This window comes from Cupriavidus oxalaticus (assembly GCF_038900635.1).
Lineage (GTDB): Bacteria > Pseudomonadota > Gammaproteobacteria > Burkholderiales > Burkholderiaceae > Cupriavidus > Cupriavidus oxalaticus_B.
This window is the reverse complement of sequence record NZ_JAYMRX010000014.1, coordinates 1-55,417: the sequence shown is the minus strand read 5'-3', so window position 1 is coordinate 55,417 and position 55,417 is coordinate 1. Positions and strand designations below refer to the sequence as shown.

Annotated in this window: 52 protein-coding genes (1 of these 52 cut by a window edge); 20 read left to right on the top strand and 32 right to left on the bottom strand. The window is 69.2% G+C overall.

Going from position 1 to position 55,417, the window contains the following annotated elements; translation table 11 throughout:
- Positions 1–771: the 5' portion of a LysR family transcriptional regulator gene (locus tag VSR71_RS21215; RefSeq protein ID WP_342915816.1), read on the bottom strand. It extends 156 nt beyond the left edge of the window; only the first 771 of its 927 coding nucleotides appear in the window; its start codon is at positions 769–771; its stop codon lies beyond the left edge, outside the window.
- Positions 772–894: 123 nt separating this feature from the next.
- Positions 895–1,383, bottom strand: coding sequence for a SixA phosphatase family protein (locus VSR71_RS21210; protein ID WP_342915815.1), 489 nt, complete (start codon positions 1,381–1,383; stop codon positions 895–897).
- 177 nt (positions 1,384–1,560) lie between these two features.
- On the opposite strand from VSR71_RS21210, the gene VSR71_RS21205 reads away from it, so the two are divergent.
- Positions 1,561–2,220, top strand: a complete 660-nt coding sequence (locus tag VSR71_RS21205) for an alpha/beta hydrolase (RefSeq protein ID WP_342915814.1) — start codon at positions 1,561–1,563, stop codon at positions 2,218–2,220.
- 117 nt (positions 2,221–2,337) lie between these two features.
- Positions 2,338–3,387: a phytoene/squalene synthase family protein gene (locus VSR71_RS21200; RefSeq protein WP_342915813.1), complete on the top strand. Its 1,050-nt coding sequence runs from the start codon at positions 2,338–2,340 to the stop codon at positions 3,385–3,387.
- 15 nt (positions 3,388–3,402) lie between these two features.
- Here the strand turns inward: VSR71_RS21200 and VSR71_RS21195 are convergent, their stop codons facing one another.
- From VSR71_RS21195 to VSR71_RS21170, 6 genes are all read right to left on the bottom strand, one after another.
- Positions 3,403–4,581, bottom strand: coding sequence for an FIST signal transduction protein (locus VSR71_RS21195; protein ID WP_342915812.1), 1,179 nt, complete (start codon positions 4,579–4,581; stop codon positions 3,403–3,405).
- A gap of 644 nt (positions 4,582–5,225) precedes the next feature.
- Entirely contained in the window at positions 5,226–6,233 is a 1,008-nt protein-coding gene (locus VSR71_RS21190; protein ID WP_342915811.1) for a tripartite tricarboxylate transporter substrate binding protein, read from the bottom strand.
- 197 nt (positions 6,234–6,430) lie between these two features.
- Positions 6,431–7,162: an SDR family NAD(P)-dependent oxidoreductase gene (locus tag VSR71_RS21185; protein ID WP_342915810.1), complete on the bottom strand. Its 732-nt coding sequence runs from the start codon at positions 7,160–7,162 to the stop codon at positions 6,431–6,433.
- A gap of 302 nt (positions 7,163–7,464) precedes the next feature.
- On the bottom strand, positions 7,465–8,667 hold the full coding sequence (gene pcaF, locus VSR71_RS21180) for a 3-oxoadipyl-CoA thiolase (RefSeq protein WP_342915809.1): 1,203 nt from the start codon (positions 8,665–8,667) through the stop codon (positions 7,465–7,467).
- A 40-nt stretch (positions 8,668–8,707) separates the two neighbouring features.
- Complete coding sequence (locus VSR71_RS21175; RefSeq protein WP_209758437.1) at positions 8,708–9,346, bottom strand: 3-oxoacid CoA-transferase subunit B; 639 nt, start codon at positions 9,344–9,346, stop codon at positions 8,708–8,710.
- A gap of 26 nt (positions 9,347–9,372) precedes the next feature.
- Positions 9,373–10,044 carry a 3-oxoacid CoA-transferase subunit A gene (locus tag VSR71_RS21170; protein ID WP_342915808.1) on the bottom strand — a complete coding sequence of 224 codons (672 nt, stop codon included), beginning with the start codon at positions 10,042–10,044 and terminating at the stop codon, positions 9,373–9,375.
- 516 nt (positions 10,045–10,560) lie between these two features.
- Here VSR71_RS21170 and VSR71_RS21165 point away from each other — a divergent pair.
- Entirely contained in the window at positions 10,561–10,800 is a 240-nt protein-coding gene (locus tag VSR71_RS21165; protein WP_342915807.1) for a hypothetical protein, read from the top strand.
- A gap of 34 nt (positions 10,801–10,834) precedes the next feature.
- Here VSR71_RS21165 and VSR71_RS21160 read toward each other — a convergent pair whose 3' ends face one another.
- A complete protein-coding gene (locus VSR71_RS21160; RefSeq protein WP_342915806.1) occupies positions 10,835–13,897 on the bottom strand; it encodes an SMC family ATPase in 3,063 nt (1,020 codons plus the stop codon).
- On the bottom strand, positions 13,894–15,042 hold the full coding sequence (locus VSR71_RS21155) for an exonuclease SbcCD subunit D (RefSeq protein ID WP_342915805.1): 1,149 nt from the start codon (positions 15,040–15,042) through the stop codon (positions 13,894–13,896). The genes VSR71_RS21160 and VSR71_RS21155 overlap by 4 nt, the downstream gene beginning before the upstream one ends.
- A 162-nt stretch (positions 15,043–15,204) precedes the next feature.
- On the opposite strand from VSR71_RS21155, the gene VSR71_RS21150 reads away from it, so the two are divergent.
- Positions 15,205–15,561, top strand: a complete 357-nt coding sequence (locus tag VSR71_RS21150; protein WP_342915804.1) for a NirD/YgiW/YdeI family stress tolerance protein — start codon at positions 15,205–15,207, stop codon at positions 15,559–15,561.
- Positions 15,562–15,582: 21 nt separating this feature from the next.
- Here VSR71_RS21150 and VSR71_RS21145 read toward each other — a convergent pair whose 3' ends face one another.
- The 14 genes from VSR71_RS21145 to VSR71_RS21080 form a co-directional block, all read right to left on the bottom strand.
- Positions 15,583–16,947 carry a sigma-54 dependent transcriptional regulator gene (locus tag VSR71_RS21145; RefSeq protein WP_342915803.1) on the bottom strand — a complete coding sequence of 455 codons (1,365 nt, stop codon included), beginning with the start codon at positions 16,945–16,947 and terminating at the stop codon, positions 15,583–15,585.
- Between the two features lie 41 nt (positions 16,948–16,988).
- Positions 16,989–18,671 (bottom strand): TadG family pilus assembly protein, encoded by a 1,683-nt coding sequence (locus tag VSR71_RS21140; RefSeq protein ID WP_342915802.1) that lies wholly within the window; start codon positions 18,669–18,671, stop codon positions 16,989–16,991.
- 17 nt (positions 18,672–18,688) lie between these two features.
- The gene (locus VSR71_RS21135; protein WP_428979446.1) at positions 18,689–19,066 is read right to left on the bottom strand and encodes a DUF3613 domain-containing protein; all 378 of its coding nucleotides are present in this window, start codon (positions 19,064–19,066) and stop codon (positions 18,689–18,691) included.
- Positions 19,063–19,947 carry a tetratricopeptide repeat protein gene (locus tag VSR71_RS21130; RefSeq protein WP_342915801.1) on the bottom strand — a complete coding sequence of 295 codons (885 nt, stop codon included), beginning with the start codon at positions 19,945–19,947 and terminating at the stop codon, positions 19,063–19,065. The genes VSR71_RS21135 and VSR71_RS21130 overlap by 4 nt, the downstream gene beginning before the upstream one ends.
- Complete coding sequence (locus tag VSR71_RS21125) at positions 19,944–20,993, bottom strand: type II secretion system F family protein (protein WP_342915800.1); 1,050 nt, start codon at positions 20,991–20,993, stop codon at positions 19,944–19,946. The genes VSR71_RS21130 and VSR71_RS21125 overlap by 4 nt, the downstream gene beginning before the upstream one ends.
- Positions 20,994–21,020: 27 nt before the next feature.
- Entirely contained in the window at positions 21,021–21,947 is a 927-nt protein-coding gene (locus VSR71_RS21120) for a type II secretion system F family protein (RefSeq protein ID WP_342915799.1), read from the bottom strand.
- Positions 21,940–23,256, bottom strand: coding sequence for a CpaF family protein (locus tag VSR71_RS21115; protein ID WP_342915798.1), 1,317 nt, complete (start codon positions 23,254–23,256; stop codon positions 21,940–21,942). The genes VSR71_RS21120 and VSR71_RS21115 overlap by 8 nt, the downstream gene beginning before the upstream one ends.
- A 19-nt stretch (positions 23,257–23,275) precedes the next feature.
- A complete protein-coding gene (locus VSR71_RS21110) occupies positions 23,276–24,517 on the bottom strand; it encodes a pilus assembly protein (RefSeq protein ID WP_342915797.1) in 1,242 nt (413 codons plus the stop codon).
- Positions 24,518–24,563: 46 nt separating this feature from the next.
- On the bottom strand, positions 24,564–25,997 hold the full coding sequence (locus VSR71_RS21105) for a type II and III secretion system protein family protein (RefSeq protein ID WP_342915796.1): 1,434 nt from the start codon (positions 25,995–25,997) through the stop codon (positions 24,564–24,566).
- A 19-nt stretch (positions 25,998–26,016) separates the two neighbouring features.
- Complete coding sequence (gene cpaB, locus VSR71_RS21100; protein ID WP_342915795.1) at positions 26,017–26,988, bottom strand: Flp pilus assembly protein CpaB; 972 nt, start codon at positions 26,986–26,988, stop codon at positions 26,017–26,019.
- Between the two features lie 64 nt (positions 26,989–27,052).
- Entirely contained in the window at positions 27,053–27,559 is a 507-nt protein-coding gene (locus VSR71_RS21095; RefSeq protein ID WP_342915794.1) for a TadE family protein, read from the bottom strand.
- 70 nt (positions 27,560–27,629) lie between these two features.
- On the bottom strand, positions 27,630–28,160 hold the full coding sequence (locus VSR71_RS21090) for an A24 family peptidase (RefSeq protein ID WP_342915793.1): 531 nt from the start codon (positions 28,158–28,160) through the stop codon (positions 27,630–27,632).
- A gap of 14 nt (positions 28,161–28,174) precedes the next feature.
- A complete protein-coding gene (locus VSR71_RS21085) occupies positions 28,175–28,360 on the bottom strand; it encodes a Flp family type IVb pilin (protein WP_342915792.1) in 186 nt (61 codons plus the stop codon).
- Between the two features lie 374 nt (positions 28,361–28,734).
- Positions 28,735–30,210, bottom strand: a complete 1,476-nt coding sequence (locus tag VSR71_RS21080) for a collagen-like triple helix repeat-containing protein (protein ID WP_342915791.1) — start codon at positions 30,208–30,210, stop codon at positions 28,735–28,737.
- A gap of 763 nt (positions 30,211–30,973) precedes the next feature.
- On the opposite strand from VSR71_RS21080, the gene VSR71_RS21075 reads away from it, so the two are divergent.
- Positions 30,974–32,332, top strand: a complete 1,359-nt coding sequence (locus VSR71_RS21075; protein ID WP_342915790.1) for a collagen-like triple helix repeat-containing protein — start codon at positions 30,974–30,976, stop codon at positions 32,330–32,332.
- A gap of 180 nt (positions 32,333–32,512) precedes the next feature.
- On the top strand, positions 32,513–34,180 hold the full coding sequence (locus VSR71_RS21070; protein ID WP_342915789.1) for a ShlB/FhaC/HecB family hemolysin secretion/activation protein: 1,668 nt from the start codon (positions 32,513–32,515) through the stop codon (positions 34,178–34,180).
- A 134-nt stretch (positions 34,181–34,314) separates the two neighbouring features.
- Here the strand turns inward: VSR71_RS21070 and VSR71_RS21065 are convergent, their stop codons facing one another.
- Complete coding sequence (locus tag VSR71_RS21065; protein WP_029048440.1) at positions 34,315–34,521, bottom strand: dodecin; 207 nt, start codon at positions 34,519–34,521, stop codon at positions 34,315–34,317.
- Between the two features lie 177 nt (positions 34,522–34,698).
- On the opposite strand from VSR71_RS21065, the gene VSR71_RS21060 reads away from it, so the two are divergent.
- From VSR71_RS21060 to VSR71_RS21050, 3 genes are all read left to right on the top strand, one after another.
- Positions 34,699–35,394: a phospholipase D family protein gene (locus VSR71_RS21060; protein WP_342915788.1), complete on the top strand. Its 696-nt coding sequence runs from the start codon at positions 34,699–34,701 to the stop codon at positions 35,392–35,394.
- 128 nt (positions 35,395–35,522) lie between these two features.
- Complete coding sequence (locus VSR71_RS21055) at positions 35,523–36,233, top strand: dienelactone hydrolase family protein (RefSeq protein ID WP_342915787.1); 711 nt, start codon at positions 35,523–35,525, stop codon at positions 36,231–36,233.
- Between the two features lie 160 nt (positions 36,234–36,393).
- The gene (locus tag VSR71_RS21050) at positions 36,394–37,941 is read left to right on the top strand and encodes an acyl-CoA synthetase (protein WP_342915786.1); all 1,548 of its coding nucleotides are present in this window, start codon (positions 36,394–36,396) and stop codon (positions 37,939–37,941) included.
- A 31-nt stretch (positions 37,942–37,972) separates the two neighbouring features.
- Here the strand turns inward: VSR71_RS21050 and VSR71_RS21045 are convergent, their stop codons facing one another.
- Positions 37,973–38,686, bottom strand: coding sequence for a glycine zipper 2TM domain-containing protein (locus VSR71_RS21045; RefSeq protein WP_342915785.1), 714 nt, complete (start codon positions 38,684–38,686; stop codon positions 37,973–37,975).
- A 165-nt stretch (positions 38,687–38,851) separates the two neighbouring features.
- The gene (locus VSR71_RS21040; RefSeq protein WP_209758389.1) at positions 38,852–39,310 is read right to left on the bottom strand and encodes a MarR family winged helix-turn-helix transcriptional regulator; all 459 of its coding nucleotides are present in this window, start codon (positions 39,308–39,310) and stop codon (positions 38,852–38,854) included.
- A 209-nt stretch (positions 39,311–39,519) separates the two neighbouring features.
- Between VSR71_RS21040 and VSR71_RS21035 the strand changes: the two genes are divergently transcribed.
- Together VSR71_RS21035 and VSR71_RS21030 are read left to right on the top strand one after the other, a co-directional pair.
- Positions 39,520–40,083: a YggT family protein gene (locus VSR71_RS21035; protein WP_342915784.1), complete on the top strand. Its 564-nt coding sequence runs from the start codon at positions 39,520–39,522 to the stop codon at positions 40,081–40,083.
- Between the two features lie 161 nt (positions 40,084–40,244).
- Complete coding sequence (locus VSR71_RS21030) at positions 40,245–40,526, top strand: hypothetical protein (protein ID WP_342915783.1); 282 nt, start codon at positions 40,245–40,247, stop codon at positions 40,524–40,526.
- A gap of 55 nt (positions 40,527–40,581) precedes the next feature.
- Here the strand turns inward: VSR71_RS21030 and VSR71_RS21025 are convergent, their stop codons facing one another.
- Complete coding sequence (locus VSR71_RS21025; RefSeq protein WP_209758382.1) at positions 40,582–41,601, bottom strand: LysR family transcriptional regulator; 1,020 nt, start codon at positions 41,599–41,601, stop codon at positions 40,582–40,584.
- 60 nt (positions 41,602–41,661) lie between these two features.
- Here VSR71_RS21025 and VSR71_RS21020 point away from each other — a divergent pair, with 60 nt between their 5' ends.
- Complete coding sequence (locus tag VSR71_RS21020) at positions 41,662–43,284, top strand: MFS transporter (protein WP_342915782.1); 1,623 nt, start codon at positions 41,662–41,664, stop codon at positions 43,282–43,284.
- 203 nt (positions 43,285–43,487) lie between these two features.
- Positions 43,488–44,324: an IclR family transcriptional regulator gene (locus VSR71_RS21015; protein WP_342915781.1), complete on the top strand. Its 837-nt coding sequence runs from the start codon at positions 43,488–43,490 to the stop codon at positions 44,322–44,324.
- A gap of 30 nt (positions 44,325–44,354) precedes the next feature.
- Here the strand turns inward: VSR71_RS21015 and VSR71_RS21010 are convergent, their stop codons facing one another.
- Positions 44,355–45,203 (bottom strand): phytanoyl-CoA dioxygenase family protein, encoded by an 849-nt coding sequence (locus VSR71_RS21010; RefSeq protein ID WP_342915780.1) that lies wholly within the window; start codon positions 45,201–45,203, stop codon positions 44,355–44,357.
- A 249-nt stretch (positions 45,204–45,452) separates the two neighbouring features.
- On the opposite strand from VSR71_RS21010, the gene VSR71_RS21005 reads away from it, so the two are divergent.
- From VSR71_RS21005 to VSR71_RS20985, 5 genes are read left to right on the top strand one after another with little or no spacing between them, the layout of a single operon-like run.
- The gene (locus VSR71_RS21005; RefSeq protein WP_342915779.1) at positions 45,453–46,379 is read left to right on the top strand and encodes a MoxR family ATPase; all 927 of its coding nucleotides are present in this window, start codon (positions 45,453–45,455) and stop codon (positions 46,377–46,379) included.
- Between the two features lie 5 nt (positions 46,380–46,384).
- On the top strand, positions 46,385–47,452 hold the full coding sequence (locus VSR71_RS21000; protein WP_342915778.1) for a DUF58 domain-containing protein: 1,068 nt from the start codon (positions 46,385–46,387) through the stop codon (positions 47,450–47,452).
- Positions 47,449–49,452 (top strand): DUF3488 and transglutaminase-like domain-containing protein, encoded by a 2,004-nt coding sequence (locus tag VSR71_RS20995; protein WP_342915777.1) that lies wholly within the window; start codon positions 47,449–47,451, stop codon positions 49,450–49,452. The genes VSR71_RS21000 and VSR71_RS20995 overlap by 4 nt, the downstream gene beginning before the upstream one ends.
- Before the next feature lie 58 nt (positions 49,453–49,510).
- Positions 49,511–49,999, top strand: a complete 489-nt coding sequence (locus VSR71_RS20990; protein WP_342915776.1) for a MarR family winged helix-turn-helix transcriptional regulator — start codon at positions 49,511–49,513, stop codon at positions 49,997–49,999.
- The gene (locus VSR71_RS20985) at positions 49,996–51,582 is read left to right on the top strand and encodes an MFS transporter (protein WP_342915775.1); all 1,587 of its coding nucleotides are present in this window, start codon (positions 49,996–49,998) and stop codon (positions 51,580–51,582) included. The genes VSR71_RS20990 and VSR71_RS20985 overlap by 4 nt, the downstream gene beginning before the upstream one ends.
- A 144-nt stretch (positions 51,583–51,726) precedes the next feature.
- On the opposite strand, the gene VSR71_RS20980 is transcribed toward VSR71_RS20985, so the two are convergent.
- Together VSR71_RS20980 and VSR71_RS20975 are read right to left on the bottom strand one after the other, a co-directional pair.
- On the bottom strand, positions 51,727–52,059 hold the full coding sequence (locus tag VSR71_RS20980; protein ID WP_133097915.1) for a hypothetical protein: 333 nt from the start codon (positions 52,057–52,059) through the stop codon (positions 51,727–51,729).
- A gap of 271 nt (positions 52,060–52,330) precedes the next feature.
- Positions 52,331–53,800: a DegQ family serine endoprotease gene (locus VSR71_RS20975; RefSeq protein ID WP_342915774.1), complete on the bottom strand. Its 1,470-nt coding sequence runs from the start codon at positions 53,798–53,800 to the stop codon at positions 52,331–52,333.
- A 170-nt stretch (positions 53,801–53,970) separates the two neighbouring features.
- Here VSR71_RS20975 and VSR71_RS20970 point away from each other — a divergent pair, with 170 nt between their 5' ends.
- Together VSR71_RS20970 and VSR71_RS20965 are read left to right on the top strand one after the other, a co-directional pair.
- Entirely contained in the window at positions 53,971–54,459 is a 489-nt protein-coding gene (locus VSR71_RS20970) for a MarR family transcriptional regulator (RefSeq protein WP_342915773.1), read from the top strand.
- A 34-nt stretch (positions 54,460–54,493) separates the two neighbouring features.
- Positions 54,494–54,916: an organic hydroperoxide resistance protein gene (locus VSR71_RS20965; protein ID WP_342915772.1), complete on the top strand. Its 423-nt coding sequence runs from the start codon at positions 54,494–54,496 to the stop codon at positions 54,914–54,916.
- 50 nt (positions 54,917–54,966) lie between these two features.
- On the opposite strand, the gene VSR71_RS20960 is transcribed toward VSR71_RS20965, so the two are convergent.
- A complete protein-coding gene (locus VSR71_RS20960) occupies positions 54,967–55,236 on the bottom strand; it encodes a GIY-YIG nuclease family protein (RefSeq protein WP_342915921.1) in 270 nt (89 codons plus the stop codon).
- Between the last annotated feature and the right edge of the window lie 181 nt (positions 55,237–55,417).

The window sequence follows — 55,417 nt, the reverse complement described above, 5'->3', positions numbered from 1 at the left end:
CGACTCAGGCAGCACCGCGATCAGTTCGCTGTCGGCCAGCAGCGACGTGGTCATCAGCACCGCTGCCGTCTCGATGGTCGACGGCGGCGCCGGCACGCCGGCATCTTCGAACGAGCGGTCGATCAGCGCGCGCATCGGGCTGGGCCGTGGCTGCATGATCCACGGGTAGCGGGTCAGCTCCGCGAACGTCAGCTTGCGCCGCCGCGACAGCGGGTGCTGCGGTCCGACCACGATCGCCAGCCCCTCGTCGCCAAGCTGCTCGAACTCGAGGCCGCTGCTGTCCCAGCCATCAGGCACGCGGCCCAGCACGATATCGAGCTGGTCGCGCTCCAGCAGCGGCACCAGCAGGTCGCTGGTCTCCACCTGCACCGCCACCTCCAGCCGCGGATGATCGCGGTTCAGCCGCCGGATCACGTCGGCGAGCAGGCCCGGCGTCGGCGCCATCACCGCGCCGACCCGCACGCGCCCGATCTTGCCCGACTCAAGCGCCACCAGCTCGTCGCGCAAGCCATCCATGTCGGCAAACACCAGCCGGGCATAGCGCGTGGCCGCCATCCCGAAGCGCGTCGCACGCAGCCCGCGCGCATGGCGCTCGAACAACGGCACGCCCAGCAGGTCTTCCATGTCCTGCAACATCTTGCTGACCGCGGGCTGCGTCAACGTCAGCGCTTCGGCGGCTTGCCGCAGCGAGCCGCGCTCCTCCACCGCCAGCAGCAGGCGCAGGTGTTGCATTTTCAGGCGGCCGTGCAGGGTGCTGACGGGTGGGATCATGGGGTGGAACGACGGGCAGAAGTGCATGACGGCAGGCTTTTGCCTGCGATCACAAATTCTTATCGCTTCGCCCCGGATGGTCAAGCCGGAGATATCGCTGCAATGCCCGCGCCCGAACTTCGACTACGGCTTCCCGGGCGAATCCAGCGAGACTTCCGACGGGGTGATGTCCCCGACATCCGCCCATGCCTTGGTGTCGAAACGGAATCTGGCGACGGCGCAGGTCGGCATGTCGGTGATCTCGTCCGAAAGGCGTTGCGCGAAGTCAGTGAATTCGGGGTTGTGGCCGAACAACATCACGCTGCCAAGCTTCTTGTCGAGCGCACGGACGACAGCCAGCAGCTCATCCGCACTGCTGGCGTACAGCCGGTCATCGATCGCGATTTCCTTGCGGGCACAGCCGATTTCGTCTGCGATCAGGTGCGCCGTAGTCAGGGCGCGCACGGCCGGACTCGACACGAGCAGGTCTGGCTTTACCTTGCGCTCGGCCAGGCGCTTGCCCATTTCCGGGGCGTCGCGCAGACCGCGATCGTTGAGCGGGCGCTCGCGGTCTGGCAAGGACGGTTCATCGCGACTCGACTTGGCGTGGCGAACGAGAAACAGTGTTTTCATGGCCTCTCCTGATGCATCGGGACGCTGGCCGATTGTTGGTGGAGGGTCTGCCGGTTCCGCGCGTCAGCGGACCAGCACATGGCGGCTGGCCTCGCCGCTACGCTCGCCCTATAGTGGACTGCGATGGGGCCGATTGCAACGCGGGCAGCGTCGAAGCGCCATCTTCCGGAGGGCGCCATGCGCAGCAGCAGTGCAGATGCCATCGAGGTTGTAATCCCCGCCGGTGGCGTGGCGTTGCAAGGCATGCTCGCCTTGCCGCCTGGCGCAGGCGCCCTGGTATTGTTTGCGCACGGCACCGGCAGCTCCCGGCATAGCCCGCGCAACCGGTATGTGGCCGCCGAACTCAACCACTGCGGCATGGGAACGCTGTTGATGGACCTGCTCATGCCGGACGAAGACCAGGTGCAGGCGATCCGCTTCGACGTCGGGCTGCTGGCCTCGCGGCTGGCGCAGGCGACCGACTGGGTGGTGCGGCAGCAAGGCGTGCCACCGAAGTTGGGCTACTTCGGCGCCAGCATCGGTGCCGCCGCGTCGATCCGTGCCGCCAGCCAGTCGCCGATCCCGATACACGCCATCGTTTCACGAGGCGGCAGGGTCGACCTGGCGGGCGCCGACGCCCTGGCGAATCTGCTTGCGCCCACCATGCTGATCATCGGCGGGCTGGATACGAGCGTCATCGAGCGCAATGAGTTCGCCTTTGCCCAGCTCAAGTGCCAGAAGAAGCTGGTGATCGTTCCCGGCGCCTCCCATTTGTTCGAAGAGCCCGGCGCACTGGAGTCCGTCGCCCGCCTGGCGTCGCAGTGGTTCGAGCGTTATCTGGGCAAATCCTCGCCCTGACCAGGACCTGCGGATCCAGGATCTGCCCGTCGCGCCAAAGGTACAATGCCCGGGCCCGGCCTGCGGCCGGGCGACCCATGCCATTCCGCAAACCTCTCAGGGAACAGGACACCACCCATGCGCGAACCCAGCCGGGCGTTCCTCCTCGGTCCGCTGCTCAAAGGCGTCTCGCGTTCGTTCTACCTCACGCTGCGTGTACTGCCCGCGCGCATGCGCGACCCGGTCGGGCTAGCTTACCTGCTGGCGCGTGCCGCCGACACGATTGCCGATACCGCGCTGGTTGCGCCGGAAAGGCGGCTGGCGTTACTGCTGTCCTTGCGCCGCCAGGTCAACGGCAACATGGGTGACGCGGCGCCTGCGCCCAGCATCGCGGCGGAGCTGGCTCGCCACCAGCAGCTATCGGACGAGCGGATCCTGCTGGAGTCGCTCGATCCGGCGCTGGCAATGCTGATGCAACTCGACCCGGCCGACCGGCAAGCGGTCAGGCAGATCGTTTCCACCCTCAGCGAGGGCATGGAATTCGACCTGCGCACATTTCCCGACGAGCGCGCCGCCCGCGTCGTGGCGCTGCCCGACCTCGCTGCGCTGGATCACTACACCTACATGGTCGCCGGCTGCGTCGGCGAATTCTGGACCCACATGACCGCGGCTCACGTGCCGGGGGCGATCAACGGCGATTCTGGCGCCATGCTGCGCAGCGGGATCCGCTTCGGCAAGGCGTTGCAGATGACCAATGTGCTGCGCGACTGCGGCAAGGACCTGCGCATCGGCCGCTGCTATTTGCCGGCTTCGCTGCTGGAACAGCACGGGCTGGCGCCGCGGGACTTGCTGCTGCCGGACGCCTCGGCGCGAGCGCGCGCCATGATGCATGCGCTCGCCGCCATGACGCTGGATCATTTCCAGCAGGCCATGGCCTACACGCTGGCCATCCCGCGGCGTTTCGTCCGGCTGCGGCTGGCGTGCCTGTGGCCGATCCTGATCGGCATGGAAACCTTGCTGCTGCTGGTGCGCAACGACCAATGGCTGGATCCCGCCAGTGCCTCGAAAATGCCGCGCAGCCAGGTCTATCGCATGGTTGCGTCTTCGCTGCCGATGGTCTGGTCGAACGGCTTGTTGCGCAGATGGTTTGCGCATCAGTTGCGCGGCATCGAGGCCGTCATCCGCTGAGGCGCCCCGGCCCGCTCAATGACTGGTGAAGACCGTCAGCACTCCCGTATAGCCATAAAGGTGATCCCTCGCGATCTCGCCGCCGGCGAAAAAACCGGCCAGCGGCAGGTCGCCCAGCCCAGCGCGCACAGTCTGCAGTTCGGCATGCGGCGCGCCGAAGTGCGGCCCGCCCCGGCCTGAGCAGCTGATGTAGAGCGCGCCACGCGCGTGGCCGCCGCCTTGCTCGATGTCCGTGCGGATTTCCGTGGCGATGCGTTCCAGGTCCGCGCGCGCCGCGGCGGCGTTGCGCATGCAGAACGCCAGCCGCATACCGGGCGCGACCTGGTCGGCCAGCGCGAGCACGCGATGCTGCACATCCAGGCCGATCAGGTGGCGCACCAGCGTATCCGCGCCGAACCTGCCCGGCTGCACCGGCGCATCGTCGGTGGCAGCGTTCAGACCCGCAAGCGTTCCCGACAACGCTTCGGCCATCACTTCCACGGGTGCGTCACGCTCGACGCCCAGGTCCTGCAGCACGCAATCCAGCGCGGGCTTGCCGTCCAGCGCAAACAGCAGGTTGTGTTCGCTGCGTGTCACCGCGCGCGCCGGGCCGATCGGCTGGCAGCCCTGCGTGACGCGGGAGACGAGTTCGACTTCCGGACCAAACAGCACGCCGGAGAGGCCGCCGGAATACACGCCGTCGGCGATATGCAGGGTACGGTTGCGTGCCGAGCTCAGTCCGCCGAACAGGTAGCCGGTCGCGGTGCGCGCGCTCAGCTCGTGCAGCAGCTCCTGCACATCGGGTGTGCTGCCTTCGGCATGCACCAGCGCGGTATGCGGGACAAAGCCCGACGACGCCGCCGGCAAGGGCTGGCGCCCCGAGAACAGCTGGAAGGCGTGGCGCGGAAGCGGCGCCGCCAGCAGCGCCATGGCCGGCTGATCGAAGTACTCCACGCCGCTCGCCGACACGCCGAGGCCAACCGTGCCGACCCACGACACCCCGGGCCAGTTCTGCTGCAACGCGGCGAGGATCGCCTCCGCGGCCAGCGCGTAGTAATCGCTCAGGTAGCACCAGCCGAGCGTCAGCGGCGGCGCATGGTCCAGCCGCGCCTGGCGCAGCAGGTCCTGCGTGTCCAGCTGCCTCTGGCAATCGGCCAGCGCGACCTGCCACTCGACATGGGCGGCGTCAGCGTGAACAAAGGTCAGGTCATGCATGGCTTGCCTCCGGGTCCAGGCTGGCGTCATACCATTGGACTCCGGTGGGCAGTGGGTGTTCAGGGTGCCCGCGCAGGTCCCGGTGTTGACCGACATGCTCTCGCTTATTCTGACTCCACATCCGGCGCCTTCAGCAGCTTGCCGAGTTCCGCCGACACACGCTGCCCGAAGATTTGTTGGTGCTCTTGCGGCTGGCACCTGGTGGCTATTTGATTTGGCTGGCTCTATTTCGTGGCGGCTCCGGCCCTCTCCCCCGGCTGAGATACTGCCGGCGCGCAGCGCAGCCGTAGGCGTTTGTACGTCGCCGCCCGCAGCAGGGGCCACCCACAGCTCTGGGCTCGTTCAAGCATCGCGTCAATCCCAGGCCACCGTGGCGCACCAAGGCGGCAGGCAGTCCTGCTCTGCAACGAAGCGAAGCCCCGTCCGAAAGCCGCGGCCCACTACGATAAGAGTAGCCGCCCGCAGGGCAGTAAACGCGCTTTTGGTTACTTTTGCCGCTCGGGCAAAAGTGACTCGCCCCTTTAGGGGCGAAACCAGGGCACATCAAATGTCCACCAGATGCCATTCGCAAGGCACAACAACAACCAAAAAAAGAACCGGCCCAATGGGCCGGCTCTTTCAAACAACAAAGACCAAATCAATCCTCAATCCACCGTAGCACCCGAAGCCTTCACAACCTTGGCCCACTTGGCGGTTTCAGCCTTCATGAACGCCGCCAGCTGCGCCGGCTTTTCCGGATTCGGCTCAGCACCCTGGTCTGCCATCTGCTTCTTCACTTCCGGCATGGCCAGGATCTTGACCACTTCCGCGTTCAGGCGATCGACGATCGGCTGCGGCGTGCCACCCGTTGCGTACAGCGCGAACCACGAAGTCGCCTCATAGCCCGGCACGCCCGACTCGGCCACGGTCGGCACGTTCGGCAGTGCCGGCGAACGCTTGGCCGAAGTCACGGCGATCGCGCGCAGCTTGCCCGCCTTCACATGCGGATACGACGACGGCATGTTGTCGAACATCAGCCCGATCTGGTTGCCCAGCAGGTCGTTCACCGCCGGCGCGCTGCCCTTGTACGGGATGTGCTGGATATGCAGGCCGGTCATCGAGTTGAACAACTCACCCGACAGGTGCATCGACGAGCCGCTGCCCGACGAGCCATACGACAGCTTGTCCGGATTCGCCTTCACGTAGGCGACCAGTTCCTTGACGTTGTTGACCGGCACCTTGGGGTTCACCACCACCAGGTTGGGCACCATCGCCACGCGCGTGATCGGCGCAAAGTCCTTGATTGGGTCATACGGCAGCTTGGAATACAGCGACTGGTTGATCGCATGCGTACCGATGGTGCCCATGAACAGCGTGTAGCCGTCGCCCGGCGCCTTGGCCGCCAGCGAAGCGCCGATATTGCCGCCCGCGCCCGGACGGTTGTCGATCACCACCGGCTGGCCGAGCGCCTTGCCCAGCTGCAGGCCGACGATGCGTGCCAGGATGTCGGTGGTGCCGCCGGCCGAGAACGGCACGATCAGCGTGATCGGCTTGGTCGGGTAGCCGCCTTGTGCGTGCGCGGCACCGGCGAAGCCGGCAAAGGTGGCGGCCAGCGCCACGCCAGCGGCGAGCAGGCGGCGGCGCGTGGTGGAGGTCTGGGAATCGTGTCTCATCGGTATTACTCCGGTAAAGCTGTCCCGAGCGGAGATTGGGGCCCGTGCAGGACGTTGTGCTGAAATGGCGTGATTGCCGTTCCCGAACGGATGCTGCGCACTCGCGCGCATCCCGGTTGACGGCCCGGCTCCGGGCCGCCATGCGTGACGTTTGGTTAACGTCTCTTCTTGTCGAATCTTTGAGTGCCAGGACGCGCTTATACCGGCGCAACGCCCAGCGTGGTGCCGCCGCACACGTACATCACCTGGCCGGTGACGAAACCGTTGTCCGGCGACAGGAAGAACAGCGCGGCGCGCGCGACATCTTCCGGGGTGCCCATGCGCTTGACCGTGATGCTGGCCAGGATGCGCCTGGTCTGCTCGGCGCCTTCCGGATTGCTCTTGCGGAACAGCTCGGTGGCGATCGGGCCCGGGGCCACGGCGTTGACGGTGATGCCGTCGCCGCCCAGTTCCATGGCGAGCGTGCGGGTCATGCCGATCAGGCCGGCCTTGGTGGCCGAGTACACCACGCGCTCGGGCTTGCCCAGCGCGGCGCGCGAGGCCATGTTGACGATGCGGCCGAAGCCTGCGGCGCGCATCGCGGGCAGGCAGGCTTGCAGCAGCAGCAGCGGCGCTTGCAGGTGCAGGCCGGTCACGTAGTCCAGGTCGGCAACGGTGGCGCTGTCGGCGGTGCCGGGACGGGTGGCGCCGGCATTGTTCACCAGGCGCGTGACGGCAAAGCGCGACGTGACCTGCTCCGCCGCGGCGCGGGTCGCCTCGGCGTCGGTCAGGTCAGCCTGGAAGAAGGTCATGTTGGGATGCGACCAGGCCGGCGCGGCGTAGTCGACATTGACCACCTGGGTCACGCCATCGGCCAGCAGCATTTCACAGATGGCGCGGCCGATGCCGGAACTGCCGCCGGTGACGAGGGTGGCTACGGGGAGGGACATCTTTGACTCCACACCGGCACGCTGCGCGGCCGGGACATGCAAACGCTAAGACGATGACCGAATGGGCGCCTGAATCTGGACGTGACCATCCGATGACTGCTGACGTGCTCCCTCTCCCGCTTGCGGGAGAGGGTTGGGGTGAGGGCGGGCGCGGGCAGGAACGACTGCACGGCAATCCGTGCTGACGCCTGTCAACGCATTCCTGCAGCGCGTCGCGGTTGCATGCGCCTGCCCTCACCCCCGGCCCCTCTCCCGCTCGCGGGAGAGGGGAGCAAACAAGCGGTAGAACTACCTGGCTGCGCTTAAACGCGCTCGATCACCATCGCGATACCCTGGCCCACGCCGATGCACATCGTGCACAGCGCGAAGCGGCCACCGGTGCGGTGCAGCTGGTACATCGCGGTGGTCACCAGGCGGGCGCCGCTCATACCGAGCGGGTGGCCCAGCGCGATCGCGCCACCGTTCGGGTTGACGCGCTTGTCGTCGTCGGCAACACCCAGTTCGCGCAGCACGGCCAGCCCTTGCGCGGCGAACGCTTCGTTCAGCTCGATCACGTCGATCTGGTCCAGCGTCATGCCCAGCTGCCTGAGCAGCTTCTGCGTGGCCGGTGCCGGGCCGATGCCCATCACGCGCGGCGCCACGCCGGCGGTGGCCATGCCGACGATGCGGGCACGCGGGGTCAGGCCGTGTTGCTTGATGCCGGCTTCGCTGGCCAGCAGCAGCGCGCACGCGCCGTCGTTCACGCCCGAGGCGTTGCCGGCGGTGACGGTGCCGTCAGGACGGACCACGCCGCGCAGCTTGCCCAGCGCTTCCATGCTGGTGGCGCGCGGGTGCTCGTCGCGCTCGACCACGATCGCGTCGCCCTTCTTCTGCGGGATCGTGACCGCGGTGATTTCCTGCGCCAGCGTGCCGTCGGCCTGAGCGCGCGAAGCCTTCTCCTGGCTGCGCAGCGCCATCAGGTCCTGGTCTTCGCGGCTGATCTTGTAGTCGGTGGCGACGTTCTCGGCGGTCTCGGGCATCGAGTCCACGCCGTAGGCCGCGCGCATGGCCGGGTTGATGAAACGCCAGCCGATGGTGGTGTCGAAGATCTGCGCATCGCGCGAGAACGCGCTGGTGGCCTTGCCCATCACGAACGGGGCGCGGCTCATGCTTTCCACGCCGCCGGCGATCATCAGTTGCGCTTCGCCCGCCTTGATGGCGCGCGCGGCGGTGCCGGTGGCATCCATGCCGGAGCCACACAGGCGGTTGATGGTGGCGCCCGGCACGTCCTGCGGCAGGCCTGCCAGCAGCGACGACATGCGCGCCACGTTGCGGTTGTCTTCGCCGGCCTGGTTGGCGTTGCCGTAGATCACGTCGTCGATGGCCTTCCAGTCGACGTTGGGATTGCGGGCCATCAGTGCCTTCAGCGGCACCGCGCCAAGGTCGTCCGGGCGCACCGCGGACAGGCTGCCGCCGTAGCGGCCGATGGGCGTGCGGATGGCGTCGCAGATAAAGGCTTCGGTCATGGTGTGTCTCTCTCTTTGTGATGGATATCGATGCCGGCGCTCAGGCCTGCTTCAGGGGCACGCCGGTGAGGCGCTGCAGTTCTTCAAAGCTCAGGCCCTCCACCAGGTCGCGCGCGACCAGGCCGTCGGCGGTCACGTCGAGCGTGGCAAGGTCAGTGTAGATGCGCGTCACGCAACCGATGCCGGTCAGCGGGTAAGTGCACTGCGGCACGATCTTGCTTTCGCCCTGCTTGGTCTGGTGTTCCATCATCACGAACACCTGCTTGGCGCCGATCGCCAGGTCCATCGCGCCGCCCACGGCGGGGATGGCGCCGGGTGCGCCGGTATGCCAGTTGGCCAGGTCGCCCTTTTCCGACACCTGGAACGCGCCCAGCACGCAGAAGTCGAGGTGGCCGCCGCGCATCATCGCGAACGAATCGGCGTGGTGGAAGTACGAGCCGCCCGGCTTGATCGTCACCGGCTGCTTGCCGGCGTTGATCAGGTCGCCGTCTTCTTCACCGGCAGCGGGCGCGGGGCCCATGCCGAGCAGGCCGTTCTCGCTGTGCAGCAGGATTTCCTTGTCTGCGGGCAGGTGGTTGCCGACGAGCGTCGGCAGGCCGATGCCGAGGTTGACCACGGCACCTTCGGGAATGTCTTTGGCCACGCGGGCGGCCATCTGATCGCGGGTCAGGCGTTGCATGCTAGTTCTCCTGTTGCCTGTCGCGCTCAAGCGGACTGGGCGACCTTGACGACGCGCTTGACGAAGAGGCCCGGCGTCACGATGTGTTCGGGGTTCATCTCGCCCAGCTCCACCACCTTGTTGACCTGCACGATGGCGCACTTGGCGGCCATGGCCATGATCGGGCCGAAATTGCGCGCGGTCTTGCGGTAGGTGAGGTTGCCCCAGCGGTCGGCGGTGTCGGCCTTGATCAGCGCGAAGTCGGCGTGGATCGGCGATTCGAACACGTAGCCCTGGCCATCGATGATGCGGGTTTCCTTGCCCTCGGCCAGCGGCGTGCCGTAGGCGGTGCGGGTGAAGAAGCCGCCGATGCCGGCGCCTGCGGCGCGGATGCGCTCGGCCAGGTTGCCCTGCGGCACCAGTTCGAGCTCGATCTCGCCGGCGTGGTACAGCGAGTCGAACACGTAGGAATCGGCCTGGCGCGGGAACGAGCAGATGATCTTGCGCACGCGCCTGGCCTTCAGCAGCGCGGCCAGGCCGGTGTCGCCGTTGCCGGCGTTGTTGTTGACGATGGTCAGGTCGCGCGCGCCTTGCTCGATCAGCGCGTCGATCAGTTCCGCGGGCATGCCTGCGAGGCCAAAGCCACCAATAAGGATGGTGGCGCCGTCGTGGATGCCGGCCACCGCCGCTTCCACCGTGTCGTATAGCTTGTTGATCACTTGCGTTCCAGGTCGGAAGATCCGCAGGCTACCGGAGCGGGCCGCAAGGCGCGGCGCATGAAAGACGGTCTCCGATAGTCCTGCCGGAAGGATGTTCGTTCGCGGCCCGGCGGCGTTGGCGCCGCCAGTACCGCCCGTTGAACGGTCCAGCAGTCTGCGTGGTGTTGTTTGGGGCCGTGCGGTCGGCACAGCCGCGATCCGAAAGCCGCCAGTGGTTGACCGGCTATTGTTCGCTGTTCGAACTTGAATTCGCAGAATGAACAGATTACACCTGCGCGCGGGCGACGGTCAACCCGCCGGCCGGCCCGGGGCACAGACGTTGGGCGATCACCGCGCGGGGTGACGGCGGCGTCCCGTGTAGGACAGAACCGACAGGGGAATCGGTTCGCTGTCGATGTTGCGCCGGGGCCGCGGCGGCTATCTTGAAATCAGAAGAAGGCAGCGCCCGCACAGCAGCCCCGGACCACCCGGCTCAGGCGCGCCGCCCGGCAACAGACAAGAAAGAGGAGTCTGACCATGGCAACCGCCAATGTCCCGAATGCCGCCATGCATCATGCCGCAGCCCTTGCGCGCATCCTGCAGGTCACGCAGCAGGCGTGGGGATTGGGCCAGCAAGGCAACCAAGCCATCGCGTCCGCGACGGCTCGCGGCTCCGCGCCCAAGATGTCGCGCCGCGCGCGGCTGGCTCAGGCCGCCGCGCGCGCGTTCGAGGCGCAGGTCATGGCGATCCGCTGCCGGCAGGTGTTTGTCGGCTGACCGGCATGCCGGCTGACCCGGCCGGCAAATACTCTCAGGCCGCGGCCGCCACGCCGCTCAGCGTGGCGCGGCTGCCGCCAATCCCCGGCCGCACTTCCAGACGCACGTCGATGCGCTCGCGCAACTCGGCCACGTGCGAGATGATCCCAACCAGCCGGCCGGCTTGCTGCAGGTCCAGCAGCGTACGGATGGCAAAGTCCAGGCTTTCCGGATCCAGCGTGCCGAACCCTTCGTCGACGAACAGCGTATCGAGCTGGATGCCGCCGGCGCGCGACTGCACCACGTCGGCCAGGCCGAGCGCCAGCGACAGCGACGCCAGGAAGCCTTCCCCGCCTGACAGCGTATTGGCGGGGCGCGGCGCCCCGGTGTCGTGGTCGAACACCTCAATATCCAGCCCGCCGGCACTGCGCTGGTCGGCCTGCTCGCGCACGCGCTGCAGCACATAGCGGCCCCGGCTCATCGCCAGCAGCCGTGCGGACGCGGCCTCCAGCACCTCGTCGAGCAGCGTTGCCAGCACGAAGCGCTGGAAGGTCATGCGGCGCGGGTTGTTGCCGTTGGCAACCTCGGCCAGCCGGCCCAGCACCGCATAGCGGGCTTCGATATCGCGGCCCTGCGCGTCGATTTGCTGCAGGCGCGCCTGGCATTGCTGCAGCGTGTCGCGCGCGCGGCCGCGATCCGCCTGTTGCCGGACCAGGGCTTCCACCGCATCGGCGGCGGCCTGCCCGGCGGCGCGCAATCCGTCCAGGTCAGGCACGCCGAGCCCTTGCGCGGCGGCTTCGGCGCGCTCGCGCAGCCGGGCGGCGGAGACCAGCTCCGTATCGAAAACACGCAGCAACTGGTCGATGCGCGCCATGTCGTCATCGGGCAGGCTGGCCGCGGCGTGCGCCTCTGCATCGGCAAGACCTTCACGCGCCAACGCCTGCGCCAGCGCGTCTTCGGACTCGGCGAGGCGCGCGGCGGCTTGCGCCTGGGCCTGCCGGGCCGAGCCGAGCGCGGCATGCGCGGCGGCGGCGTCCGCCGCGGCCTGCCGTTCCGCCGCCTGCGCGGTAGCGAACGCGCGCTCCAGCGCGGCGGCATCGGCCTGCGCCTGGCGCAGGGCTTCGGCCAGCGCCACCGGATCGCGCGAATCCTCGGGGACTTGCGCGCAGGCAACCTGCCATTCAACCTCGCACTGCGCCAGCGCTTGCGAAGCCGTTTCCGCCGCGGCGGCGGCTTCGCGGCCGGCCAGTTCCGCCGCCTCGCGCGCGGCACGGCTGGCGGCGATGGTGGCCTCGCATTGGCCGACGCTGGACGCTGCCTGCCGGCCTGCCGCCAGCGCGGCTTCCAGCGTTGCAATCTCTGCCATCAGCTGACGCGCGGCCTCGTCCGAGGCGTCGCCCAGGGCCTGCGCGAGTTCGGCGGCACGATCGCGCGCCTGCATGGCGGCGGCCTGCGCGGCCTGTAGCTGGGCGGCGCAATGCACTGCCTGCGACTCGGCCTCGAGCATGGCGCCGCGCGCCTGCTCCAGCGCCTCGTCGGACAGCGGCGTGTCGACATGCTGCGCCGGAATGGGATGCGAACTGCTGCCGCATACCGGACACGCCTCGCCGTTGGCGAGCAGCGCCGCCAGCCGGGCCGCCTGGCCGGCGCGCCACGCGGCTTCGGCTTCGGCCAGCGCGGCTCGGCGGCGTTCGCGCAGGCGCTCGGCCAGTTGCCGCGCCGCTTCCACGTCCGCTGCCTGCGCGACGGCGCTGGCATGCGCCTGCACCGCCTGCGCGTGGCGGCTGAATTGCCGCGACTTCTCCTGCAGCGCGGCGAGCTGCAGTTGCGTACCTTGCAACTGCGCGGCAGCAAGCTGCGCCTGCGCGAGCGCGGCTTCCGCCGCCACGGCATCGGCCTGGCTCGTTGCCAGCCTGGCAGTGGCACGCTCGCGCGCCTCGACGGCGGCGGCTTTCTTCCGCTGTGCCGCTTCCAGGGCCTCGCGCAGCGTGCCGAGCTGGCGCGCCCGCGGCAGCATGGCGTCCAGTTCCGTGCAGCGCCGCTGTGCGGCCGTGCGCAAACCGGCACGGCCGGTCTCGGCCTGCAATGCGGCAGCGGCCTGCGCGGCTTGCTGCGCGGTGCTCGCAGCGCCCGCATCGGCACGCTCCAGCGCGGTCCCGGCCGCCGCATGGTCGCGCTGCGCGAGTTGCCGCTGCTGCAACGCAGGGTTGACGCGTGCCGCCCGCTGCGCCGCCTGCAGCCGGACACGTTCGGCCTCCATCGCGGGTTGCCGTGCCAGCAACGCGGCGTGCGCGGCTTCGGCCTGCTGGCGCTCCTGCAGCCGCGCCCCCACCTGTTCGCCCGCGCCCAGCGCCGCCTGCGCCGCGGCCAGCGCCTGGCGTGCGCCCTGCTCCTGCCCGTGCAGCGCATGCATCTCCCCCTGCAGCGCGGCGATGCCGTCGGCAAGTGCCTGCGCGCTCTCCATGCCGGCCTGCCGCAGCGCTTCGTCGCGCTGGATGCCGATGCGCTCGGCATCGCGGCGGATGCCGGCCGCCTGGGTCTTCAGCAGTTCCTCCACGCGGCGATAGAGTTCGGTGCGGAACAACCGCTCCAGGATCGCCTGCCGCGCCTGCGAGCTGGCGGTCAGCAGTTCGCGGAAGCGCCCTTGCGGCAGCACGATGACCTGGCGGAACTGCGCGCTGTCAAAGCCAAGCAGCTCGCGGATGGCATCGCTGACCTTGCCCGGCTGGCTCGCCCTGCTGACCCAGCCGTTGCCGTCATGCTGGTCGAGCTGCGCCTTGGCCGGCTCCGTCAGCCATCCCTCGCCGCGCTGCTTCGGCCGCTCCTGAGCCGGCGAGCGCACCACGCGCCAGCGCTGCGCGCCGAGGCTGAACTCCAGCGTGACCTCGGTGCGCAGCCCCGGCGCGGCGTTGGCGCTGCGCATGGCCTGCGCGCTGCGCTCGCCGCCGGAGGTATCACCATACAGCGCGAAGCAGATCGCATCGAGCAGCGTGGTCTTGCCGGCGCCGGTGGGGCCGTGGATCAGGAAGAAGGCCTGGTCGCCAAGCTGCGTGAAATCGACCTGCTCGGTCGCGGCAAACGGCCCGAAGGCCTGCAGGGTCAAATGCAGCGGTCTCATGCCGACTCCCGCTCCGCCGCCGCCATGCCGGCCAGCAGCTGGTCCAGCACTTCGCGGTGGCCCGGCTCCAGCTCGGCATCGGCCACCTCGCGGAAAAAGCTGGCAAACAGCTCGCCGGTGCCAAGCTGGCGCAGCTGGCGGCCCGCTTCCGAGGCCGTGCCGCTGCGCGCCAGCACCGCGCGCTCGATCGCCAGCGCATTGGGGTAGACCTGGCGCAGCTTGGCCATGGGATCGAGCAGCGCGCCGGCATCGGTCAGGCGCGCGTGGATATAGTCGTCGCGCCGCGGGTCATCGGCGCCGGCGGCAAGCAGCGCGGCCAGTTCGCCTTCCAGCACGCGCACGTCGCGCAGCGGCTGCAGCGGCACCGGCGTGATCGACACGGTGCCGTCGGCATCCAGCTCGATGCGCGACACCGACTTGTCGTGCGCGCACTCGGACAGCGAATATTTGAGCAGCGAGCCGGCGTAATGGATACGGCCGCCGCCCAGCGTCTGCGGCCGGTGCAGGTGGCCCAGCGCCACCAGGTCGAACCCGGCGAACAGGTCCGCCGCCACGGCACCGCTGCCGCCGACCGACAGCGGCCGCTCCGATTCGCTGGCCGCGCCGCCGACCACGAAGGCATGGCCCACCACCACCGCGCGCACGCCCGGCGGATGGACCGCGCGGATCGCGTCGAGCTGCGCGCGCAGCGCGGCTTCGTGCGAGGGCAGCTCGGCGCCCATGGCATCGCGCACCACCGCGGGCTCGGCATAGGGCAGCGCGTAGAGGCGCACTTCACCGTGCGCGTCGTGCAGCGTCACGCTGGCGGCCTCGGCCAGCGTGCGGCCGGCCACGTGCAGGCCCTGCGCGCGCATCAGGCGCGCGCCGAATTCCAGCCGCTGCGCGCTGTCGTGGTTGCCGGCGATCATCACCACCGGCACGCCGGCATCGACGACGATGCGGCCGAGCACGTCGTCGAGCAGCGCCACGGCCTCGGGCGGCGGCACGGCGCGGTCATAGACGTCGCCGGCGATCAGCACGGCGTCGGGTCGTTCGGCTTTGACCAGTTCAACGAACTGGCCAAGGATATGGGCCTGGTCTTCCAGCAGGCTGCGGGCATGGAAGAGCCGGCCGAGATGCCAGTCGGCGGTGTGCAGGAAACGCAATCTGGGATCCGGTGGATGGGTAAATGCGGCAGCGCTCGCGGTACGCGCAGCCCGAATGATAAATCGTCGCCGCGCCGGGGCTGCCGTTCAGCGACGGTTCAGCCGCGCCGGCGCATCATCCATGCCATCGCCCCGGGTCCCAACCTTGATGGAGAAACGCACATGAAACGCATCCTGACCGCCACCGCCGTGGCCCTAGCCCTTGGCCTTGCCGCCGCCGGCGCCAGCGCGCAGTACACCGGCCCCTCCTCGATCCCCGTCATGACCGTGAAAGCATTGCAGGCCGACGGCAAGGACGACCAGCACGCGGTGCTGCGCGGCAAGATCGTCAGCAGCGTCGGCGACGAGCGCTACCTGTTCGCGGACGGCACCGGCCAGATGAAGGTGAAGATCAAGCAGAAGGTGTGGCCGGCGCAGAAGCCCGTCGACGCCAGCACCACGGTGGAGCTGGTCGGCGAGTACGACAAGGAGCTGATCGGCGAATCGCACTTCGACGTGAAGGAGATCCGCCTGCCCTGAGCCGGCGGCCATGCGCCAGCATCAGACCGGCTCGGCCTCGCTGTCGGCGATCTGGAACTTGCGCATCTTTTCCCACAGCACCTTGCGGCTGATGCCCAGGCTCGCCGCCGTATCCTGCCGCCGCCAGCCATTGGCATCGAGCGCGGCCAGGATGCGGCGGCGTTCTTCCGTATCGGCGCGCAAGTCGTTGCGCTCGCCGGCGTCGAACGCGCCCGGATGCAGCGCGCGGAACAGCGGCCGCATGCGTTCCTCGTCCCAGCTGCCTGCCTGCTGCACGGTGATGCCCACGCGCTCGGCCAGGTTGCGCAGTTCGCGCACATTGCCGGCGAAGTAGGCGGTGCCGACCGCGCCGCGGAGCCAGTCGGGCATCGGCGGCAGGTCGTCGAAGCCGGACGGCCCCAGCATATGGCGCAGGAACGATTGCAGCAGCGCTATCTTGTCGGCCGGCCCGCGTTCTTCCAGGCTGGGGATGCGCATCTCGATCACGGCCAGCCGGAAGTACAGGTCGGCGCGGAAGCGCCCTTGCCGCACCGCTTCGCGCAGGTCCTTGTTGGTGGCGGCAACCAGGCGGAAATCGAGCTTGACCGACAGCGTCGAGCCCAGCCGCGTGATGGCGTTCTCTTCCAGCACGCGCAGCAGCTTGACCTGCTGGAACAGCGGCAGGTCGCCGATTTCATCGAGGAACAGCGTGCCGCCGCTGGCCTGTTCGAAAAAACCGCGATGCGCGAAGGCAGCGCCGGTGAAGGCGCCTTTGGCGTGGCCGAAGAACTGCGATTCGAACAGCCCGTCGGGGATCGCGCCGCAGTTGACCGCAACGAACGGGCCCTTGCCGTAGCTGCGGTTGCGTTCATGGAACAGGCGCGCGATGCGCTCCTTGCCGGCGCCGGTCTCGCCGTACAGCATCACGTTGCTGCCGAAGCCGGCAAAGGTCTCGACGTGCTGCAGCAACTGCCGCATCGCGGTGGAACCGGCGACCAGCTCGGCCTCGCGCGCGCCGCCGGCGTCGGCGGCCAGCAGTTGCGGCAGCAGCTTGCCGATCTGGTTGCGCAGGTCGGCGCCGGTAAAGCCGTCGGTGAGGATATGCGCGTATTCGGGCGGGAAGCGGCCGGGATCGGTTTCGCGGCCCGGTGCCGCGACCCAGAGCACCGGCATGCCGTGCGCCGCCTCCCAGTCGAGCGTGAAGCGCGCCGCGCCGATCACCGAGACGCTGATCACGGCAATGCACGGCTTGGTGCGCGGCTCGGCGGGCAGCGCCTCGAGCGCGCCGGCACGGATCACGTCGACGCCCAGCGGCGACAGGAAGCGGGTCACGCGGTCGGCAATCTCGTACTTGCCTTCCCACACGTACACTTCGAGGTTTTCATAGGCCCAGCGGTCGGTCTTCATTGCATCTCTGCCATCAGGCGGTTGTGGGGCAAGGCCATGGCTCAGTACACCAGTTCGGAGTTGTTGCAGTCGATGCTGTGCAGCCACAGGTCGGCGCTGCCGAGCTGGATGCCGAGGCTGGCGAGCAGCGGCGGCACCAGGGCATCCAGCGCCGCGCCCAGGGGGGCCAGCATGGGTCCGATATCGAGGGGCACGCTCAGCAAGCCCAGCACCTCCGTGCGCACCTTCAACGACAAGACTTGCGAGAACAGGCCGCCGAAGGGATCGGCCGTGCCGACCCTTGCCTGGCCTCCCGGCGCCAGGGTGACGTCCTGGCCGACCGTGTTGCCATAGCGCTGGCTGTCGGTGGTGGTGACCTTGACGACATTGAGCCCGCCGAGCGCCTTGGTGTTGGCGAGCATGACGGTGCCGCTGCAGGCTTCGGTCAGGCACGCGGTAACAAGGGCGCTCCTGACATGCATGGTGGCGCGCCGGTCGGCGGGATTGGCGGCGCACTGCAGCCGGGTCAGGTCGGCGGTGGCATCGGCGACTTCGAGATGCACCGGGACATTGATGCCGACATCGACCACCGGCGCGAGCAGGCCGGCATTGATCTGCAGCAGCAGGTCGAGTTTGACCTGCGACGTCTTAGCCGTCGTCTGCCAGGTCTCCGGGCTGGCGGAGAGCTTGCGGGCCGGTCCCACGGCCATCACCGGCGGCTGGATCACGCGCAGGCTGGCGCTTATGCCGCCCAGCCCCGCCGGCAGCGGCACGTTGAGCGGCACCGTAGCCGCCGCATCGCCCCGTGCCACCTGCGCCCCCAGCATCAGCAGTTGCGCCACGTTCAGGCCCACCTCGGCCGCCGACGAGGCGGCGGGCGCCAGCACGCCCAACCGCAGCAGCTGGTCCAGCGACACCGCCGCGCCCGCGCCCGCCGCGCCCAGCGTCGTCGGCGGGCTGCCCAGCATGGTCGTCAGCAACGCATCGCGATTCGCCGCACCGAGCACCAGCGCGTAGTAGTCGCGCAGGCTCAGCGATGTCTTCAGCAGCTCGTCGACGGTGCCGGCCTCCGCCTGAAGACGCAGCTGGTCCAGCGACACCGTGGTATTGACCAGCCCCTGCCAGTCCACGGCGGATAGCTGCACGGCGTTGCCCAGCAGCCAGCCCAGCATGCTGTTGGCCGTGCTGACGTCGAGCAGCCCGGATCCCAGCGAGAACGCCGCCACCGGCGGGCTGCCGCTGGCGATCGCCTCGGCGCGCAGCTGCCGGCCGCTGCCGCCGCTGATGACGAACAGGATCGGCACCGTCTGCGTGGCCTGCACGCGCACGGCATTGGGCGACACCGTGGCGGCATCGTACGCCGCGCTGAAATGCCGCGGCCCGCCGCTGGCCGGGTCCCACACGCCCACGCACGCCGTCATGCCGTCGGCATTGCCCGCGGCGGCATCCGCGCAGCCCAGCGCGATGCCGGACGGATAGCCGTTCTGCGCCCCGATATTGCTGACGGTGGCGCGCAACGCCGTGTTCAGCTGGTCGGCGCTGGCCGCCTGCTTGAGCTGCTGCGCCGCCGACATCGCCGCCAGGTCCACCATGTTCTGCAGCTGGCGCTGGCGCATGAACACATGGCCGACGTCGATCGACACCAGCGCGGCGATCGCCACGGTGGCGATCAGCAGCGCCGCCATCACACTGATGGCGCCGCGGGCGGCAGGGCGCGCGAGCCGCGTCCGGTGCCTGCGCTGCATTGTCGGCGCGCGCCAGCTCATTTGCCGTTCAGCATCTGTCCGGCCGATCCGGCACGCACGGTGCTGGCATTGGCCTGCCCGGTATAGAACTCCGGCAGCGCGAAGCGGAAGCTGTTCATGTAGCGCTCGTAGCCCAGCGCGGCCTGCTCGCCATGCATCGGCAGCAGCGGGCCGGCCTGCGTGCCTTCGCGCTGCACGGCCAGTATGGCGCGCGTATCGGCGCCGATCTCGCGCGCGGCTGGCGGCTCCGCCGGTGTGTCGATGGCGCCGGCGGAAGCTTCGGCCGACGGCGTGGCGGGCTGTGCCTGCGCGGCCGGCGCCAGCAGCAGGCATAGCGCCGCGCACAGTGCCGGCACTGCCGGCGTGGGGAAGGCAAAGCGGATCATGTCGGTCATGGGCTGGCGCTCTCGGGGACGGCCACGACCGGCGACCGTGCCGCGACGGCCACGGTGGCGGGGGTGCCCGGGGTGGAAGTTTTGGGTACGGAGCGCACGGCCGGCGCCTGCCGCACCGCCGCGCGTTCGCGTGCGGCCGCGGCACGGGCCACGCGGTCGGCTTCCTTGCGCACAGCACTGCGGGTCGCTTCGGGCATGGCGGCCTTCTGCATCATCGCGTTGGCCTGCACGCGCTTGCCGTCGGCCATCAGCCACACCGCGGCGTTGCTGATCACGCGCGGGTTGCGCGCATCCAGCTCCAGCGCCTGCATCACCGGCACGCGCGCGTCCTGCAAGGCGCCGGAGCGCATCAGCGCGTAGCCCAGGTCGCTGGCGATGCGTGCGTTCACCGGGTCGAGCGCGGCCGCCGCGCGCAATTCGGTCACGGCCTGCGCAAAATCTTCCTGGCGCCCGGCCAGCAGCCCCAGCCCGTGGTGCGCATGCGCCGCCTGCACGCCCTGCGAGCTGGCGGCGAGCTGCTGGTAGGCCTCGGTGGCGGCCTTGTCCTGCCCGGTCTCGCGCAACGCATCGGCGCGCATCACACGGATCTCGTTGTCGTTGCCGAAGCGCTGCACGTAGACGTCGATATGCGCCAGCGAGGCAAAGTACAACCCGTCCTGCTGCATCTTGCGGATCAGTCCCAGGTAGACCGCCTGCTCGTTGTACTCGGCGCGGGCGGTCTTGTCGCGCATCCTGGCCAGTTCCACCTGCGCCTCGGCCTGCTGCTGGATCATGGCGGCGCCGATGTCGCGCGTGGCGCAGCCCGCCAGCGCCACCGCTGCCACGGCAGCTGCCATGAGTCTGGAAATGCGGCCGAACGACGGGCCGGCTGTGCGCATCATTGCATCGCTCCCATATTTTCGATCATGCGGATTACCCCAAGGAAGCCGGGGCCCGCGGTAATGATCAGCAGCACCGGCAGCAGGCTCACCACCATCACCGCGGTCATCTTGACCGTGAGCCGGCCGATCTGGTCCTTCATGCGCGCCTTGCGCGCCTCCTGCAGGCGCAGGCCGAACTGGCGCAGCGGCTCCTGCACCGCGCCGCCGTGGCGGTCGACCTGCGTCAGCAGCATGATCAGGCCCTTCAGGTCCTCGTTGTCGAACAGCCGGCTGATGCGCAGCAGCGTCTGCTCGCGCGAGCGGCCCGTGGCGAACTGCTGGTTGGCACGCGCCAGTTCGGGCCCGAGCACGCGCAGCATGCTGCCGAACTCCGCCACGATCACCTGCAGGCTCTGGTCGATCGACAGGCCCACGCCCTGCAGCAGCCGCAGCATGTCGATCAGCACCGGCAGTTCGTCGTCGACCAGGCGCAGCCGGGCCGCGGCACGCCGGCGCAGCAAGGTCTTGGGCGCAAGGTAGGCCACCGCGAACACACCGAAGCCCCACGCCAGCACGACGGCGGCACCGGCGCCGACATGCCACAGCATCGCGGCCAGCGACAGCGCCAGCGGCAGCACCAGGCGCACCGCGCCGAACAGCATGCGCGCGTTCAGCCCGTACCAGCCGCATTGCTCCAGCAGTTGCTGGTCTTCCGGCGTCACCACCGCGCGGCCCAGGCGCGATTCCAGCCAGTGCGCGTCGATGCGTTCGCCCACGCGCGCGCCCAGCTGCGCGCCGATGGCCGCCGCACCGGGCCGGCCCGGCTGAACCGGAGGTGCCGCGCCACGCGCGCCAGGCTGGGCGACGGCTGCGCTCGCATTCGGCTGTGCCGCGGTTGCCGGCGCGGCCTGCGCTGCTGCGGCAGCGCGCTGCCGCAGCAGCGCGGCGTCGATGGTGCGCGCCGCCAGGCGCCGCTGGCGCCAGTCGCGCAACAGCGGCAGCGTCAGCACGGCCACGCCGCATGCGGCGGCGAACAGGCTCAGCGAGATCAGTGTCAGGCGGTCCATGTGTGCGTGGCTCCGTGCATGTGCCGCTCAGATCGACTTGGCCAGCCGGTACAGCATCAGCACGCCCGCGGCTTCCAGGCCGAGCGCGGTCAGCAGCATGGTCTTGCCGGCCGGGTCCTTCCACATCAGCATGATGTAGCCGGCATTGAGCATGAACAGGCCGCCGGCCACCACCAGCGGCAGCAGCCCCAGGATCCACGCCGACAGCCGGGTCTCCGCCGACAGCGCCAGCAGCTCGCGCTGGGCCGCCTCGCGGTCGCGCATGAAGGCCGCGGTACGCTCCATCACCATGTCGGCGCGGCCGCCGTAGCGCACCGACAGGCGCAGCACGGAGGCCACCAGCACCAGTTCGTCGACCTTGTACGCGCGCCCCACCTGCAGCACCGCCTGGTCCAGCTCCTTGCCGGCGCGCTGCAGGTGCACCGCCTGCACCAGGCACTGCCGCAGCGGTGCCTCGGTATTGGCGATGGAGTTCTGGAACGCCGCCGGCACGCTGCTGCCGATGGTCATCAGCCGCACCACGCCATCGAGAAAGCCGGGCAGCTGCGACAGCAGCTTCTTGTGCAGCCGGCGCACGCGGTTCCACAGCAGGCAGGCCGCGATCGCCAGCGCGACGATGCAGGCCGCCGCGGCACCCAGCCACTGCCCGGCAAGCGCGCCGATGGCGGTGAACAGCACCACCGGCGCGCTCCACAGCATGGCGGTGCGGCGCGTCGGCGCGAGGTCGGCGCGCCGCAGGAAATCGTCCCAGTGGCGGCGCAGGTCGCGGGCGGGCAGCTGCAGCGCCGGGTCCGGCGCCTGGGCGTAACGCAGCCGCACCTGCTCGGTCTGCGCGCGCAGGAACGCCTGCGACTGCTCGCGGCGCGCGCGCGCCTGCGCGCTGGCCAGCAGCAGCAGCCCGAGGCCGGTGACGACCAGCGCCACCGCGGCGAGCATCAGCGTGGCGCTAGACATCGAAGCGGTCGTCCAGCATGAAGCCCGGCCCGCGCATGCGCGCCAGCTTGGGCGAATGCGGCAGGATGCCGAGCGAGAGCCAGCGGTCGGTCTCGGTGCCGTCCGCGTTGATGGCCGGCTCGTGCCGGTACAGCTCCTGCGTCGAGACGATGTTGTCGCCCAGCCCGGTGACCTCGGTGATCGAGACGATGCGGCGCTTGCCGTTGGAGAGCCGCGCGATCTGCACGATAAAGTCGATGGCATTGGCGATCTGCCGGCGCAGGCTCGCTTCGCTGCCCTGGAAGCCGGCAAACCCGGCCAGCATCTCCAGCCGGTACAGGCATTCGCGCGGGCTGCTGGCGTGGATGGTGCCCATCGAGCCGTCGTGGCCGGTGCTCATCGCCTGCAGCATTTCAAGCACCTCGCCGCCGCGCACTTCGCCGACGATGATGCGGTCGGGGCGCATGCGCAGGCTGTTGCGCAGCAGGTCGCGGATCGACACCACGCCGGTGCCCTCGAAGCCGCCGGGCCGGCTTTCCAGCCGCACCACGTGCGGATGGTTCAGCGCCAGCTCGGCGGTGTCCTCGATGGTGATGACGCGCTCGCTGGCCGGCACGAAGGTGGCCAGCGCATTGAGCAGCGAAGTCTTGCCCGAGCTGGTGCCGCCGCTCACCAGGATATTGCAGCGGGCCTGCACCGCGGCCTGCAGCAGGTCGGCGATCTCGGGGCTCATGGTGCCCAGCGCCTCCAGGTCGGCCGGCGTCATCGGATCCTTGCGGAACTTGCGGATCGAGACCACCGGGCCTTCCAGCGCCAGCGGCGGGATCACCACGTTGATGCGGCCGCCGTCGGGCAGGCGCGCGTCGACCATCGGGTTGGACTCATCCAGGCGCCGGCCGATCGGCGCGAGGATGCGGCGCACGATGCGCAGCAGGTGGCCGCCGTCGGCAAAGCGCACCGGGATGCGCTCGAGCACACCGTGGCGCGACACGTAGACGTCGAGATGCCCGTTGACGAGGATGTCCTCGACCGCGGGATCGTTGAGCAGGTCTTCGATCGGGCCGAAGCCGGCCAGCTCCTTGGTCAGCGCCTCGGCGATCTGGCGCAGCTCGGCCTCGTTGATGGGGATGCGGCGCAACCGGGTAAAGCTCTCGAGCTCCAGGTCGACGAAGCGCTGGATCGCGGTGCGCGACCAGCGGCCGAACTCGGCGCCCAGCTCTTCGATGCGGGTCAGCAGGTGCTCGTGCGCGGCTTCCTTGATGTTGTGGAATTCCTGCGAGACCGGAAACGGTGCGGGGGCGTGGTCGGAGAATTCGATCGCTTGCGTCATGTCAGCTTCCTGGGCTTGCTCAGCTTCCGGCCTTGGCCGCGCGCACCGCGCGCAGCGCTTCGGGCAGTTTTTCCTTCATGCGTCCAAGCAGGCTGGTGTCCTTCGCCGCTTCGGGGCGATAGCCCAGCCGCGCCAGCAGTTCTGCCAACGCGCGCACGTAGGGATCATGGGGGTTGTCGTCGGCCAGTACGGCGCCGCGGTTCATCGCCAGCACCAGCGCCTCGCGGCAGTCGGGCAGCGTCGCCACCGACTGCACGCCGACGCGGCGCGCGATCTGCGCGGCGTCGACGCCCAGGCGCGCATCGAAGCGCGACACCAGCAGGTGCAGGTCGTCGCGCTCCACCTCGCGCGCGCGCAGCTCGTGCACCAGCTCGGCCGCCGAGACGATGGCGCCGACGCTCTGCTCGGCGACCAGCACCACGCTGTCGGCGGCCTTGACGATCTGCGCGGTGAACTCGGCATTGCCGAAGCCGCCGAGGTCGATCACCTGCATGTCGAAGAAGGCGCGCAGCCGCTCCAGCAGGCTGATCGCTTCCGAATAGGAGATGTCGCGCAGCTCGCCCAGCGCCCCCGGCAATGGCAGCACGCAGACGCCGTTGGCATGGCGCATCAGCGCGGTCTGCACGAAGACCTGGTCGAAGCGGCGCAGGTTGCGCACCGCCTCGACGAAGTGGAAACCCGGGGTCAGGTTCAGGTACAGCGCACCGTCGCGCGCGGGCAGCCCCAGGTCGAGCAGCAGCACCTCGGCGCGCGCGTCGGACTTCTCGCGCAGCGGCAGGTGGCGGCGCGCGGCGGCCGCCAGGTTGACCGCCAGGCTGGTCACGCCCACGCCGGGGCGCGCGCCCAGCAGCGCGACGATCTTGCCCTGGCGCATGGCCTCGGCGGGGCGCACCTGCTCGCGCGGCACCGCCAGGCGCTTGACCACGGCCTCGGCGTCGGCCGGCGCGTCGCGCAGGTCGATAAAGTCCTTCACGCCCATGCGCAGCGCGGCCAGCATGACGCCGGGATCATCGGCGCGGCCGACCGCGACCAGCGGCAGGCCGGGAAAGAGCCGCAGCAGCTGCTCGCCCAGGCGCGCCGAGGCGCTGGCCAGCTCGGGCGAGAAATGCAGGAACACCAGCCCGGGGCGCAGCTCGCCGACGCGCGCGATAAAGGCCTCCTGGGCCCCGCCCTCCGCCACCAGCGTGCCCAGCCCGCCCAGGACCCTGCCCAGCCAGTCCCTGACTTCGCCCTGCGTGGCATGCAACAGGAAATAGTCCATCGTTCCGCCTTAGCGTGTTGGCCATGCCCGCCGGCATGGCCGGCGGCTATTTTGAAAAACCCGGCAACGTCGGGTCCGCGTACTCGCCCACCATGTACCAGCCCCATACGTTGGGGCTGGCGCTGGTGCGGCCGTCGGCACCGACGGCCTGCGCCGCCGGCGCGCCCCTGGCCAGCGGCTTCACCAGGCGCGGCGTGACCACGATCATCAGCTCGCGGTCTTCCTGGTGGAAATTCAGGTTCTTGAAGAAGGCGCCGATCACCGGCAGGTCGCCCAGCAGCGGCACCTTGCTGACATTGCTGACGGTGTTGCGGCTGACCAGCCCGCCGATCACGAAGCTCTCGCCGTCGCCCAGCTCCACGGTAGTGTCGGCGCGGCGCGTGACGATGGCGGGAACCACCGCACCGTTGATCGAGATGCCGCGCGACGGATCCAGGTCGCTGGCCTCCGGCGCCACCTTCAGCGCGATCCGGTTCGCCGAGAGCACCGTGGGCGACACGGTCAGCCCGATGCCGAAGGGCTTGAACTGGATTGTGGTGGTGCCCAGCGCCTGCGGCACCGGGATCGGGATCTCGCCGCCGGCCAGGAAGCTGGCGCTCTGGCCGGACAGCGCCACCAGGCTGGGCTCGGCCAGCACCCGTGCCAGGCCGTTCGCCTCCAGCAGGCTGATGTTGGCGAAGATGCCATTGCTCAGCGAGGCGGCCACCAGGTTGAAGGCGCTGCTCATCGGCGATGACAGGTCGGCGCTGAAGCTGCCGGGATTGCCGTTTGTGCCGGGGGTGAAGGTGAACTTGTTCAGCGTCGACGGCGAAAAGGAACCGAAGGCAAAGCCGGAATGGTTGCGGAAGAAGTTGATGCCAGCTTCCTTGAGCACGGTCTTGCTGACCTCGACCACCTTGACATCGACCTGCACCGTGCCGCTGACCGGCACCGTCGAGCGGTCGACCACCAGGCCGGGCCTGCCGTCGGCCTTGCCGGCGGTGGCGGCACGGGCCGATGCCTGCGCGCGCGCCGCGGCGTAGGCATCGGGCGACTGCCCGCTGATCGCCGCGCCCGCTGCCGAGTAGCCCACCCTGGCGCCGTCCGCATCGGGGGCGATGGCATCGACCTGCACGCTGTACGTCACCGGTTCGGCGTTGCGCGTCCACATCATGACGTCGGTCACGCCCGGCTGCCTGGCGACCAGCAGCACGCTGGGCGTGCCGCGTGTGCGCAGTACCAGCGCGTCGGCGACGGCCGGGTTGCCGACCGCCACGCGCTCCACCGGCTGCGCCGTGCGGATTTCCTTCTGCGCGCCGGCCATCAGGCGCAGTTGCCGGGCCGGCGCCGGGTCTTGCGCGGCTCCGGGTGCGGCCTCCTGCGCCAGAGCGCGCGGAGCCAGGGCACACCAGGCGGTGCTTGCCAGCATCGCGGCAAGCACCGCCTGCATCAGCCTGCGGCGCACTGCCGCGGCGGGGGACTGAGTCTTGATGGTATGCATGCGATAAGCGCCCACGTTCTCACTCGATCTCGCGCTTGCCGGCACGAATCACTTCCACGCCCGCGCTTTCGCGTGCCTCACGCGCCTGGCGTCCGGCGGGCGGCGTCGCCACCTGCAGCGGGCGCGCCACCGGCGCGGCGGGCGGCGTCGCTTGCGGCGGCCGCATGGCGTTGCCGCGCGTGGCCGCCATGCCCGGCAACGCCACGCCGGCGACGGCCCTGTCGGGCGCGGCGCGCGGCGCATCGGCCGGCACGCCGGCGCGCACGGCCAGCGCTGGCGGCGGCTCGACGAACATGCCTTCGCTCGGCATGGCCTGGTCATGCGGGTTGCGCAGCGCCAGCAGCAGGCGCCCCGACTGCTGCGCCATGGCAAGGCGGCTGACCTGCTCCAGCGGTACCGACAAGACCGCGGTCTTGGCGCCTTCCTGCCGCGCCATCATCTGCTCGGGCCTGGCCGGCTGCGGCTGGTGCACCGCGGCGGCACCGTAGGACAGCACGCGCAGCCGCGACAACAGCATGCGGGCGTGGCTCTCGGGGATCTCCTGCTGGTCGCGGCGCAGCACCAGGAACACATCGACGTAGTCGCCCGGCTGCACCTGGTTGCCGACGCCGATGACCTCGTCGACCTGCACCGCCACGGCGCGCTCGCCTTCCGGCACCTGCGTCGCCAGGCCGGCCAGCAGCTGGGTTTCGAGCACGGGCACGTTGGCGCCCAGCGGCACCAGCAGCACCTGTCCGCTGACGCGCGCCACGTCGGTGTAGGCGCCGGCCGGATCGATCGGCAGCATCTCGACCTTGAGCGCGTCGGCGCCGATGGGCTTGCCGGCTTCCACGGCGCGCGTGGTGACGACGACCGGGTGCATGGGTGACGCGCCCCTTGGCGCCCTTTCCGATGGCGCCGGCTGGCTGCCCACCTGCCAGGCCAGCACCGCAAGCAGCAGCGCCAGTCCGAGCAACACCACCGCCACAAGTCGGATCTGCTTGCTGGTCATGGGAAGTTCCTTTGGGCGGACAGGGCTTGAAGTACCTGGGGATGCGTCATGGCGTTCACCGCGCTCAGATATCGGGCGAGAGCTGGACCATGGCCGTACCGGACAATGTCGCCGGCACCGGCACCATCGGCACGGCCGGAAGGATGTTGGCGGTCGGCAGCCTGAGCGTGACCTGCACGCACAGGTCGGCGGATCCGCTTGCACATGGCACCGCCTGTGCGATGTTGGTCGGGGTGATGGCGCTGCTGATGGAGGTGGGCAGCGTGCCCAGCGCCATGGCCGAGGCCGCGCTGACGCGTGCCGCCTGCGTCGCGGCCGCGCCTGTGCCGGCTACCCCGGACGGATAGCGCAAGGCGGCGCGTGCCCCTTCTTCGGCCGCCAGCGTCAGCACCTGCTGCAGTGCCAGCACCATGCCGTAGTAGACGATGCCGATGACGATGGCGAGCAGCAGCGGCACCACGATCGCGAACTCGATCGCGGCGCTGCCGGCAGCCTGCCTGCGCCCGATGCGTCCCGGGCGCGCCTGCCCGCTGTCCCTGATGATCCTGTTGAGCCTTGCGTGCTGCCACATCTGTCCGGTCCCTTTATTCTTTCTCGCGCCGACCGGCGGCGCAGACCGCGTTCCTGTCGCTGTCTCCGGGCTATCGGCCCGCGGCCAGCCACCACAGCACGCCTGCTGCCAGGTACGCGGCGTACGGGATGCCCCGCGCGCATGCAAGCTGCGCTGACGGCGCCAATCCGTTGCCTGGCGCAACCATGCCCTGCCCTGACGCCGGCTCGCCGTCGCCAGCACGCATTCGTGCCGCGGCGCGCTGCCGGCGCGCCGCCAGTCCGCTGCCGTCCAGTGCCAGCGCAAGCAGCGCGTGCACCATCCCGAGCAGGCTGCCGACGACCCATGCCACGACCAGTCCCTGAGGGCCGGTGAACAGACCAGCCACCGCCAGGAACTTGACGTCGCCCGCCGCCATGCGCCCGAGGGCGTAGACCGGCAGCGTGACGGCAAGCCCCAGGCCCGCGCCGGCCAGGCGCGTGCCGACCGGCAGTTCCGTGCCGTGCCCGGCCAGCAGCGCCAGCCCGAGGGCCAGCACGGCAGCCGCCAGCACGGCGTTAGGAACGCGCCGGTAAGCGAAGTCTGTATAGAGGGTCGCCGCGCAGAGGAGCGCAGCAATCACGTGGATAGCGGGGCTCAGGGGGCTGCCGGCAGCCAGGCGAGCACACGTGCGGCAAGGTTGCCGAAACCGGTGTTGAGGTTGTTGCCGAGGGTGCCGGCACCGACAGCGACGGCAAGGGCCACCAGGCCGGCGATCAGCCCATACTCGATGGCCGTCGCGCCGCGCTCATCCTTGATGAAGCGTGCAATGAGTCGTTTCATGTTGTCACTCCCGAGTGATCGAAAAAACCGCGATCACGCTTCCCCCGTTCGATTATCGCGGTACTCTGTGGCCCGCTCTTTATCGACGTTTCACGCTGTGCTGCGCTTTTTTTATAAGGCACGAAATGTCTCAACCATACCCCTCCTTCGGGTGATGGGAATGACCCGAAGGGGTCATGCGCGCGTGTTTGAAACGGCCCATGGCACGCTACGCGCACCTTGCCAAGGAATCGGGAGGAATGGCCGGGAACCGGCCTGTGGCCTGGCGCCGCGGCCTTTTTTGGGCAGCGGCGCCAGAGGAAGAAAAAGATGCGCTGCGACGGGGTGATGAGCGACAGCGCACCGTGAAAACCCTAGGGTTGGATTGAGACAATTCAGTGCAGCAGGCCCCCCAGCAATGGCAGTTGCAGCAACTTGCCATCGCTGTCGCCGTAGCCGCCCTTGCCGCCATGGCCACCGCCATGGCCACCACCATGGCCGCCGCCGTGGCCGCCGCCCTTGTCGCCACCTGCCAGGCCGCCAAGCAGACCGGTGACCGGGGCCAGCAAGCCGGACGAGCCGCCATGGCCATCGCCGTGGCCGCCACCAAGCAGCGGCAGGTTGCCCAGCAGGCCGCCCAGCGGGCCACCGTCATGCCCGCCGCCATGGCCGCCACCATGGCCGCCCGGCAACGGCAGCTTGCCCAGCAAGCCGCCGAGCGGACCACCCTCATGTCCGCCGCCATGGCCGCCACCGTGACCGCCGAGCAACGGCAGGTTGCCCAGCAAGCCGCCCAGCGGGCCACCGTCATGCCCGCCGCCATGGCCACCGCCATGGCCGCCCAGCAACGGCAGGTTGCCCAGCAAGCCACCCAGCGGGCCACCGTCATGCCCGCCGCCATGGCCACCGCCGTGACCGCCGAGCAACGGCAGGTTGCCCAACAACCCGCCCAGCGGACTACCGTTGTGCCCGCCGCCATGGCCGTGGCCGTAGCCACCGTTGACCAGGCCACCGGCGGCTGCGACCGTCTTGCCGGCTTCCTTGAACACACCGCCCAGCGGCGCGACCAGCGGCGCATCGCTGTGGCCGAGAAGGCTGCCGCCGCTGGCCACCGTGTAGCCGAGCTTGCGCAGCAGGCCATCGACCGGCTTGCCCAGGCCAGTGACCGCGCCCAGCTTCTGCGTGCCGTCGGTCGCCTTGCTGGTGAGCGGCACGATGACCTTGCTGACGCTCTCGGTCACGTTCTCGATCGGGCCTTCCGAGAGCACGTGGTAAAGCTTGTGACCGCCGTCCTTGACCACGTAGCCCACTTCCTTGACCAGCTTGCCCACCGGCGTCGTCACCGGCGCCAGCGGCGCAAGCTTGTCGGTACCCAGGCCATAGACCAGCTTGCCGGCGCTGATCACGGCCTCGCCACCCTCTTCGACCACGTTGCCGGTGCTGGCAACGGTGATGCCGACCGGATTGCGCACCTGGCCCATCTTGCCGAGCCCGTCGTGCAGCCCGTCGCCAAGCGCGCTCACGGCGTCGCCGGTGTTGTCGACCACCCCGCCCAGCCCGTAGCGCGCCTTCCCGGGCAGCAGCGGAATCGGCGCATGCTTGATGTCCTCGCCAATCTCGCTGATGGCATTGCCCGCGGCCGCCACGGTATGGCCGGCACCGTGGACCACCTCGGCGGTCGGGGTGGGCTCGCCCCGCGCGCTGCTCGGTCTCGGCATGATCACCGTTTCGGTACCGCCGCCGCCGTTGGGGCGCGGGTTGATGCCGCTGCCGCCGCCGCTGGACGAGCAGCCCGCCAATAGGGCGGCGGTGGCCACGCAAGCCGCGGCCAGTAATGTCATGGAATGCTGCGCCGGATGCTGGGTTCTCATTGCCTTGCTCCTCTGTCAGGTAGGCCGCGGCCGTGCCGAGGCCATCGCGTCTTGGTCTGTCGCACGGATTGCCGACGAGCCTCCCCAGGGTCCCGCTTTGCCCACCGTCCCTGGCCGTATCCCTTGCAGGGCACGGACACGCAGTGGAGCGCGGGATCGCCGGCGCGTCGGGACCTGAATGGCAAGGCGCATGCCAGCGCGGCAAGGAGCGCTGGCGCACATTGGCGGCGGACGCGCACGACAGGGTTGCGCGCCTTGCGGGGCGCGGCTTGCAGGGGATTGCCGGCCGTCTGGCCGGTACCCGCCGTGGTGTTACGGCGGGCGCGAACGGCGTTACGTGCTACGTAACGTGTTCCGCCTGCCCCGGAACACCGGCGTTAGCCACCGCACGCAACGGCGGCGGGGCGGCAACGGCGATCGCGGCGTGATCGGGGTCCTGCCCGTACCCGGGTGGCACGTCACGCCCCCTGTCATTTCAGGCATTTTTGTTCCCGCCAGGCGCCACACGTTACGTAACGCGTAACGTTCCCAGGCCCATCCCTGCCCGCCTCGCCGCGCGCTGAACCGCTGCGCCGCCTCGCCCGCAATGGCAGCCCCCACGCGGCTTTGCGGGCCACGCACCCCGCTTTGGCGGGGTCCCGGCCGCGCCCGGCTCCGGCGCTGGCATACCCGTTGCGCCATGCAAGCGTGCCGCCGCACGCAAGGACTGAAAAGGCGTTGCGCGGCCGAGCGATTGAAACGACGGGAACAGAGGGAATCAACCATGCGCAAACAACAATTCGCCGTTACGGCACTCCTGGCAACCCTGCTGGCACTGGGCGGTTGCGCCAGCGGCAGCGGTTCGACCTCCATGGGCACTTCGGGCACCAAGGGCACCGGCAACAGTACGGGCACGAACGGTACCGGCGGCCTGGGCGGCGGCACCGACCTGGGTGGCGGCGGCGGCGGTGGCGGCGGTGGTGGTGGTGGCGACAATGGCGGCAACGACGGCGGCGGCCAGACCCCCGCGCTGACGCCGACCGCGGCCATCATCAACAACGCGGGCTCGGTGCTCGGCGGCGCCGGCAGCACGGTCAGCGACCTCGGCACGCAACTCGGCAACACCAACCTGCCGCTGGTACCGGCGCAGACGCAAGGCGGCCTCGGCGGCGTGGTCGGCAACACCGGCGACGCCGTGGGCGCGCTGGCCGCCGGACTGCAGGGGGGCCTGGGCAGCATGCCCAATGTCTCCAACCCGGTCGGCGTCACGGTGGCAAGCAGCGGCAATGTCGTGGGCGAGCTGGGCGCCGCGGTATCGAGCGCTGGCACCTCGGTCAGCGGCCTGGGCACCGGCCAGCTCGCGCCGCTGGCGCCCCTGGCCACGCCGCTGGGCGCCGTGGTCGACAAGGTCGGCGACACCGTCACCGCGACCGGCGCCAAGCTGACCACGGTCCTGTCGACCGGCCCGGTCGAACAGGTCACCAGCAGCGTCAGCAAGCTGATCGTGCCGCTCACCTCGCAGCTGACCAGCACCACGCAGACCGCAGGCGCGAATACCGGGCTCGCCACCCCGACTACCAGCCTGCTGGCCACGGTCGGCGGCGCGCTGGCCACGGCCGGAACCAGGCTGCATCAGACCAATACGCCGGTGGTCTCCGGCCTGGGCAGCACCGTCAATGCCGCGGGCACCACCGTGGCATCGCTGGGCGGCGTGGTGAACGGTCCGGCTACCGGCGGCGGGCTGGGCGCGCTGAGCCCGGCGCTGGCACCGGTGACGGGGCTGGTCAGCGGCGTCACCGGCGCGACCGGGGGCAACGCAGGCTCGCCGCTGGCTCCTGTCACCGGGCTCGTCAGCGGGCTCACCGGCGGGCTGACCTCCACCGGCGGCAGCACGCCGCTGGCGCCGGTCACCACCGCGGTCGGCGGTGTGGTCAATGGCGTGGTCGGCGGCGTTGCCACCAGCGCCGGCTCCGGCACCACCGCCTCGCCGCCGGTCACCAATGTCGTCGCCGGCCTCACCGGTGGCACCACGTCCACCTCCGGCAGCACCGGCGGCAAGGGCTCCACTATCGCGACCGGCCCGGTCGGCGGCCTGGTAGGCGGCTTGCTGGGTGGCCTGACCGGCGCGCTCGGCAGCAAGTAATACCGCGCAGCACAGTTGTCCGCGCCTCCGCGCGCGGCAACTGCATGATCCGATTCAGCGTAGCGGCCACGCGCTCATCCGCAGTAGCGGGTACCAGCAAGCGCCGGGGGTAGCGGCAATCCCCGGCGCCAGTGGCACGCGATGCCAGATAGCCGCAAGCATTCTTACAGGGGTATTGCCATGCGTGCACTTCATCGCGTTGCCGCGCTGCTGGTCGGCGTCGGCGCGCTCCATCACGGCCTGGTCCAGGCCGATCCCCGCAGCCCCGTCCAGGGCGACCCGACCCTGACCCTTCCGAAGATCGCACCGGCCCGCCCGGACAGCAGCGTGACCGTGCAGGTCGAGCGCCCGCAGTCAGCGCTGCAGGAACTGCTGGAAGCGCGCCTGACGCCGCGGCGCTTCCGCATCGAGGGCGTGAAGACGCTGCCGTTCGCCGAGGTGGCCGCGCAGTTCTCGCCGCTGGCGAACCGCGAGATCACGGTCGCGCAGCTGCTCGAGGCGGCCAATGCGGTGACCAGGATGTACAAGGACAAGGGCTACCCCCTGTCATTTGCCTTCGTGCCGGCGCAGGATTTCGCCAACGGCGACGTGCTGGTCACGGTGGTGGAAGGCTATGTGGCACGCGTCACGGTGACGGGCAAGGCTGGCCCGGTGGAAGGCCGCCTGCGCGCCATCGGCGAGAAGCTGCAGCAAGACCGCCCGCTGCGCCAGGAGACCTTCGAGCACTACGTCAACGTGCTGGCGCTGCAGCCGGGCATGCAGGTGGCCGCGACGGTGCAGCCGCCGACGACCACCGACGGCGCCAGCGAGATGGTGCTCGACGTCAAGCGCAAGCCGATCACCGTCGGCACCGGCATCGAATACATGTCGCCGGGCCTGCGCGCGATCGCCACCGCGACCACCAACGGCCTGACGCCGCTGGGCGAGCAGGTGTCGGTGTCGGCGCTGTTCCCCAAGGGCCGCGACAACGAGGAATACTACGCGGCCAGCTATGCGCAACCGCTGGGCACCGAAGGCATGATCGCGCGCATCAATGCCTCGCACTACCGCGGCGTGCCGCAGAACGCGACGCTGCCGGGGATCGGCTTCAACCAGCGCTATATCAACGACACCAAGCGCATCGGCGGCTCGCTGAGCTATCCGCTGCTGCTGAACAATGCCCATTCGCTGACCCTGACCGGCGGTTTCTACGGCGCCGACCAGTTCGAGCGCTACACCCACGCCGCCACCGGCACCAAGGTCACGCTCGGCACTAACGTGCGCGTGGGCACCGCCGAACTGACCTATGTGCAGCGCGGCGAGGGCGTGACCCGCAACGCCACGCTGGGGCTGTACAAGGGTTTCGATGCGCTGGGAGCCAGCCGCGAGAACAACGTCAACGACCTGAGCTTCTTGCGCACGCGGCTGCTGCTGTCGCAAGCCATGGACCTGCCCGCGCGCTTCGGCCTGACGCTGTCCGCGGCGGGCCAGTACAGCGGCAACAAGCTGGCTTCGGGCGAGCAGATCAGCTTCGGCGGGCGCTTCTTCGGACTGGGCTATCCCGCGGGCGAAGTGGCGGGCGACAAGGGGTGGGGCGCATCGGCGGAGATCAGCCGGCTGTTCACGCCGGACATGGCCTATCTGCGCACGGTCCAGCCCTATGTGCTGGCCGACGTGGCGCGGGTGTTCTCCAACAGCGTTTCGCTGTCGCACCGCAAGCTGTCATCGGTGGCGCTCGGCGCGCGCTTCTCGGACCGGCGCTTCTACACGCTCGACCTGTCGGTGGCGCAGCCGGTCGGCGACATGCCGACCAACGCAAGGCACCGCTCGCCGCGGATCAACGCCACCTATTCCTACCAGCTCGACTGAGGCGCGCCGGATCGGCTTCCAGGTCTTCCAGGTTTCCCTGCACCCGGCCGGCGGCGGTATTGCGCCGGCCGTTTTTTTCAGGCAGGCAGTCCAGGCAGCAGCGAAGCGCGGCGCAAACAGCGAGCGCGGCGCGCTCAGGTCACGCGGAAGCCGACCTTCAGCGTAACCTGGAAATGCGCGATCTTGCCGTTCTCGATATGGCCGCGCGTTTCCACCACTTCGAACCAATCGATGTTCTTGATGGTTTCGCCAGCCTTGGCGATGGCGCTGCGGATCGCCGCATCGCAGCCATCCGGCGAAGAGCCGACGATTTCGACCAGCTTGTAGGTATGGTTCGACATGTCCCTCTCCTTGGCGGGCGGGCCCGCGGGGTTCCATCCATCATAGGCGCCATGCACCGATAGTCCCAAGGCCGGTGCCGCCGGCGCATATCCTGTTACACATCGCCCTTTGCCAGTGGCGTATGCGGCTGCTACGCTGCGGTCCCGCGCATCACAGCCCGCGCCGTGACCTACCGAATGCTCCGCCGTACCTTACTTGGCCTTGCCCTCGCCGCCGCCGTCTCGGCTTTCACCTCGTTCAGCCCCTTCGCCCTGATCGCGCATGCGCGCTCGGCGTCCGGCTTCGACCAGGTCACCGAATCCATCACCAGCAGCATCAGCGACACCTTCAGCGAAGCGGTGGCCAAGCACCTGCCCTCGCGCTCCGGCAAGCCGGCCCAGCCGCCCGAGGCCAGCCCCGCGCCGGCCAAGCCGTTCGCGCAGGGCAGCGGCTACACGCTTTGCTTTGTGCCCGACGGCGCGAGCTGCCAGGCACTGCTGGTCAATGCGATCCGCAGCACGCGCCGGCAGTTGCTGATCCAGGCCTACTCGTTCACCAGCGCGCCGATCGCCGAGGCCGTGGCGCAGGCGCACCGGCGCGGCGTGGACGTGCGCGTGATCCTCGACAAGAGCCAGCAGTCGGAGCGCTATACCAGCGCCACCTATCTCAAGCACGCGGGCGTGCCGGTGGTGATCGACAACAAGCCCGCGATCGCGCACAACAAGGTCATGGTGTTCGACGACCAGGCAGTGTTCACCGGCTCGTTCAACTTCACCAAGTCGGCGCAGGAGCGCAATGCCGAGAACGGCATGCTGATCCGCGGCGATGCCGCTGTGGTGAAGGCCTATACCGACAACTGGCACAAGCGCTACCGGCAATCGCGCGCGTATTGAGGCGCTGGTCGCACGGCCGATGGCAGCGCCAGCACGAAGGCGGGCGCGATGGCAAACTTGCGGCTGGCGCGCGGCACGTGCCGCGCATTCCGCCTACCCATAGCCAGCCATTCCGGAGAGCCTTTGCCATGACAGCCATTCCCGACAGCCAATGGATCCGCGTCGACAGCGCCGCGGGCAGCTTCGACGCCTACCTCAGCCTGCCGCCGGCGGGCGTCCGGCCGGGCGCACCCGGCATCGTGCTGCTGCAGGAAATCTTCGGCGTGAACGAACACATCCGCGCGGTGGCTGACCAGTACGCCGCAGACGGCTATGCCGTGCTCGCGCCCGACGTGTTCTGGCGCAACGCGCCGCGCATCGAGCTGGGCTACGCCGGCGACGACATGACGCGTGCGATGGCGCTGCGCCAGGCGGTCGACATCGAAGCCGCGATGGGCGACATCGCCGCCACCGTGCAGGCGCTGCGCCAGCGCACCGGCGCCGGCAAGGTCGCAGCGGTGGGCTACTGCTTCGGCGGACTGCTGGCATACCTGAGCGCCGCGCGCGGACTGGTCGACGCGGCGGTGCCCTACTACGGCGGCGGCATCCAGAACCAACTGCAGGAAGCCGCTAGCATCCGCGTGCCGGTGCAGTTCCACTACGGCGCGCTCGACGCGCACATCCCGCCCGCAGCGGTGCAAGGCGTGCGCGATGCGATGGCCGGCAAACCCGGCACCGAGATCCACGTCTACGGCAACGCCGACCACGGCTTCAACTGCTGGGCGCGGGCCTCGTACCACCAGCCCAGTGCCGCGCTGGCACACGGGCGCGCGCTTGCCTTCCTGGCACAGACGCTGTAACAGCCCCGAGGGCGCCTAAGCGGGCCCAGGGGTGCGTAAAGGCGCCTAAAGACGCCTCAGCCCGCCTCGCCGTCTTGCCATCGCAAGGCGGCTGCCCTTATCCTCGGCGCCTGGCTTCAAAGACTTGCTGGACCCTCAGACCATAACAACGGAGACCACCATGCAGTCAGAGCAGCAGCGCGCCCTGCGCAACACCATCCCCGACGCCATCGCCCGCGCGGTACGGCGCAGCCCCGACAAGACCGCGATCCGCTTCGGCGAACGAGCCTGGAGCTATCGCGAACTCGACCTCGCCGCCGCGCGCGTGGCCGGGGCGCTGGCACGATGGGGCCTGCGTCCCGGGGACCGCGTCGCAGCCTTCGGCAAGAACTCGGATGCGTACGTGCTGCTGTGGCTGGCTTGCCTGCGCAGCGGCCTGGTCCATGTGCCGGTCAACTTCTCGATGACGCGGCCGGAAGTGGAATATCTGGTCACGCAATCGGGCGCCAGCGCGATCTTTGCCGATCCGGCACTGGCCGGGCGCATCGAGGGCCTGCCGTGCCGCTTCAGCGGCACGCTGCATGGCGGCACCCCCGAGCGCGATATCCTGGCCGCGGCGTCCAGCGGGCCCGAGGCACCAATGCTCGACAGCCTGGCCGACACCACGCCGGCGCAGATCCTGTACACCTCCGGCACAACTTCCGCACCCAAGGGCGCGGTGCTGACCCATCGCGCGCTGCTGGCCGAGTATGTCAGCACGATTGCCGCCTGCGACATCCGCGCCACGGACTATTCGCTGGCCGCGCTGCCGCTGTACCACTCGGCGCAGATGCACGTGTTCCTGATGCCGCTGCTGCTGTGCGGCGGCACCACGCTGATCGCCGACAGCCCCGAGGCGGGCTACTGCCTGCGCACCATCCACGCGGAAGGCATCACCAGCTTTTTTGCCCCGCCCACGGTCTGGATCTCGCTGCTGCGCCATGCCGAGTTCGATCCCGCCAGGCTCGGCGCGCTGGTCAAGGCCTACTACGGCGCATCGATCATGCCGGTGCCGGTGCTGCTGGAGCTGCAGCAGAAGCTGCCGGCGCTGCGCTTCTACAACTGCTACGGGCAAAGCGAGATCGGGCCGCTGGCGACGGTGCTGGGACCCGACGAGCATGCGGCGCGGCCCGCGTCGGCAGGACGGCCGGTGCTGAATGTCGAGACGCGCATCGTCGACGAGACCATGCAGGACATCGCTCCCGGCGAGCTCGGCGAGATCGTGCACCGCTCGCCGCAACTGCTGACCGAGTACTGGGACAAGCCGGAACAGACCGCCGAAGCCTTTGCCGGCGGCTGGTTCCATTCCGGCGACCTTGGCTACATGGATGCCGAGGGCTACCTGTACGTGGTCGACCGGATCAAGGACGTGATCAATTCAGGCGGCGTGCTGGTATCGAGCCGGGAAGTGGAAGAGTGCCTGTACACGCATGGCGCGGTGGCTGAAGCGGCCGTGTTCGCGCTGCCTCATCCGAAGTGGGTCGAGGCAGTGGCCGCATGCGTGGTGCGCAAGCGCGGCCAGGAGGCCAGCGAAGACGCGCTGATCGCCCATGCGCGCCAGGCGCTGGCGCCGTTCAAGGTGCCCAAGCGCATCGTGTTCGTCGACGACCTGCCGCGCAATACGGCCGGCAAGCTGCTCAAGCGCCAGCTGCGCGCGGATTACGCGCAGCTGTTCAGCACCGAAGCCTAGCCGCCGGCATCGGCATCGGCATCGGCATCGGTCAGTACGGCACCGCGACGCCGTTCTCGACCTTGACGCGGTCGCCGATGCGCATCTGGTAGGCGTTGGACTGCGTCAGCGTCAGGTAGGCGTTGTCGCTGGTGCGCACGCGCACGCGGTAGGCCTGCGCGCTGGTGCCGGTACGCTTCTCGACCTCGTTGCCCGCCACGGCGCCGACCACGGCGCCGCCGATGGTCGCTACCGTATTGCCGCGGCCGCCGCCGACCTGGTGGCCGAGCAAGCCACCGACGATGCCGCCGACCACCGCGCCCGCGCCGCTGGTCGACGGCGGCTGGCCGGCAACCACTTCGATGGCCTCTACCCAGCCGTAGCGCACGCCGTACGCCTGGTTGCCGTAGTTGTTGTTGCCATAGCTGTTGTCGTAGCCGCCGTCCGGATATTGCTGCTGCGGATACCCCTGTTGCGGATAGCCTTGCTGCGGATACTGTTGCTGCGGGTAGCCCTGCTGCGGGTAGCCCTGTTGCGGATAGCCCTGCTGCGCCGGGTAGCCGCTGATGGTGGTGCCGCTGGTGCCGTAATTGCCGCCGGAGCTCCCACCATAGCTGCCGCCATAGGCGGTATTGGCGCCGTAGCCGCCGTAGCCGCTGCCATACCCGCCGCCATAGCCGTTGTCATAGCCATACGGCGTGGCGCACCCGGCCAGCGCACCGGCGCCCAGCACCGCAAGCACAACCGAACGAAAGGGGATGGACATGGCTCGACTCCTGCGCATTGCGCGTATTGATGAATGCGCGCGAGTCTAGGGCCGCCCGCGGGTGGCGGGTGTCACCGGAGCTTTTGATTGGTAACCGCCTGTAACCGGATGCGCGGCAGCCGGTTACAGGCGGTCTGGCGGCCGGTTGGCGCCCTGCTGGCGGGCTCAGCCGCGCTCGGCGCCGTCGTCGTTGAACTGCGTGATGCGTGCCACGCGGAAGGTGTTGCGCAGCGATTCCAGCTCGGTCCGGTGCAGCATCGCAAGCCGGTTCAGGCTGCGCTCGCCCTTGGCCAGAAGGTGCACCTGCACCACGCGCCGATCCTCGGGGTTGAGGCGCCGCTTGACCAGTCCGGCCGCCTCGCAGCGGTTGACCAGCGCCACCACGCCATGCTGCTTGGCCTGCAGGCGTTCGGCCAGTTCGCCGATCGAAGCCCAGTCCTTGTCGGCGCTGCCGCGGATATGCAGCAGCAGCAGGTACTGCTGCACGGTCAGCCCTTCCTCGCGCGCTGCATCCTCGGAAAACCGCAGGAAGCGCCGCAACTGGTAGCGGAAGTCCGAGAGCGCCTCGAAGTCCGCCTTGGTGAGCGGCGCAGGGTTGCGGGACGAGGCTGGCTTGCTGGGCATAGGACTAGGCGGAAGAACGGCGGAAAGCGCGAAACAACGGGAACATGCCCGCCGCCGGCGCAGTGCGCGCCGCGGGCGCCCGCAATTATAGGGCGGCGCCGGCATGTTGGACGCGCCACAGGCATCCGTCCCGGTTGTGCCGATGTGACGCCGGGCTATGGCAGAATCTGTGCGGTTGCAGACACCCTAACCCACCGGAAACCGCATCGATGTTTACGGAAATCGCCCTTTTCCTGCTGGATACCATCTTTACCTTGTTCGGCATGGCCTTGCTGCTGCGCGTCTGGATGCAGCTGACGCGGCTGCCGACGCGCAACCCGGTTTCGCAGGGCGTGTTCCAGATCACCGACTGGCTGGTGCGGCCGCTGCGCCGGATCATTCCGGGCGTGGGTGGCATCGACTGGGCCACGGTGGTGGCGGCCTGGCTGACTGCGGTCGTGTTCCTGCTGCTGGTCGCGTTGCTCAGCAACGCCGACCTGCTGGCGTTCCTGCCGGCGGTGCTGCTGACCGCGGTGCTGTACGTGCTGAAGTGGGCGATCAGCCTGGTGATGTGGGTCACGCTGCTGATGGCGATCCTGTCGTGGGTCAACCCGCATTCGCCGATCACGCCCGCCATCGACCACCTGACCGCGCCGGTGCTGCGGCCGATCCAGCGCGTGGTGCCGCGCCTGGGAGGCTTCGATGTGTCGCCGCTAGTGCTGTTCGTGATCGCGCAGATCCTGCTGATGGTGATCGCCAGGCTGGGTGCGAGCGTGTTCAACATGCATTTCTGAGAACCGCAGGCCGCTGCGATGGCGCCGGTGCGGGCCGGCGCATTGTCCAGACTACTGGACAGTGTTTCGAGAATTGACGCTTTTTCTGCTTAGTGTGAGGTCCTACATTACAGGCAACGTGGCGCTGCAGCCACGAAACCTGCCAAAAAGGACCACACACCATGAAGACCCTCGCACAACGCCGCAACCTGGCACTTTCCCTGCTGTGCGCGGCCGGCCTGTCGTTTGCCGCCGCTGCCGCGCACGCCTCTAAACCCGTTTCCGACATCGCCCGCCTGGACGGCAGCAGCGCCCACGTTGGCAAGGCAGACCCGTTCCTGGACGGTGCCCGCATCGGCCGCGCCGACCCGTTCACCGACGGTGCCAAGCAAGGCAAGGTCGATCCGTTCACCGACGGCGCCGCCATTACCGATCGCCGCGACAGCTTCACCGAAGGCGCCTGAGTCTCCAGCGTTTTCCCTTGCCACGGCCTCGCGCCGTGGTGGCCCGCCGGCGTTCTCAACCCGCTGGCCGGGCCTCTCCCTGTGCCAGGCCACTTTCGTCCGCCTGCGCGTCGTCTTCGGGCCAGGCGCCCTCCCTCGCCCACTCGCCAGGCTCGATCCCTTCCAGGCCTGAGTCGGGCCCCAGCTCCGACACCATCATCGATTCGATCGCTTCCATGAACACGCGCACCTTGCGCGGCTGCAGGCGCCGGTCCGGCAGCAGCGCGAACACGCGCAGCGGCGGCAGCGGGAAGTCCGGCAGCACGCGCACCAGCCGGCCCTGCGCGATCTCGGCCTCGCAGTAGTTCACCGACAGGCGCGCGATGCCAAGGCCCGCCAGCGCGCCCTGCAGGCGCAGCTCGGCGTTGAAGGTCTGCATGCGCGGACGGATCGGCACGGAGACGGTCTCGCCGTCGCGGGTGAACTCCCACACGGTGTCGCCCGGCGTGGTCAGCGTCGGCATGTTGGCCAGGTCTTCCGGGCGCAGCTGCGCCGGCAGGCTGTCCGCCAGCGACGGCGCGGCGAACAGCCCGCGCTCGACGTGATAGATGCGGCGGGCCACCGTGCCGGAGTCGGGCAGGTCGGCATCGACGATAACGAAGGCCACGTCAAACCCGTCGCGAATGGGGTCGACCAGTCCCTGCGTGATCTCCACCGCCACATCCAGCGCCGGATGCGCGGCAAGTGTGCGGCAGATCACCCCGCCCAGTTGCTGAGCGCCGAATTCATAAGGCGTGGCGATGCGCAGCACGCCCTGCACACGCTCCTCGCGCGCCAGCGTTTCCTGGCGGATCTCGCGCAGCCGCGCGAACAGCGGCGCCACATCGCGATAGACGGCCTTACCGGCATCGGTGAGGCGCATGCGCCGCGTGGTGCGCTCCAGCAGCTTGGCGCCGATGGCGGTTTCCAGCCGCGCCACCGCGGCCGACACGCGCGACTTGGGGCAATCGAGCTGCTCCGCCGCGGCCGTGAACGTTCCCTGCTCAACGACACAGCAGAACGCTTCCCAGTCGTTCCATTGAATTGTTTGATTCACCGGACAATGTTTCCCTGACAGCCTGTAGTTCTCTGTGGCAGGCGACATTATGCTTGAGCGATGCAACAAACGCCTCCACAGGCTTCACCGGACGGCTCAGCCCCAGCGCTGGCAACATCAGTCCCGGCAGCCCTCGCCCCCGCAACAACACCGGCCTCCGCCCCAGCGCGCCCCCGCATGCAACTCGCCAGTCACCCCGAAATGGGTCACTGGCGTCTTTCATTGTTCGGCCTGACGCTCGGCCTGGCCACCGGCATCGACTTTTCTTCCACGCTGATGATGGGCGTGGCCAGCCAGCATATCCAGGGCGGCGTCGGCGCCGCGCCCGAAGACTACCTGTACGCGGTCTCGGCCTATGCTGCCACCGCGGTGCTGATGAACATGGTGCTCGACCAGGTCGCGCGCCGCATCACGTACAAGCGCTTTACGCTGGCGTCGCTGGTGGTGTTCATCCTGGGTTCGCTGATCTGCGCCGAGTTTGCCAGCCCCGCCGGCCTGATCTCCGGCAAGGCGGTGCAGGGCCTGGGCGCGGGGGGCCTGTTCGCGGCCTCGCGCATCCTGGTGCAACTGGTGTCGACGCCGGCCGAACGCGGCGCGCTGATGCTGCGCTTCGGCGGTGGCGCGTTCTCGATGCTGGCGATCGCGCCGTGGCTGACCAGCATTTTCCTGGACGATATCGGCTGGCGCGCGGTGTTCCTGTTCCAGGCCGGCATTGCCTTGCCGGTGCTGCTGTCGGTCGCGCTGACCTACCCCACGCGTGCGCCGCGCGACCAGCATCCGCCGGTGTCGACACTGGACTGGCCCGCCGCGATCGCCGCCGCGGCCGGCGCGCTGGTATTCCTGCACACGCTGCAGGAAATGCGCTACACGCGCTTCTTCAGTTCGCTGGAAATGCCGCTGGCCGCGCTGTGCGGCCTGGCGCTGTTCGCCTTCGCCGGCTGGCGCCTGTACCGCCATCCCGACCCGTGGATCGACCTGTCGCGGCTGGCCGGGCGCCAGTATCTCTACGGGCTGGGCTTCTATACGCTGTATTACCTGATGTCGTCGGCCTGGGCCTTCCTGTTGCCGTCGCTGACGCAGACCGGACTGGGCCTGACCTTCCGCACCACCTGCATGCTGCTGGCAACCAGCGGCACGGTGGCGACCATCGCCGCCATCCTCATCACGCTGGGCATGGCGCTGGTGTTCCGCAAGCGGCGCGTGATCGCGCTTGGCTTTATCTTCTATGCCTGCGCCGCGATGCTGTTTTCGCATCAGCTGATGCCAGGCGCGCCCGACTACGCGCTGGTGCCGGTGGTCCTGCTCGAAGGGCTGACGCCGGTGCTGCTGATGGTGCAGGTGGCATCGATGACCTACCTGGAAGTGCCGGTCGAGGATTTCTCGCACGCCTACCAGTTCAAGAACGTGTGCAAGCAGATTGCCTCGGCCGTGGGCACCGGCCTGGCCAGCGTGTTCATGCAGGACGGGCTGGCCGAGCACCGCACCCACCTGGTCGAGCAGGTCACGCGCTTCAACCCGGCGCTGCAAGCGCCGGATGCGCTGTCGGCCGCGGGGCTGGCGAAGATCTCGCTGGAAATCGACCGGCAGGCCACGCTGCTGGCCGGCATGGACATGCTGCACGGCTTCGCGGTGATCTGCGCGCTCGGTGCGGTGTTTGTGCTGGTGCAGCGCAGCTTCCGCTAGGGCGCCTCTCCAGCCCCCGATAACAAGGGAGGCGGTGCAGGAGACAGCATGGCGGCGGGTCCCCGCGCGGGCGCCGCCAGGTCCGTGCCGCCATCCCCCGCTGGTGGTGAGCTATGGGGGCCGGCACTGGCGTTGTGCCGGCATTTCCTCTACCCTTTCGGCCTTTCCGTGCCAATCCGGCGACCCGCGCCGGTGCTACACCGATGGCCAGTTCCACCGACTCCCCCCGCGACGCGCAGGCGCCCCAGAGCGCAGGCAGCGCCGCCGCGTCCGAGAAGCCAAGCGACAGCTATGTGCAGTCCTTTGCACGCGGGCTGTCGGTCATCCGTGCCTTCAATGCGCAGCACCCGGCGCAGACGCTGACGGAAATCGCCCAGGCCAGCGGCCTGACGCGCGCGGGCGCGCGCCGCATCCTGCTGACGCTGGTGGGACTGGGCTATGTGCAGGCCGACGGGCGGCTGTTCCGGCTGACGCCCAAGATCCTCGACCTCGGCTTTGCCTACCTGACCTCGATGCCATTCTGGAACCTGGCCGAGCCGATCATGGAGACGCTGTCGCAGCAGGTGCATGAAAGCTGCTCGATCTCCGTGCTGGACGGGACCGAGATCGTCTACGTGCTGCGCGTGCCGGCGCGCAAGATCATGACCATCAACCTGTCGATCGGCAGCCGGCTGCCGGCGTATTGCTCGTCGATGGGCCGCGTGCTGATGGCGGGACTGAATGAAGCCGAGCTGGACAGCGTGCTGCGCGCCAGCGAGTTGCGTGCGCGCACCACCCGCACCGTGACCGACATCGAAGCGCTGAAGACCATCGTCGCCGATATCCGCACACGCGGCTGGGCCCTCAACGACCAGGAGCTGGAAGAGGGACTGGTGTCGCTGGCGGCGCCGATCCGCAACCGCGCCGGCCAGACCATCGCCGCCATCAATATCAGCGGCCAGGCCAACCGCACCAGCGCGCAGGAAATGCTGGAACGCTTCCTGCCGCCGCTGCTCGAAGCATCGGAAAAAATTTCGGGGCTGGTCGGGCTGCGTACCTGAACGCCGCCCCCGCCACCCGCGCCGGCTACCTCAGCCGGCCACCGGCAGCGCCACGCTGCCGAACTCGGCCGAACGCGAGCCGTCCAGCGGCCGGTTGCTGGCGCCGAAATACGCAAAGGCCACCGACAGCTTGACCGCGTTGGAGGCATTGCGACCCGCCGCGTGGAACAGCCGGCTGTCGAAGAACAGCACGTCGCCGCGGTGCAGCGCGAGCGGCCGCGCCGCCTGCAGCAGCGGCTGGCTGGCGGGGTGCGCCTCGATCAAAAATTCCGCTGGATCCAGCTGGCCCGGCTCGAGCGCCGCGCGGTGCGATCCCGGGATGACGCGCAGCACGCCATTGCTTTCGTCCTCGTCGCCCAGCGCCAGCCATACCGTCACCAGTTCGGGCTTGGCAAACGACCAATAGCGCGTATCGCGGTGCCAGCCGGTCTGGCTGCCGTAGTGCGGGTGCTTGGTCATCACGCAGTTGTGGTGCGCCAGCGTCAGGCAAGCCGGTTCGCCCAGCAGCGCCTGCACCACCGACACCAGCTTCGGATCGCTGGCCCAGTCGCGGAACACCTCGTCGCGGCCGTAGGCCTGGCGCAGCCGCCTGACGGTGCCGCCGCCGGCGGCGTCGCGCGCGGCCGGGGCGCCGGGATAGCCCAGGTCGGCCTCGAACTCCACCGGTGGCACCGCCGCCGCCAGGTGCCTGCGCGCCACCGCTTCCAGCGCGGCGCAGTCTGCCTCGTTGCCGAAGCCGCGCAGGATCACGAAGCCGTTGGCATGGAAGGCCTGCGCCAGGCGCAGCAGCGCGTCGGAATCGGCGGCGGCGGGAGTCAGCACGGCAGCGGCGGGAAGGTCGGCAGGCAGGTCGGCAGAGGGGTCCAGCGAGGCAGTCATTGCAGCAGGCAGCGGAAGGAGAAAGCAACACGGGTGGGCCGCGGTGGCCCGACAGGCTCATGATGCCAGAAGCGGCGCAATCTGGCGCAGCCGCTGCGCCATTCAGGTGCACCGCGGCCGGGCCGGAGTGTCTCCGTTCGGAAACAGACGGTGCCGCGTGCCGCGCACGCCGCTACAATGCGCTGCACCGCGTCCCCGTTTTTGCCGCCGGTCCGCCCCCCTTCCAACTCCCTTGCGCCGAGGTCCAACGTGACTGCCCGCCCACGCATCGTCGCTTCGCTGGCCGAGGCCCAGGCCCAGCTGGGCCGCATCGTCCTCGGCAAGCCGCAGCAAGTCCGGCTGGCGCTCGCCTGCATGCTGGCTGGGGGCCACCTGCTGCTGGAAGACGTACCCGGCGTGGGCAAGACCACGCTCGCGCATGCGCTGGCGCGGACGCTCGGGCTGCAGTACCAGCGCGTGCAGTTCACCAGCGACCTGCTGCCGGCAGACCTGATCGGCGTCTCGGTGTTCGTGCGCGATGCGGGCGAATTCCGCTTCCACCGCGGCCCGGTGTTCGCGCAGGTTGTGCTGGCCGACGAGATCAACCGGGCGCCGCCCAAGACCCAGAGCGCGCTGCTCGAAGCCATGGCCGAGCGGCAGGTGACCCATGACGGCACCACGCACGCGCTGCCGGCACCGTTTTTCGTGATCGCCACGCAGAATCCGCTGGAGCAGCTGGGCACCCATGCGCTACCGGAATCGCAGCTTGACCGCTTCACCATGCGCGTGTCGCTGGGCTATCCCGATCCCGCCTTCGAGCGCGTGCTGTACCTCGGCGGCGCCAGCGCGGCGGAAGCGGCGCCGGTGATGGACGCCGCACAGGTGCTGGCCCTGCAGCAGGCCGCCGCGCAGGTGTACGCCAGCCCCGCGCTGGTCGATTATGTGCTGGCGCTGGTGCAGGCCACGCGCCACCACGGCGGCTTTGCCGCGGGCCTGTCGCCGCGCGCCGGGCTGGCGCTGCTGGCCTGCGCGCGCGCATGGGCCCTGCTGGCGCAGCGCGAAATGGTGCTGCCCGAGGATGTGCAGGCGGTCTTTGCCGCCGTGGCCGCGCACCGGCTGCTGCCGGCGGGCGGCGCCGGCCCCGCCGCGGTGGACGGCGAGCTGGCGGCACTGCTTGCCGGCGTCGCCATCCCCTGACGCCCATGGCGAGCGATCCGCTGGCGGCGCCGCACGACAACGGAGACGCCGCCGCACACCATCGCCTGCCCGGACCGGGGCTGTTCGCCTCCGCCAGGCTCTTGCGCCAGCGCATTGCCGCGCGCCGACCGGCCGGCGGCACCGTGCGGCTGGACCGGCGCCATCTCTATATCCTTCCCGCGCGCGGCGGCATCGGCTTTGCCGTGCTGCTCGGCGCGATGCTGCTGACCTCGCTCAACTACAACATCAGCCTGGGCTTCGCGCTGACCTTCCTGCTGGCCGGCATCGGCATGTCGTGCATGTGGCTGGCGTACCGCAACCTGCTCGAACTGGCGGTGAGCGCGGGTACGGTGGCGCCGGTGCATGCCGGCCAGCTCGCGGTGTTTGCGCTGCGCGTCGACAACGCCGACGCCGGCGCTCGCATCGGCATCGAGGCGCGCCTGCCGGCGCTGCCGGAAGTGGTGCCGGCCACGCTGACGCTCGACGGCCACGCCGGCGGCACGCTTGCGCTGCACGTGCCGGCGCCGCGACGCGGACGGCTGGCGCTGCCGCGCGTGGTGATCAGCAGCCGCTTCCCGTTCGGGCTGTTCCGCGTCTGGAGCCATGCGGACCTGCCGCTGTCGACGCTGGTCTATCCGGCGCCGGAAGCCAATGCACCGCCCCCGCCCGCCGCGTATCGCCCAGGCGCGGACGACGCAGGACATGCCACAGCCACCGTTCCGAGCGACGACGGCATCGACCAGCTGCGGCGCTACCGCAGCGGCGACCCCTTGCACCGGATCGCATGGAAGCACAGCGCTCGCACCGGCCGATGGCTCAGCCGCAGCGGCGATCCGCCGCAGCGCCCGGCGCGCTGGCTCGACTGGCAGGCGATGCCCGCGGGCATGGACGCCGAAGCGCGGCTGTCGCGGCTGTGCGCCTGGCTGCTGGCCGCGCCGGACGATGCCGAGATTGGCCTGCGCCTGCCGGGCTTCGAACTGCCGCCCGCATGCGGCGCGAGCCATCGGCGAGCCTGCCTGGAAGCGCTGGCGCTGTGGCCGCGGTATCCGGCCCGGCCGGGAGCCCGCCCATGAACGCCGTGGCACGGCCGCTGCGGCATGAAGACCACGGCATGCTGCTCGGCCAGCTGGCGCTGGTGCTGGCGCCGCAGGCGCGGACGTTGCCGGTGTCGGTCAGCCTGCTGCTGTTGCTGCTGCTGGGCTGGCGCTGGCTGCTGTGGCGCCGGCGGGCGCCGCTGCCGTCGCGATGGATGCTCGGCACGACCGCGCTGCTGGTGCTGCTGGTGGCCAGTGCGCTGGCCTGGCAGGCCGGCGGCGGCGTGGGACGCGAGCTGGCGGTGGCGCTGCTGGGTGCGTTCGTCATCCTCAAGCTGCTGGAGTGCCGCGCGCTGGCCGATGCCACGCTGGTCACGCAGTTGTCCTTCTACCTGCTGCTGACGCTGTACCTGTCGGACCAGCCCTTCTGGCTGGCGCTGTACAGCCTGGCGATCGGCGCCTGGGTATTGCGCAACTGGCTGCTGCTGCACCACCCGGAGGCGCGCAGCCGGCTGGCGATCTGGCCGATGCTGGGCCGCATGGCGCTGCTCGGCCTGCCGTGGGCGGCGGCCATGTTCGTGCTGTTCCCGCGGCTGGAGCATCCGCTGTGGCAACTGCCGCAATCGGCGCCCACCGGCACCACCGGCCTCAGCGACACGATGCGGCCCGGCAGCGTCGGCCAGCTGATCCGCTCGCCGGCGCTGGCGCTGCGCGCCGAGGTCGCCGGCCCGCCGCTGCCTGCCGCGGCGCTGTACTGGCGCGCGCTGGTGCTGTGGGAGTATGACGGCACCACCTGGCGCCCGGCGCGGCAGCGGCTGCACGCGCTGGCGCCTGCGCCGGCGGTTGCAGGCGAGGGGCACGGAATCGACTACAGCATCACGCTCGAGCCCAGTTCTCAACACTGGCTGCTAATGCTGGACCGCGGGCAGGCCCTGTCGCCATCCGCCGAAGCCGCCGAAGCGACCGTCACGCCGGATGGCGAATTCATGTCGCGCCGGCCGGTGGACCAGCGCATCCGCTACCAGGCGCGATCGACGCTGGCGCCGGCACCGGAGGCGCTGGATGCCGCCACGCGCCGGCTGGCACTGGCCCTGCCCGCAGGCAACCCGCGCGCCCGCGCGCTGGCGTCGGCATGGGCCGCGCAGCACGCCGATCCGGCCGCACGCGTGCAGGCGGCACTGCGCCTGTTCGCCGCCGCGCCGTTTGCCTACACACTCAGCCCGCCACCGCTCGGCGCGGAGCAGGTCGACAGTTTTGTGTTCGACACCCGGCGCGGCTTCTGCGAGCACTACGCCGGCAGCTTCGTCTTCCTGATGCGCGCCGCCGGCGTGCCGGCACGGGTCGTCACCGGCTACCAGGGCGGCGAATTCAACCCGATCGGCGGCCACTACGTGGTACGCCAGTCCGACGCCCACGCCTGGGCCGAAGTCTGGCTCGACGGCCGCGGCTGGGTGCGGGTGGATCCGACCAGCGCGGTCGCGCCCAGCCGGATCGAGCAGGGCCTGGACGCCGTCCTCGGCGCCGAGACCCCGACCTGGCGCCCGGCTTACCAGCCGGGCTGGCTGCAGGACGTCCGCTGGGCCTACGAGGGCATGGTCTACCGCTGGCAGCGCTGGGTCCTGCAGTACGACCACGCGCAACAGGCGCGCCTGCTGGCCACCCTCGGCACCGGCGCCAGTGCCGGGCAACTGCTGGCCGGCGCGCTGGGGGTGCTGTGCCTGCTCGCACTGGTGCCGCTGTGGCGGCGCCGGGAGCATGCCGATCCGCTTGACGCTGCCTACCACCGCTTCTGCGAACTGCTGGCCCGGCACGGCTGCGTGCGCGCGCCGGCCGAAGGTCCGCAGGACTTCGCTGCACGTGCCAGCGCCCGGCTGCCGCAGGCGGCCGCACCCATCGCGGCGGTTGCCGCGGCCTACATCGGGCAACGTTATGGCAACGCCGATCCGGCGCGCGCGCGGCACGCGGCGGAGCGCATGCGAGCAGGCACGCGGGACATCGCCGGAGCGCTGCGCCGGCAAAAATCCTCCCGTCTGATATAATTACATTTGTAATTATCACGAATGTAATCGATCCGCCGCCAACGGATTGCTGCCCGCCATGAGTTTCGAAGCCCGCATAGATCGCTATTGCGCCAACCATCCCGAAGCGCCGCGCGACCTGATCCTGGCGTCGCGCCTGCTGCTGCGCACCGCACGCCTGCTGCGCGCGCATATCGACCAGGCCCTCGCCCCCTTTGAGCTGGACATGAACCAGTACCTGCTGATGAGCATGCTGTCGGCCGACGAAGGCCAGCCCAGCATGCCCTCCGAGCTGGGTACGACACTGGACGCCACCCGCACGCAGATGACGCGGCTGCTGGACGGGCTCGAAGCCCGCGGCCTGCTGCGCCGCCAGGCATCGGCGCAGGACCGCCGCAGCCTGGAGCTGACACTGACCGCGGCCGGCCGGCGCCTGCTGGAGCGGGCCGCGCCGGTGGTCCATGCCGCCTACGGCGAGGCGTGGGCACCGCTGGGCGCGAGCGGCCTCGCTGGTACCGCGCGCGCGCTGACGCAACTGCACCAGACCCTGCAAGCCCTGCAGCCATGACGAGCGGTACGTCCTGGCAGCCGCTGTCGCGGCTGCGCGTCGGCATGCGCTGGCTGCGCTGGCTCAGCCACCGCCAGCGGCGGACGCTGCTGATGATGCTGCTGGCGCTGGCCACCGGCGTGGAGTTCCTCGAGAACATCATGTTCGTGTTCGCGTCGAGCCATATCGTCGGCGGCATCGACGCGGATCCGCGCAGCTTTGCCCTGGTGCAGGCGGCCTATGCCGTCGGCAGCATGCTGATGATCCTCAAGCAGCAATGGCTGTCGCGCCGGTTTGGGTACCGCCATTACCTGACCGGGGCGCTGCTGCTGTTCATGGCCGGCACGCTTGCGGCGGCCACCAGCCATACGCTGGCGCAGATGGTCGCGGCGCGTTTTGTCCAGGGCGTGGGCGGTGGCGCGTTGTTTACCAGCTGCCGCATCCTGGTCAATGTGCTGTTCGGGCCAACCGAGCGCCCGCGTGCGACCCGCATCTTCATGGTCGGCATCTTCACGGCATCTGCGCTGGGCCCGGCCTTCGCCGCCGAACTGATCGACCATGGCGTCTGGCAGGACGTGTTCTACGGCGTGCTGCCGTTCGCCGCGCTGGCCACGCTGGGCGCCTGGCTGCTGCTGCCCGACGCCGAGCCGCGCGCCGACGCCGGCGGCAGCCCCGCGCTCGCGCCACTGCTGCTGTTCGGCGCCGCCATCGTGACCCTGCAGGCGGCGCTGGCCGAGGCGCGCTTCGACGTGTTCTCGCACCCGTTGCGGCTGACACTGGTGGCCGTTGCCGGGCTGGCACTGCTGGCGGGCTTCCTGTGGCACCAGTGGCATCACCGCGAGCCCGTGCTCCACGTTCGCGCGTTGCGCCAGCCGGTGGTGCTGACCGGCCTGGCGATGTATTTCGTCTACTACCTGATCAGCAACCTGAGCGGATACCTGTTTCCGATCTACGCGGAGCAGGCACTCAGGATTCCGCTGGCCACCACCGGCTGGCTCAACACCTTTGCCGCGCTGGTCAGCCTGGCCGGGATCTTCGTCTACCTGCGCGTGGCGCCGCGCCTGCCGCGCAAGAAGCCGCTGATGATCGCCGGCCTGCTGCTGATGGCGGCGGCCGCATGGTGGTTCTCCCGCATGCCGCCCGACGCGGGGCCGCCCGCGCTGGCGTGGGGCCTGGTTGGCAAGGGGCTGTTCGGCGTGCTGGTGATCATCCCGATCGCGGGGCTCACCTTCCGCGCGCTCAGCGGCGACGCGTTCGCGCACGGCTACCGCAGCAAGAACCTGATGCGGCAGATCGCCAGTTCGTTCGCCTCGGCGCTGGGTGCGGTGCTGCTGCAGAACCGCCAGTTCGCAGTCCACGGCAGCCTGCTGCATGCACTGGGCCAGCGTCCCGCCGAGGTGCAGCAATGGACGGCGTCGGTGCAGGCGGCACTGGCCGCGCGCGGGTTCGACTTGGCGCAGGCACACCAGGGAGCGCTGGCGCAACTCGCAGCAATGGTCGAGCAACAGGCCAGGCTGATTGCCTGCGAGGATATCTACCGGTTGATTGCGGTGCTCGCGCTTGGCGCGGCGGCGTTCATGCTGGCGCAGCGGCGTCTGGCCTGAAGCGCGCGCATTTTCCCGCCATCAGTGGCGGAACGCTGGATTGACTGCAGTGCGAAGAATCGGGGAGGTGCGGAGTCGCCGCGCAGCGGATGATGGCGCGGACGGGTCGCAGTGCCGGCAGACGCGGCAGCGACGAATACCTGTTCAGAACAGCGACAGCTGGCGCATGCCGAAACCGATGGTTTCTTCAACGCGCGCGCGTGCGTGGGCCAGTGATCCTTCGGCGCCAGAGTAATTGCCGGCGGCCCAGTGGTAGACCACGGGAACTTCGCCGCGCTCGGACAGGCGCACTTCGCCAAGTTTGTCGCCGCGTTCATTGCGGTAGAAATGCGAGCGGTAGCCGCGCTCCCAATGCGGGGCGACTACTTTCTTGCGCCGCCGGGGCTTCGGCGCGGAGCCGGCCGCCGACGTCGTTGACGCCAGTCGCCGCGCTCTATCGGTACCCGGCGTTGTGGCGCGGGTGAAATCCAACTGCATAGACTTCCTTTTTGTCGATTCAGCAGAACCAGGGCCGGCGGGGGCTACCGCCGCATGCTTCGTGCATCGCAGTCGAGATAATACCTGTTGGCGCGCCTTCTGTAAGTAATTGGTTGTGCGGAATGCCGCTTCCCATAAGGCTTAGCGGGCCGTATACCGGTCTCGGTATACGGCCCGCGCGGCCCCGTGTAAACCGCAAAGCCTTGCCTGTTAACGATTCACGGGCGCGATTTACTGGCGCGATTCACGGGCGATAGCGCATCGATCGGCGTTAACCGATATCGAGCGGAATGAAGATGCGCGCATCGTCGCGTTGCACCAGCAGCGCCACCTGCTTGCCCGACTTTGTCACCAGCGATTTCAGTTGCTCGACCGAGGTGATCGGCGTGCCGTTGAGCGACAGGATCACGTCGCCCGGCTGGATGCCCACCCGCGCCGCCGGGCCGGCCACGTCCTCGACCACCAGGCCGCCTTCGATGCCGCTGTCGCGTTTTTCCGCCGGCGACAGCGGACGCACCGCCAGCCCGAGACGGCCGCTGGCCTCATTGGCGCCGCCCTTCTGCGCCACCGCCTGGTCCTTTGCCGTGCCGATTTTCACCGACAAGGTCATCGGCTCGCCCTTGCGGATGATCTTCAGCGAGCTCTGCGTGCCGGGCTTGAGGTCGGCCACATGCTCGGGCAGGTCGCCCGAATGGTCGATCACATCGTTGCCCAGCTGCACGATCACGTCCCCCGGCTTCAGGCCGGCTCGCGCCGCGGGACTGTCCGGCTCGACCGAATTGACCAGCGCTCCGGTCGGCTTGGGCAACCCGAACGATTGCGCCAGCGCCTGGTTGACCTCCTGCACGCTGATGCCGAGGCGGCCGCGCGTGACCTTGCCGGTCGCCACCAGCTGCTGCTGGACCTTGGTGGCCACGTCTATCGGGATCGCGAACGACAGGCCCTGGTAGCCGCCGGTCTGGCTGTAGATCTGTGCGTTGATGCCGATCACTTCGCCACGCTGGTTGAACAGCGGGCCGCCCGAGTTGCCCGGATTGACGGCCACGTCGGTCTGGATGAACGGCACATAGGTGTCGTCGGGCAGCGAGCGCGACTTGGCGCTGACGATGCCGGCCGTCACGGTGTTCTCGAAGCCGTACGGCGAGCCGATGGCCAGCACGGGCTCGCCGACGCGCACCTGCGAGGGATCGCCCAGGCGCACCGTCGGCAGGTTCTTCGCATCGATGCGGATCACCGCCACATCGGTCTGCGGATCTGTGCCCAATACCTTGGCCTTGAACTCGCGGCGGTCGGTGAGCTTGACGGTCACCTCCTGCGCACCGTCGACGACGTGTGCATTGGTCAGGATCAGGCCGTCAGGGCTGACGATAAAGCCGGATCCCAGGCCGCGCACCAGTTGCTGCTGGCCACCTTGCGGGCCCTGGAACTGAGGGCCGAAACGCTTGAAGAACTGGAACAGCGGATCATCCGGATCAATCCCCGGCGGCATCTGCGCCGCGGTGCGTTGGGCGCGCGCGGTCACGCTGATATTGACCACGGCGGGCCCATTTTGCGCAACGATGCCGGAGAAGTCCGCCGGCGTGGCCACGGCAGCGGCGGGCTGCGCGGGTGCGACGGGCGCGGGCATGGGGGCGGCGAATCCGGGCGTGACGACTTCCTTCTGCAGATAGGCATACCCGCCGCCCAGGGCGGCGAGGGCCGCAATACCAACGGCCGTGCGAGCAATGGTCTGGCGAATCATGTCAGGGTCCTTTCGTAGAAGAATCTGGCGTCGGCAAATTGCGACGCGACGGGATCATGCTAACGACCCAGACTTAAAACAGACTTAAGCTCAGAAGTGGCCCAACCGGCTTTTTTATTGCGGCACAAAATTTATCTTGCACACAATCAAATTGCGTATAATATATCGACATGGAACGCGACAACGACGACAACTCGAATTGGCTGCTGCTCGATCGGCAACTATGCTTTGCCCTGTATTCGACCTCGCTGGCGATGACCAAGCTGTACAAGCCGATGCTTGGTGAGCTTGGACTTACTTATCCGCAATACCTGGTGATGCTTGTATTGTGGGAGACCGAAACGCTGACGGTGTCGGAACTGGGCGGTCGCCTTGCGCTGGATTCCGGCACGCTGACGCCGTTGCTGAAGCGCCTGGAAGCCACCGGCCTGGTCACCCGCAACCGCGATACCGGCGACGAGCGCCGGGTGCTGGTACGCGTGACCGAGGCCGGACGGGCGCTGCGCAAGGAAGCCGAACGCATTCCTGAACAGATGTTGTGCGCCACGCAGTGCCCGGTCGAAGAAATCCAGGCCCTGACGCAGCGCCTGCATGCATTGCGGTCCACGCTGGAAGCAGCGCGTACCGATTTCCCACTGCCGCATGACGGCAAGCCTTGATACGCCCCTGCGGGCAACCAAACCGGAGCCTTAAATGAAACTCGAAAAAGTCGTTTATACCGCCAATGCCAAAGCCACCGGCGGCCGCGATGGCCGGGCCACCACCTCCGATGGCCAGCTCGACGCCAAGCTGGCTGTGCCCAAGGAAATGGGCGGCGCCGGCAACGGCCTGAACCCGGAACAGCTGTTTGCCGCAGGCTACTCGGCCTGCTTCCTGGGCGCGATCCGCTACGTGGCCGGCCAGCAAAAGATCAATGTGCCGGCAGAAGCTTCGATCGAAGGTGCTGTCGGCATCGGTCCGATTCCCCAAGGTTTCGGCATCCAGGTCGAGCTGAAGATTTCGTTGCCGGGATTCGAACGCGAGGCGGCGGAGAAACTGGTGGAGCAGGCTCACCAGGTTTGCCCTTACTCGAATGCCACCCGTGGCAATATCGACGTGACGCTGACGGTAGTCTGATTCGGCGCCTCAGATAAAACGGCCAGGATCGTCATGCGGTCCTGGCCGTTTTATTTTGGATCTTCATGCTGCGCACAGAAGGCACGCTTCTGTGCGGCACTCAATCGCTTGATCTCGATTTCCGCCTTCAACGCTTCCGATTTGGTTTCGAAGCGTAGCCGCACCATGACCCGGATGGGCTTGCGCGAACGCGTATATTTGGCGCCTTTTCCCGACAGATGCTCCGCAAAGCGCCGGTCGACATCGGTGGTGATCCCGGTATAGATGGAGTCACCGGTGCATTCGAGCAGGTAGAGGTACCAGGCGCAGTCGTCTGACATGAAGTAAGAGTCTATTCGAGCCGATAAACCGCTGACAAATTCGAAGCCGCCAAAAAAGCAAAAACCCCTCGCAGCGAACGCTGTCGAGGGGTTTTGCACAATAAGAGCCTGGCGATGACCTACTTTCACACGGGTAATCCGCACTATCATCGGCGCGGAGTCGTTTCACGGACCTGTTCGG

What these genes read in the sequence shown, in the direction of transcription:
- VSR71_RS21200 (WP_342915813.1), top strand. Translation starts at nt 2,338, where the DNA reads ATGCGCGAACCCAGCCGGGCGTTCCTCCTCGGTCCGCTGCTCAAAGGC.
- cpaB (WP_342915795.1), bottom strand. Translation starts at nt 26,988, where the DNA reads ATGACCAGCAAGCAGATCCGACTTGTGGCGGTGGTGTTGCTCGGACTG.
- VSR71_RS21055 (WP_342915787.1), top strand. Translation starts at nt 35,523, where the DNA reads ATGACAGCCATTCCCGACAGCCAATGGATCCGCGTCGACAGCGCCGCG.
- VSR71_RS21125 (WP_342915800.1), bottom strand. Translation starts at nt 20,993, where the DNA reads ATGGACCGCCTGACACTGATCTCGCTGAGCCTGTTCGCCGCCGCATGC.
- VSR71_RS21000 (WP_342915778.1), top strand. Translation starts at nt 46,385, where the DNA reads ATGGCGAGCGATCCGCTGGCGGCGCCGCACGACAACGGAGACGCCGCC.
- VSR71_RS21190 (WP_342915811.1), bottom strand. Translation starts at nt 6,233, where the DNA reads ATGAGACACGATTCCCAGACCTCCACCACGCGCCGCCGCCTGCTCGCC.
- VSR71_RS21165 (WP_342915807.1), top strand. Translation starts at nt 10,561, where the DNA reads ATGGCAACCGCCAATGTCCCGAATGCCGCCATGCATCATGCCGCAGCC.
- VSR71_RS21060 (WP_342915788.1), top strand. Translation starts at nt 34,699, where the DNA reads ATGCTCCGCCGTACCTTACTTGGCCTTGCCCTCGCCGCCGCCGTCTCG.
- VSR71_RS20970 (WP_342915773.1), top strand. Translation starts at nt 53,971, where the DNA reads ATGGAACGCGACAACGACGACAACTCGAATTGGCTGCTGCTCGATCGG.
- VSR71_RS20960 (WP_342915921.1), bottom strand. Translation starts at nt 55,236, where the DNA reads ATGTCAGACGACTGCGCCTGGTACCTCTACCTGCTCGAATGCACCGGT.
- VSR71_RS21140 (WP_342915802.1), bottom strand. Translation starts at nt 18,671, where the DNA reads ATGCAGCGCAGGCACCGGACGCGGCTCGCGCGCCCTGCCGCCCGCGGC.
- VSR71_RS21205 (WP_342915814.1), top strand. Translation starts at nt 1,561, where the DNA reads ATGCGCAGCAGCAGTGCAGATGCCATCGAGGTTGTAATCCCCGCCGGT.
- VSR71_RS21160 (WP_342915806.1), bottom strand. Translation starts at nt 13,897, where the DNA reads ATGAGACCGCTGCATTTGACCCTGCAGGCCTTCGGGCCGTTTGCCGCG.
- VSR71_RS21010 (WP_342915780.1), bottom strand. Translation starts at nt 45,203, where the DNA reads ATGACTGCCTCGCTGGACCCCTCTGCCGACCTGCCTGCCGACCTTCCC.
- VSR71_RS21110 (WP_342915797.1), bottom strand. Translation starts at nt 24,517, where the DNA reads ATGGACTATTTCCTGTTGCATGCCACGCAGGGCGAAGTCAGGGACTGG.
- VSR71_RS21120 (WP_342915799.1), bottom strand. Translation starts at nt 21,947, where the DNA reads ATGTCTAGCGCCACGCTGATGCTCGCCGCGGTGGCGCTGGTCGTCACC.
- VSR71_RS21195 (WP_342915812.1), bottom strand. Translation starts at nt 4,581, where the DNA reads ATGCATGACCTGACCTTTGTTCACGCTGACGCCGCCCATGTCGAGTGG.
- VSR71_RS21145 (WP_342915803.1), bottom strand. Translation starts at nt 16,947, where the DNA reads ATGAAGACCGACCGCTGGGCCTATGAAAACCTCGAAGTGTACGTGTGG.
- VSR71_RS21065 (WP_029048440.1), bottom strand. Translation starts at nt 34,521, where the DNA reads ATGTCGAACCATACCTACAAGCTGGTCGAAATCGTCGGCTCTTCGCCG.
- VSR71_RS21015 (WP_342915781.1), top strand. Translation starts at nt 43,488, where the DNA reads ATGGCCAGTTCCACCGACTCCCCCCGCGACGCGCAGGCGCCCCAGAGC.
- VSR71_RS21095 (WP_342915794.1), bottom strand. Translation starts at nt 27,559, where the DNA reads ATGTGGCAGCACGCAAGGCTCAACAGGATCATCAGGGACAGCGGGCAG.
- pcaF (WP_342915809.1), bottom strand. Translation starts at nt 8,667, where the DNA reads ATGACCGAAGCCTTTATCTGCGACGCCATCCGCACGCCCATCGGCCGC.
- VSR71_RS21210 (WP_342915815.1), bottom strand. Translation starts at nt 1,383, where the DNA reads ATGAAAACACTGTTTCTCGTTCGCCACGCCAAGTCGAGTCGCGATGAA.
- VSR71_RS21085 (WP_342915792.1), bottom strand. Translation starts at nt 28,360, where the DNA reads ATGAAACGACTCATTGCACGCTTCATCAAGGATGAGCGCGGCGCGACG.
- VSR71_RS20965 (WP_342915772.1), top strand. Translation starts at nt 54,494, where the DNA reads ATGAAACTCGAAAAAGTCGTTTATACCGCCAATGCCAAAGCCACCGGC.
- VSR71_RS21030 (WP_342915783.1), top strand. Translation starts at nt 40,245, where the DNA reads ATGAAGACCCTCGCACAACGCCGCAACCTGGCACTTTCCCTGCTGTGC.
- VSR71_RS21130 (WP_342915801.1), bottom strand. Translation starts at nt 19,947, where the DNA reads ATGATGCGCACAGCCGGCCCGTCGTTCGGCCGCATTTCCAGACTCATG.
- VSR71_RS21045 (WP_342915785.1), bottom strand. Translation starts at nt 38,686, where the DNA reads ATGTCCATCCCCTTTCGTTCGGTTGTGCTTGCGGTGCTGGGCGCCGGT.
- VSR71_RS21035 (WP_342915784.1), top strand. Translation starts at nt 39,520, where the DNA reads ATGTTTACGGAAATCGCCCTTTTCCTGCTGGATACCATCTTTACCTTG.
- VSR71_RS20985 (WP_342915775.1), top strand. Translation starts at nt 49,996, where the DNA reads ATGACGAGCGGTACGTCCTGGCAGCCGCTGTCGCGGCTGCGCGTCGGC.
- VSR71_RS21175 (WP_209758437.1), bottom strand. Translation starts at nt 9,346, where the DNA reads ATGCAACGCCTGACCCGCGATCAGATGGCCGCCCGCGTGGCCAAAGAC.
- VSR71_RS21115 (WP_342915798.1), bottom strand. Translation starts at nt 23,256, where the DNA reads ATGACGCAAGCGATCGAATTCTCCGACCACGCCCCCGCACCGTTTCCG.
- VSR71_RS21150 (WP_342915804.1), top strand. Translation starts at nt 15,205, where the DNA reads ATGAAACGCATCCTGACCGCCACCGCCGTGGCCCTAGCCCTTGGCCTT.
- VSR71_RS21185 (WP_342915810.1), bottom strand. Translation starts at nt 7,162, where the DNA reads ATGTCCCTCCCCGTAGCCACCCTCGTCACCGGCGGCAGTTCCGGCATC.
- VSR71_RS20995 (WP_342915777.1), top strand. Translation starts at nt 47,449, where the DNA reads ATGAACGCCGTGGCACGGCCGCTGCGGCATGAAGACCACGGCATGCTG.
- VSR71_RS20980 (WP_133097915.1), bottom strand. Translation starts at nt 52,059, where the DNA reads ATGCAGTTGGATTTCACCCGCGCCACAACGCCGGGTACCGATAGAGCG.
- VSR71_RS21020 (WP_342915782.1), top strand. Translation starts at nt 41,662, where the DNA reads ATGCAACAAACGCCTCCACAGGCTTCACCGGACGGCTCAGCCCCAGCG.
- VSR71_RS21040 (WP_209758389.1), bottom strand. Translation starts at nt 39,310, where the DNA reads ATGCCCAGCAAGCCAGCCTCGTCCCGCAACCCTGCGCCGCTCACCAAG.
- VSR71_RS21075 (WP_342915790.1), top strand. Translation starts at nt 30,974, where the DNA reads ATGCGCAAACAACAATTCGCCGTTACGGCACTCCTGGCAACCCTGCTG.
- VSR71_RS21070 (WP_342915789.1), top strand. Translation starts at nt 32,513, where the DNA reads ATGCGTGCACTTCATCGCGTTGCCGCGCTGCTGGTCGGCGTCGGCGCG.
- VSR71_RS20990 (WP_342915776.1), top strand. Translation starts at nt 49,511, where the DNA reads ATGAGTTTCGAAGCCCGCATAGATCGCTATTGCGCCAACCATCCCGAA.
- VSR71_RS20975 (WP_342915774.1), bottom strand. Translation starts at nt 53,800, where the DNA reads ATGATTCGCCAGACCATTGCTCGCACGGCCGTTGGTATTGCGGCCCTC.
- VSR71_RS21105 (WP_342915796.1), bottom strand. Translation starts at nt 25,997, where the DNA reads ATGCATACCATCAAGACTCAGTCCCCCGCCGCGGCAGTGCGCCGCAGG.
- VSR71_RS21135 (WP_428979446.1), bottom strand. Translation starts at nt 19,066, where the DNA reads ATGACCGACATGATCCGCTTTGCCTTCCCCACGCCGGCAGTGCCGGCA.
- VSR71_RS21080 (WP_342915791.1), bottom strand. Translation starts at nt 30,210, where the DNA reads ATGAGAACCCAGCATCCGGCGCAGCATTCCATGACATTACTGGCCGCG.
- VSR71_RS21050 (WP_342915786.1), top strand. Translation starts at nt 36,394, where the DNA reads ATGCAGTCAGAGCAGCAGCGCGCCCTGCGCAACACCATCCCCGACGCC.